Source organism: Synechococcus elongatus PCC 6301 (assembly GCF_000010065.1).
In the GTDB taxonomy this organism is placed as follows: domain Bacteria; phylum Cyanobacteriota; class Cyanobacteriia; order Synechococcales; family Synechococcaceae; genus Synechococcus; species Synechococcus elongatus.
Genome location: NC_006576.1, coordinates 1889766 through 1945424 on the forward strand (window position 1 = coordinate 1889766; position 55659 = coordinate 1945424).

The 55659-nt window shown below is 56.1% G+C and carries 57 protein-coding genes, 1 tRNA gene and 1 pseudogene (2 of these 59 running past the window's edge); 26 read left to right on the forward strand and 33 right to left on the reverse strand.

Annotation, left to right across the window (positions count from 1 at the left end):
• The 3 genes in view from SYC_RS09275 to SYC_RS09285 are tightly spaced (at most 49 nt apart) and all read right to left on the reverse strand, a layout consistent with a single transcriptional unit that may run on beyond the window.
• Positions 1-439 carry the start of an N-acetylmuramoyl-L-alanine amidase gene (locus SYC_RS09275; RefSeq protein ID WP_011244053.1) on the reverse strand. The gene continues 596 nt to the left of window position 1, outside the view, so only the first 439 of its 1035 coding nucleotides appear in the window; the start codon lies at positions 437-439; the stop codon falls past the left edge of the window.
• Between the two features lie 49 nt (positions 440-488).
• Entirely contained in the window at positions 489-1871 is a 1383-nt protein-coding gene (locus SYC_RS09280) for a cation:proton antiporter (protein WP_011244054.1), read from the reverse strand.
• A gap of 38 nt (positions 1872-1909) precedes the next feature.
• The gene (locus SYC_RS09285) at positions 1910-2740 is read right to left on the reverse strand and encodes a carbon-nitrogen hydrolase family protein (protein WP_011244055.1); all 831 of its coding nucleotides are present in this window, start codon (positions 2738-2740) and stop codon (positions 1910-1912) included.
• Positions 2741-2833: 93 nt separating this feature from the next.
• Between SYC_RS09285 and SYC_RS09290 the strand changes: the two genes are divergently transcribed.
• From SYC_RS09290 to SYC_RS09305, 4 genes are all read left to right on the forward strand, one after another.
• Entirely contained in the window at positions 2834-4261 is a 1428-nt protein-coding gene (locus tag SYC_RS09290; protein WP_234701766.1) for a family 10 glycosylhydrolase, read from the forward strand.
• A gap of 181 nt (positions 4262-4442) precedes the next feature.
• Positions 4443-5069: a Crp/Fnr family transcriptional regulator gene (locus SYC_RS09295; RefSeq protein ID WP_041677121.1), complete on the forward strand. Its 627-nt coding sequence runs from the start codon at positions 4443-4445 to the stop codon at positions 5067-5069.
• A 90-nt stretch (positions 5070-5159) separates the two neighbouring features.
• Entirely contained in the window at positions 5160-5483 is a 324-nt protein-coding gene (locus SYC_RS09300) for a phasin family protein (protein WP_011244058.1), read from the forward strand.
• Between the two features lie 52 nt (positions 5484-5535).
• A complete protein-coding gene (locus SYC_RS09305; RefSeq protein ID WP_011244059.1) occupies positions 5536-6060 on the forward strand; it encodes an FKBP-type peptidyl-prolyl cis-trans isomerase in 525 nt (174 codons plus the stop codon).
• Between the two features lie 96 nt (positions 6061-6156).
• On the opposite strand, the gene lipB is transcribed toward SYC_RS09305, so the two are convergent.
• A complete protein-coding gene (lipB, locus tag SYC_RS09310; protein WP_011244060.1) occupies positions 6157-6858 on the reverse strand; it encodes a lipoyl(octanoyl) transferase LipB in 702 nt (233 codons plus the stop codon).
• Between the two features lie 205 nt (positions 6859-7063).
• On the opposite strand from lipB, the gene hpf reads away from it, so the two are divergent.
• On the forward strand, positions 7064-7687 hold the full coding sequence (gene hpf, locus SYC_RS09315) for a ribosome hibernation-promoting factor, HPF/YfiA family (protein WP_011244061.1): 624 nt from the start codon (positions 7064-7066) through the stop codon (positions 7685-7687).
• 56 nt (positions 7688-7743) lie between these two features.
• Here hpf and larC read toward each other — a convergent pair whose 3' ends face one another.
• Positions 7744-8952 carry a nickel pincer cofactor biosynthesis protein LarC gene (larC, locus tag SYC_RS09320; RefSeq protein ID WP_011378420.1) on the reverse strand — a complete coding sequence of 403 codons (1209 nt, stop codon included), beginning with the start codon at positions 8950-8952 and terminating at the stop codon, positions 7744-7746.
• 15 nt (positions 8953-8967) lie between these two features.
• Here larC and SYC_RS09325 point away from each other — a divergent pair, with 15 nt between their 5' ends.
• A complete protein-coding gene (locus SYC_RS09325; RefSeq protein ID WP_011244063.1) occupies positions 8968-9669 on the forward strand; it encodes an L-threonylcarbamoyladenylate synthase in 702 nt (233 codons plus the stop codon).
• A gap of 12 nt (positions 9670-9681) precedes the next feature.
• Here the strand turns inward: SYC_RS09325 and SYC_RS09330 are convergent, their stop codons facing one another.
• Together SYC_RS09330 and queA are read right to left on the reverse strand one after the other, a co-directional pair.
• Complete coding sequence (locus SYC_RS09330; protein WP_011244064.1) at positions 9682-10875, reverse strand: type IV pilus twitching motility protein PilT; 1194 nt, start codon at positions 10873-10875, stop codon at positions 9682-9684.
• A gap of 74 nt (positions 10876-10949) precedes the next feature.
• The gene (queA, locus tag SYC_RS09335) at positions 10950-12029 is read right to left on the reverse strand and encodes a tRNA preQ1(34) S-adenosylmethionine ribosyltransferase-isomerase QueA (protein ID WP_011244065.1); all 1080 of its coding nucleotides are present in this window, start codon (positions 12027-12029) and stop codon (positions 10950-10952) included.
• On the opposite strand from queA, the gene SYC_RS09340 reads away from it, so the two are divergent.
• Positions 12000-13124, forward strand: a complete 1125-nt coding sequence (locus SYC_RS09340; protein WP_011244066.1) for a hypothetical protein — start codon at positions 12000-12002, stop codon at positions 13122-13124. The genes queA and SYC_RS09340 overlap by 30 nt on opposite strands.
• Here SYC_RS09340 and SYC_RS09345 read toward each other — a convergent pair.
• Positions 13121-13921 carry a TIGR01548 family HAD-type hydrolase gene (locus tag SYC_RS09345; protein ID WP_011244067.1) on the reverse strand — a complete coding sequence of 267 codons (801 nt, stop codon included), beginning with the start codon at positions 13919-13921 and terminating at the stop codon, positions 13121-13123. The genes SYC_RS09340 and SYC_RS09345 overlap by 4 nt on opposite strands.
• A 414-nt stretch (positions 13922-14335) precedes the next feature.
• Between SYC_RS09345 and SYC_RS09350 the strand changes: the two genes are divergently transcribed.
• Positions 14336-14674 carry a 30S ribosomal protein PSRP-3 gene (locus tag SYC_RS09350; protein WP_011244068.1) on the forward strand — a complete coding sequence of 113 codons (339 nt, stop codon included), beginning with the start codon at positions 14336-14338 and terminating at the stop codon, positions 14672-14674.
• 46 nt (positions 14675-14720) lie between these two features.
• Here SYC_RS09350 and SYC_RS09355 read toward each other — a convergent pair whose 3' ends face one another.
• Entirely contained in the window at positions 14721-15764 is a 1044-nt protein-coding gene (locus tag SYC_RS09355; RefSeq protein WP_011244069.1) for a HEAT repeat domain-containing protein, read from the reverse strand.
• Positions 15765-16123: 359 nt separating this feature from the next.
• Here SYC_RS09355 and SYC_RS09360 point away from each other — a divergent pair, with 359 nt between their 5' ends.
• Positions 16124-16240, forward strand: a complete 117-nt coding sequence (locus SYC_RS09360) for a photosystem I reaction center subunit VIII (protein ID WP_011244070.1) — start codon at positions 16124-16126, stop codon at positions 16238-16240.
• A 45-nt stretch (positions 16241-16285) separates the two neighbouring features.
• Positions 16286-16785 (forward strand): annotated as a pseudogene (locus SYC_RS09365) (photosystem I reaction center protein subunit XI).
• Between the two features lie 343 nt (positions 16786-17128).
• Here SYC_RS09365 and SYC_RS09370 read toward each other — a convergent pair.
• Genes SYC_RS09370 through SYC_RS09385 form a run of 4 tightly spaced genes read right to left on the reverse strand, consistent with a single transcriptional unit; the run spans position 17129 to position 21413 of the window.
• A complete protein-coding gene (locus SYC_RS09370) occupies positions 17129-18010 on the reverse strand; it encodes a CbiQ family ECF transporter T component (RefSeq protein ID WP_011244072.1) in 882 nt (293 codons plus the stop codon).
• A gap of 9 nt (positions 18011-18019) precedes the next feature.
• Positions 18020-19381, reverse strand: coding sequence for a ribosome biogenesis GTPase Der (gene der / locus SYC_RS09375; protein ID WP_011244073.1), 1362 nt, complete (start codon positions 19379-19381; stop codon positions 18020-18022).
• A gap of 33 nt (positions 19382-19414) precedes the next feature.
• Positions 19415-20449 (reverse strand): bifunctional heptose 7-phosphate kinase/heptose 1-phosphate adenyltransferase, encoded by a 1035-nt coding sequence (locus tag SYC_RS09380; RefSeq protein WP_041677015.1) that lies wholly within the window; start codon positions 20447-20449, stop codon positions 19415-19417.
• Between the two features lie 46 nt (positions 20450-20495).
• Positions 20496-21413 (reverse strand): hypothetical protein, encoded by a 918-nt coding sequence (locus SYC_RS09385; RefSeq protein ID WP_011244075.1) that lies wholly within the window; start codon positions 21411-21413, stop codon positions 20496-20498.
• Between the two features lie 298 nt (positions 21414-21711).
• Here SYC_RS09385 and SYC_RS09390 point away from each other — a divergent pair, with 298 nt between their 5' ends.
• The 5 genes from SYC_RS09390 (at position 21712) to opcA (ending at position 27300) form a co-directional block, all read left to right on the forward strand.
• Positions 21712-22665 (forward strand): N-acetylmuramoyl-L-alanine amidase, encoded by a 954-nt coding sequence (locus SYC_RS09390; RefSeq protein WP_011378411.1) that lies wholly within the window; start codon positions 21712-21714, stop codon positions 22663-22665.
• 207 nt (positions 22666-22872) lie between these two features.
• Positions 22873-23046 (forward strand): hypothetical protein, encoded by a 174-nt coding sequence (locus tag SYC_RS13845; protein WP_011378410.1) that lies wholly within the window; start codon positions 22873-22875, stop codon positions 23044-23046.
• Positions 23047-23306: 260 nt separating this feature from the next.
• Positions 23307-24341, forward strand: coding sequence for a class 1 fructose-bisphosphatase (gene fbp, locus SYC_RS09395; RefSeq protein ID WP_011378409.1), 1035 nt, complete (start codon positions 23307-23309; stop codon positions 24339-24341).
• 46 nt (positions 24342-24387) lie between these two features.
• Complete coding sequence (gene zwf, locus SYC_RS09400; protein WP_011244078.1) at positions 24388-25923, forward strand: glucose-6-phosphate dehydrogenase; 1536 nt, start codon at positions 24388-24390, stop codon at positions 25921-25923.
• Between the two features lie 39 nt (positions 25924-25962).
• Positions 25963-27300, forward strand: a complete 1338-nt coding sequence (opcA, locus tag SYC_RS09405) for a glucose-6-phosphate dehydrogenase assembly protein OpcA (RefSeq protein ID WP_011244079.1) — start codon at positions 25963-25965, stop codon at positions 27298-27300.
• 110 nt (positions 27301-27410) lie between these two features.
• On the opposite strand, the gene petD is transcribed toward opcA, so the two are convergent.
• Together petD and petB are read right to left on the reverse strand one after the other, a co-directional pair.
• Positions 27411-27893 (reverse strand): cytochrome b6-f complex subunit IV, encoded by a 483-nt coding sequence (gene petD / locus SYC_RS09410; RefSeq protein ID WP_011244080.1) that lies wholly within the window; start codon positions 27891-27893, stop codon positions 27411-27413.
• A gap of 96 nt (positions 27894-27989) precedes the next feature.
• Positions 27990-28637 (reverse strand): cytochrome b6, encoded by a 648-nt coding sequence (gene petB, locus SYC_RS09415; RefSeq protein WP_011244081.1) that lies wholly within the window; start codon positions 28635-28637, stop codon positions 27990-27992.
• A gap of 210 nt (positions 28638-28847) precedes the next feature.
• Between petB and SYC_RS09420 the strand changes: the two genes are divergently transcribed.
• Positions 28848-30071, forward strand: coding sequence for a S41 family peptidase (locus tag SYC_RS09420; protein WP_011244082.1), 1224 nt, complete (start codon positions 28848-28850; stop codon positions 30069-30071).
• Positions 30064-31338, forward strand: coding sequence for an HD domain-containing protein (locus SYC_RS09425; protein WP_011244083.1), 1275 nt, complete (start codon positions 30064-30066; stop codon positions 31336-31338). The genes SYC_RS09420 and SYC_RS09425 overlap by 8 nt, the downstream gene beginning before the upstream one ends.
• Here SYC_RS09425 and SYC_RS09430 read toward each other — a convergent pair.
• On the reverse strand, positions 31335-32426 hold the full coding sequence (locus tag SYC_RS09430) for a tetratricopeptide repeat protein (protein ID WP_011244084.1): 1092 nt from the start codon (positions 32424-32426) through the stop codon (positions 31335-31337). The genes SYC_RS09425 and SYC_RS09430 overlap by 4 nt on opposite strands.
• 67 nt (positions 32427-32493) lie before the next feature.
• Here SYC_RS09430 and SYC_RS09435 point away from each other — a divergent pair, with 67 nt between their 5' ends.
• Positions 32494-32967 carry a phosphate-starvation-inducible PsiE family protein gene (locus SYC_RS09435; RefSeq protein WP_011244085.1) on the forward strand — a complete coding sequence of 158 codons (474 nt, stop codon included), beginning with the start codon at positions 32494-32496 and terminating at the stop codon, positions 32965-32967.
• A 33-nt stretch (positions 32968-33000) separates the two neighbouring features.
• Here SYC_RS09435 and SYC_RS09440 read toward each other — a convergent pair whose 3' ends face one another.
• A complete protein-coding gene (locus tag SYC_RS09440) occupies positions 33001-33753 on the reverse strand; it encodes an SIMPL domain-containing protein (protein ID WP_011244086.1) in 753 nt (250 codons plus the stop codon).
• A gap of 505 nt (positions 33754-34258) precedes the next feature.
• Between SYC_RS09440 and SYC_RS09445 the strand changes: the two genes are divergently transcribed.
• A complete protein-coding gene (locus tag SYC_RS09445) occupies positions 34259-34936 on the forward strand; it encodes a HEAT repeat domain-containing protein (protein ID WP_011244087.1) in 678 nt (225 codons plus the stop codon).
• Here SYC_RS09445 and gshB read toward each other — a convergent pair.
• The 7 genes from gshB to SYC_RS09480 form a co-directional block, all read right to left on the reverse strand.
• The gene (gene gshB, locus SYC_RS09450) at positions 34923-35894 is read right to left on the reverse strand and encodes a glutathione synthase (RefSeq protein ID WP_011244088.1); all 972 of its coding nucleotides are present in this window, start codon (positions 35892-35894) and stop codon (positions 34923-34925) included. The two genes, SYC_RS09445 and gshB, sit on opposite strands and share 14 nt — an antisense overlap.
• Positions 35891-36154 (reverse strand): glutaredoxin 3, encoded by a 264-nt coding sequence (gene grxC, locus SYC_RS09455; protein WP_011244089.1) that lies wholly within the window; start codon positions 36152-36154, stop codon positions 35891-35893. Before grxC ends, gshB begins: the two co-directional genes overlap by 4 nt.
• Before the next feature lie 164 nt (positions 36155-36318).
• A complete protein-coding gene (gene gatC / locus SYC_RS09460; protein ID WP_011244090.1) occupies positions 36319-36609 on the reverse strand; it encodes an Asp-tRNA(Asn)/Glu-tRNA(Gln) amidotransferase subunit GatC in 291 nt (96 codons plus the stop codon).
• Between the two features lie 11 nt (positions 36610-36620).
• Positions 36621-37142, reverse strand: a complete 522-nt coding sequence (locus tag SYC_RS09465; RefSeq protein WP_011244091.1) for a photosystem I assembly protein Ycf3 — start codon at positions 37140-37142, stop codon at positions 36621-36623.
• A 37-nt stretch (positions 37143-37179) separates the two neighbouring features.
• Positions 37180-37467: a DUF3288 family protein gene (locus tag SYC_RS09470; RefSeq protein WP_011244092.1), complete on the reverse strand. Its 288-nt coding sequence runs from the start codon at positions 37465-37467 to the stop codon at positions 37180-37182.
• A 168-nt stretch (positions 37468-37635) separates the two neighbouring features.
• On the reverse strand, positions 37636-37854 hold the full coding sequence (locus SYC_RS09475; protein WP_011244093.1) for a HigA family addiction module antitoxin: 219 nt from the start codon (positions 37852-37854) through the stop codon (positions 37636-37638).
• Positions 37855-37887: 33 nt separating this feature from the next.
• Positions 37888-38514: a hypothetical protein gene (locus tag SYC_RS09480; protein ID WP_011244094.1), complete on the reverse strand. Its 627-nt coding sequence runs from the start codon at positions 38512-38514 to the stop codon at positions 37888-37890.
• 172 nt (positions 38515-38686) lie between these two features.
• Here SYC_RS09480 and SYC_RS09485 point away from each other — a divergent pair, with 172 nt between their 5' ends.
• The gene (locus tag SYC_RS09485; protein ID WP_011244095.1) at positions 38687-41059 is read left to right on the forward strand and encodes a heavy metal translocating P-type ATPase; all 2373 of its coding nucleotides are present in this window, start codon (positions 38687-38689) and stop codon (positions 41057-41059) included.
• Between the two features lie 395 nt (positions 41060-41454).
• On the opposite strand, the gene atpC is transcribed toward SYC_RS09485, so the two are convergent.
• Entirely contained in the window at positions 41455-41868 is a 414-nt protein-coding gene (gene atpC / locus SYC_RS09490; RefSeq protein ID WP_011244096.1) for an ATP synthase F1 subunit epsilon, read from the reverse strand.
• 70 nt (positions 41869-41938) lie between these two features.
• Positions 41939-43393, reverse strand: coding sequence for a F0F1 ATP synthase subunit beta (atpD, locus tag SYC_RS09495; protein WP_011244097.1), 1455 nt, complete (start codon positions 43391-43393; stop codon positions 41939-41941).
• 262 nt (positions 43394-43655) lie between these two features.
• On the opposite strand from atpD, the gene groES reads away from it, so the two are divergent.
• Together groES and groL are read left to right on the forward strand one after the other, a co-directional pair.
• Positions 43656-43967 (forward strand): co-chaperone GroES, encoded by a 312-nt coding sequence (gene groES, locus SYC_RS09500; protein ID WP_011244098.1) that lies wholly within the window; start codon positions 43656-43658, stop codon positions 43965-43967.
• A 47-nt stretch (positions 43968-44014) separates the two neighbouring features.
• Positions 44015-45649: a chaperonin GroEL gene (groL, locus tag SYC_RS09505; RefSeq protein ID WP_011244099.1), complete on the forward strand. Its 1635-nt coding sequence runs from the start codon at positions 44015-44017 to the stop codon at positions 45647-45649.
• Between the two features lie 83 nt (positions 45650-45732).
• On the opposite strand, the gene murG is transcribed toward groL, so the two are convergent.
• On the reverse strand, positions 45733-46806 hold the full coding sequence (murG, locus tag SYC_RS09510; protein ID WP_011378403.1) for an undecaprenyldiphospho-muramoylpentapeptide beta-N-acetylglucosaminyltransferase: 1074 nt from the start codon (positions 46804-46806) through the stop codon (positions 45733-45735).
• A gap of 75 nt (positions 46807-46881) precedes the next feature.
• Between murG and SYC_RS09515 the strand changes: the two genes are divergently transcribed.
• From SYC_RS09515 to SYC_RS09530, 4 genes are all read left to right on the forward strand, one after another.
• Entirely contained in the window at positions 46882-47661 is a 780-nt protein-coding gene (locus SYC_RS09515) for a hypothetical protein (RefSeq protein WP_011378402.1), read from the forward strand.
• A gap of 68 nt (positions 47662-47729) precedes the next feature.
• Positions 47730-47803 (forward strand) — tRNA-Arg (locus tag SYC_RS09520).
• 212 nt (positions 47804-48015) lie between these two features.
• The gene (locus tag SYC_RS09525; RefSeq protein ID WP_011378401.1) at positions 48016-49485 is read left to right on the forward strand and encodes a pyridoxal phosphate-dependent decarboxylase family protein; all 1470 of its coding nucleotides are present in this window, start codon (positions 48016-48018) and stop codon (positions 49483-49485) included.
• Positions 49486-49559: 74 nt separating this feature from the next.
• The gene (locus SYC_RS09530) at positions 49560-50156 is read left to right on the forward strand and encodes a peroxiredoxin (protein WP_011378400.1); all 597 of its coding nucleotides are present in this window, start codon (positions 49560-49562) and stop codon (positions 50154-50156) included.
• 123 nt (positions 50157-50279) lie between these two features.
• Here SYC_RS09530 and gcvT read toward each other — a convergent pair whose 3' ends face one another.
• The 6 genes from gcvT to folP form a co-directional block, all read right to left on the reverse strand.
• Positions 50280-51398: a glycine cleavage system aminomethyltransferase GcvT gene (gcvT, locus tag SYC_RS09535; protein WP_011244104.1), complete on the reverse strand. Its 1119-nt coding sequence runs from the start codon at positions 51396-51398 to the stop codon at positions 50280-50282.
• Positions 51399-51527: 129 nt separating this feature from the next.
• Complete coding sequence (locus SYC_RS09540) at positions 51528-52538, reverse strand: hypothetical protein (RefSeq protein ID WP_011244105.1); 1011 nt, start codon at positions 52536-52538, stop codon at positions 51528-51530.
• A gap of 3 nt (positions 52539-52541) precedes the next feature.
• Positions 52542-53120 (reverse strand): J domain-containing protein, encoded by a 579-nt coding sequence (locus tag SYC_RS09545; protein ID WP_155813915.1) that lies wholly within the window; start codon positions 53118-53120, stop codon positions 52542-52544.
• Positions 53121-53261: 141 nt separating this feature from the next.
• Positions 53262-53948 carry a response regulator transcription factor NblR gene (gene nblR / locus SYC_RS09550; RefSeq protein ID WP_011244106.1) on the reverse strand — a complete coding sequence of 229 codons (687 nt, stop codon included), beginning with the start codon at positions 53946-53948 and terminating at the stop codon, positions 53262-53264.
• A 44-nt stretch (positions 53949-53992) separates the two neighbouring features.
• Positions 53993-54910, reverse strand: coding sequence for an NAD(+) kinase (locus SYC_RS09555; RefSeq protein WP_011244107.1), 918 nt, complete (start codon positions 54908-54910; stop codon positions 53993-53995).
• Between the two features lie 99 nt (positions 54911-55009).
• Positions 55010-55659 carry the 3' portion of a dihydropteroate synthase gene (gene folP, locus SYC_RS09560; RefSeq protein WP_011378397.1) on the reverse strand. It continues 187 nt past the right edge of the window, so only the last 650 of its 837 coding nucleotides appear in the window; its start codon lies off the right edge, out of view; its stop codon occupies positions 55010-55012.

The following is a 55659-nucleotide window of genomic DNA, read 5'->3' on the forward strand; positions in this document are numbered from 1 at the left end:
GCGTCACCGGCGATCGCGGTGGCACAATGCCCCCACCTGCAAAGCGGAGTGCTGGCTGCAGCCGAATCTGCCAAGTGGTGGCATCGGGGCCTTCGACCCGTAGCTGACTGGGATCGACTGTATAGCCTGGGGCAATTTCAATCACGAGGCGAGTAATGCCGGCTTCGGGCTGACCCACCCGAATTTCCCGGATACCGGCACCCCCCTGAATCGGCGATCGATTGGCAGGTAAGGTGGCGCCCGGCAGGTCGATCACGATCCGCTGGGGATTAAAGATCAGTTGCGCTTGGGGAGCGATCGCCCCTTGAGTCTTGAACTCTAGGCGATTCTGACTCGCATCCAAGCGCCAAAACAGCAGTTGATTGGCTCGGGCCGGCAACGCTAAAACTGTCGTGAGTAACAGGCTGCCTAGACCAATAGCCCAAGTTCGCGATCGCATGCCTGTTCTCCTCAGCCAAGCTCACTCTGCTGCCTGCCCGACGCTGCCACTAAGAGCCAGGTTCCACAGCAGTCGTGGGTTCTCCTCGGAAGGCTAACCGCAACAGCGGGGGAGCCAGGAACGTGGTCATGATCACCATGACAATCACGCCTGCGTTCAGCGATTCGGACAGAATACCGCTGCTCGCGCCCACCCCTGCAAAAACGAGGCCGACCTCACCGCGCGGAATCATCCCTACGCCTATCGCCAGACGGTTGAGCGGGGTCGAACTACCCACCAAGCGGAAGCCGGTGATCACTTTGCCCAGCACGGCTACAACTAGCAAGAAGCCGGCAATAATCAGCCCGGCCCGATTGACTGGATCGGCTGGGTTGAGAACGCTCAGATCGGTTTTGGCACCAACCACCACAAAAAAGATCGGCACGAGAACGTCAGCCAGGGGTTTCACCTGCTCCTTCAGTTCTTCGCCCTTCTCGGTTTCAGCCAAAATTAAGCCGACAGCAAACGCCCCCAAAATGGCTTCCAGACGCACAAACTGAGCAATCAAGCCCGCTAGGATGGCAGCGACCAAGGCGACCACCAGCACTTCACCCCGAGTCTGCATGCTGCTGACCAGGTTGACGAAGAACGGATTCAGCCAGCGGCCGATAAAAATGGCACCCACCAAAAAGGCCGTCGAGCTGACGATCAAAATCACAATGTTGCTGGGGCGAATTTCGCCGGTTTTCGCCAAGCTGCTCACGACCGCCAAGACGATGATGCCGAGGATGTCATCGATGATGGCGGCGCCAATGATGATTTGACCTTCTGGTGAATTGAGTCGGCCTAGCTCAGACAGCACCTTGGCTGTAATGCCAATGCTAGTGGCGGTGAGGGCAGCCCCGGCAAAGACAGCCGGAATCGTCGCAATGTGGAACAGGTAAATCAGGCCCAACGTGCCGGCGGCAAAGGGTGCTGCGACGCCCACAACGGCCACGATCGCTGCCTTCGTGCCAACCTTGAGCAGTTCATCGAGGTTAGATTCGAGGCCAATTTCGAATAAGAGGATAATGACGCCAATCTCAGACAGCACCGAGATCACTTCTGACTGCGTCGCAAAAATCGTCGGCATCCAGTTGTCAGGGGCGCCGCTGATCTGCTGCAGGAAGTTGAGGAGAACGACATCCTCGGCTCCGGCTCCACTCGAGGGGAACACGAGAAGTCGCAGAACAGAGGTGCCGACCAGGACGCCTCCCAGTAGCTCACCCAGCACGGGGGGGAGATTGACACGCACGCAGAGTTCCCCACCCAGTTTGCTGGCGAGGTAGACCACGACCAGTCCTAGAAGCACAGAGACCAAAATCAGGGTCGAGGCTTCAGGACTCTCAATAATCTCAATCGTCTCGGCCAAGATGGGAGGCCATCCCAGCGCTGAACTCAAGAATTGAAGCATCAAGTGTCTTTACACTCCTTGTACGGATACAGCCGAGATTATGCACTCGGGACTGTAGTTGAAAGGACGCGGTGTTGGAGACAGGGCATCTGCTGGCGCACGGTAGCCAGCCGCCGAGGCGAGATTTCAGCGATCGCGAGGCCAGGCTCGCGCCCTGCATTGGCCAAAACAATCCCCCACGGATCGACAATCATGGCGTGGCCATGGGTTTGACGGCGTCCGTAATGAACACCCGTTTGTGCCGGCGCAATGATATATGCCGTATTCTCAATCGCTCGGGCCTGCAGCAGTACCTGCCAGTGATCTTTGCCGGTAAAGGCAGTGAATGCCGCTGGCACAAAAATCACTTCTGCCGACTGATTGGCTAGATGGCGATAAAGTTCCGGGAAGCGGACGTCATAGCAAATCGAAAATCCCAAGCGCCCAAAACGTTCCGAGTCATAGACGGGCGGATACTCACGACCAGCGAGAACCGTTGCCGACTCCTGATAGGTGTTGCCATCCGGGAGGTCGACATCGAACAGGTGAACCTTGTTGTACTGGGCTAGGGTCTGACCATCAGGCCCAACGAGAAGTAGTGTGTTGGTGACGTGATTGTGCTCGGCTGGAACCGGGAAGCCCCCGCCCAACAACGTAATTTGATAGCGCTGGGCCATCGTTTTCAGGAACTTTTCGGTGCGTTCAGCAATCTCAGGGGCTTGCTGAACCTTTTGGGCCTCTTCCCCTAAAAATGAAAAGTTCTCAGGCAGACCAACAAGCTCAGCACCCCGCCGCACGGCTAGGTCGATCCATTCTTCCGCTTGAGTGAGATTCTTTTCGAGATCCGGCAGACTGGTCATCTGCACAGCTGCGGCCAAGTAAGACTTCATTGCTGCGCCTCGATCGCAGGCGAAAAGAGCAGACAAGACCTCAGGATTCTGCCATACTCCATTCCCACGTCGCTAATGCCTAAGAGTGGACCCATGCCTGCTTCGCTTCGACGGTGGTTGAGTGGCATCGCAGCGATCGCCTGTCTGCCTCTGCAGAGCCCTGCCGTCAATGCCCAGATTGCACCGGCACCTAGCACAGGCTACAACTGCGATTTGGCGCTCTACTCCGTGCCCCAAGCGAACCTACTAGCGCGATCGCTCCAAGGCGACACGGTGGCCGACCAGCAGTATCGACAACTCGTGCGCGAGCTAGCGATGGAACTGCGCAACTGTCGGCAACAGGTCTGGCCCCGCAAAATGGCGATCTGGGTCAGACTATACAGCTGCGACCTGCGGCCGGGCGGCTTAGACTCCCTGTTCGATGGCCTGCAAGCATTGGGTTACAACGAAGTTTTCATCGAAACTTTCTATGATGGCCGGGTGCTGCTGCCCGCTGCCGACAACCCCACAGTTTGGCCGTCTGTGGTGGCAGAACCGGGATTAGAACGTGTCGATCTTCTAGCAGAAGCCATCCGCAAAGGGCGGGAGCGGGGCATGTCAGTCTATGCCTGGCTGTTCACCCTCAACTACGGTTACAGCTACAGCCAGCGCAGCGATCGCCAAGACACCCTAGCTCGCAATGGCCGCAGCGAGAGCAGTCTCGAAATTGTGTCAGGAGGTGCGCAGGTCTTTGTCGACCCCTTTAATCCCGTCGCCCGGCAAGACTACCAAACCTTACTGCGATCCGTTCTGAGCCGTCGCCCGGATGGGGTGCTGTTCGACTACGTTCGCTACCCTCGAGGCACAGGGGCTGCATCGGTGATGACAAAAGTGGCTGATCTCCTGATTCATACGACTGCTGCCCGTCAGGCTTGGATCAATCAGCTCAACACGCCGGCAGGTCAGGCGTTGCTCACGGAATATCTCGATACGGGACGCCTCAGTCCAAGCGATCGCAACCAACTGGTGCTGTTGTTGGGCGATCGCCTCAAGGAACTCAACCTACGACAGGACGTAAATCCACTCTGGTCATTGGCCGTCTATCATGCCTGGCGCGGTGTGGTGGAATTTGTCGATGAGGCTGTGGGCACGGTTGCGCAGGCAGGTCTGCCTTCCGGGGCCGTCTTCTTCCCCTTTGGCAATGCGCGGGTAGGGCAGCAGGGTTGGGACTCCCGCATGCAGCCTTGGGACCGATTCCCCAACAGCATGGAATATCACCCGATGAGTTATGCCCTCTGCGGCGATCGCCACGACTGCGTGATGGCAGAAGTGCAGCGGGTTTTGGAGGCGAAACCTAACTCAATCGTTCAACCCGCGATCGCAGGCACTTGGGGCGCCAACTTTAATGCCCATCTACCCCTCGAACAGCGCATGGCCGCGCTCCGGTCAACCTTCGGCGATCGCATCGATCGCGTTAGTCATTTCTCTTTAGCTTGGATGGATCCCCAAGGGGAACGTCAGCGCCAACGCTGTCGTCTCTAAAATCCCAATTGGTAATCGGACTGAGAAAAAGGATGGAGGCTCAGCTAACTGAGGCAGAGCGATCGGAATAGAAAAGGAATTAACCAAACCTTAAAGTACGAACAATCTTATCTTGATGCTCCTGTCGTTCCTATCACCTTAGAGTGACGGCAAGTCTTCTGTCGGTATGCGGGAAAACATCATGACTCCAGTCTGGACACGCCCCACCCTTGCCTCTGGTCAGCTGCGTCAGGTTCTGGAACAAATCTACCGCGATCGGCCGATGCTGCATTTCACCGCAGGTCAAACTGTTCCGCTGCCCCAAGATTCAATTTGGGTCGTTTGTCGCGGTATTGCCTTGATCACCACAAGCTATGAAAGTGGCGATGAGGCGTTGTTAGGACTGGCGGGTCCTTCGATGCCTTTTGGCTCTGCCCTCTCTTGGGTGATGCCCTACGAAGTTCAGGCACTGACGGATCTGGACTTGATTCGTCTCAAACTGGTTGAAATTGAGCAAACGCCTCTGCTTGCACAAGATCTCTTCTTGATGTTGGCGCAGCGCCATCGCCAGACCGAAATGCTGCTGAGTCCGATTGGTCAACGCCGCGTTGAAGACCGTTTGCGCAACTTCTTGCAACTGCTGGGCCGCGAATTTGGTCAGCCCGAAGATCAACTACTGCGCCTCAACTGTCGGCTGACCCATCAACACTTGGCCAACGCCCTGGGCACAACTCGCGTCACCGTGACTCGTCTGATTGGCCAATTCCGGCGGGAGGGCTGGTTAGATTTTGATGACCAACGCCACCTTGTCTTGAAGGGCCTGCTCTAGAACGGGAGGTCTACTCGACGGGTTTCCACACTGTCTGAACCCGTGCTGTAGTCGCTAGCGTAGGAGAAACGTTGCGTCTGCCCGAGGCCCATGGACCGAAATAACTTGCTGCAACATCTGCTAATCTTCGGCATTGGCACGACAGCTCGTGTGGCCGATCGCTTGCGGGGGGTCAGTGACGAGTGGGTGCGCACCGGACGACTGGATCCGGATCAGGCCAAAGCGCTGATTGATGAACTGCAGCAGCAACTCAAGTCTGAGGGCGAAGAACTCGACCAGCGCTGGCAACGACAGTGGCGCGATTGGATTAACGAGCTGGGGCTAGCTCGTCAATCTGAAGTGGATGAATTGCGAGGCCGGATTGATCGCCTCGAACGTCAGTTGCGAGCTTTAGAGGATCGCGGATGGCGCTAAATTGAAGAGTGGCTTGGCAAACGGGCCAGCAACACTGTGGGAGGGTAAATCCGTGCGTGACATTCTGATCAGTTTTGCAGCCATGCTGCTCTGCCTGATCGTCTTTGTCGCGGCTCAGGTGTTTGGACCGACAACACCCGCTGCGATCGCTGCACCCAGTGCTGTCGAGGCATCTCCTCCGGTTGCGGCTGTTCCGCCAACCCCGATCATTTCCCAGACCACTCAATCGGAAACTATTGTGACGACAGCTTCTGGCCTGCAGTATGTGGATTTGGAAGTCGGCACCGGAGCTACGCCCCAACCGGGTCAAACCGTGGTGGTTCACTACACAGGCACCCTCGAGGATGGCACCCAGTTCGACAGCTCTCGCGATCGCAACCGGCCTTTCCAGTTCAAGCTAGGTGTTGGCCAAGTGATCAAAGGCTGGGATGAAGGCATTGCCACCATGAAAGTGGGCGGTCGCCGCAAGCTGACGATTCCGCCGACTTTGGCCTACGGTGAGCGCGGTGCTGGTGGCGTCATTCCCCCCAATGCCACGCTGATCTTTGATGTTGAACTGATTCGCATTGCAGGCTAGAGCAACTCCCAAATCTGACTCTCGGCTGCTCGGCCGCTAACGAACTGCTGATACTGGAATCTTTCAGGTCAACAGTTTTTGTTGGATAGGTGTTTTTTAGGGATCACCTGCGATCGCAGTCAGATTTTCTTCAGCTTGGAGTTGTTCTAAGGAGCAGGGCTGAAGATCTAGTTCAAAGGTCTGGGCAAAAGCGCCTGCTACCTGCGATCGCACGACCTCTAGGCGCACGTCTGGACAAAACTCAACCAGACTGCCGACAGCGCGATCACTGATGCCACAGGGCACGATCGCTTCAAAGCCAGCTAGATCAGGGCAGACATTGAGGGCAAAGCCATGCAGGCTGATCCAACGACTGACTTGAATCCCGATCGCGGCTAGCTTTTTCCCCTCAACCCACACGCCAGTCAGTCCTTCAATCCGTTCGCCAGTCAGGCCATAGTTGGCCAGAACCAAGATCAGGACTGCTTCGAGCTGGCGTAGATACCAATGCAGATCGCAGCGATGGTGGCGCAAGTTCAGGATTGGATATCCAACCAGCTGCCCTGGCGCATGGTGGGTGACTTCACCCCCGCGTTCAATGCGATAGACCGGCGCTGGGGGATGCTGCGGATCAAACTTGAGATGGGCTAAGCTCGAACCCCGCCCCAAGGTGTAAACAGCCGGATGCTCGAGCAGTAGCAACACATCGGGGCGATCGGGGTTATTGCGGCGATTGTCCTGAAGTTGGCGTTGCCAAGCCCAAACTTGGGCGTAGTCTAAACAGCCGGCTTGCACCAGCCAAGCAGCACGAGCGGACACGAGCGGAAGGTCTGAGGCGGAGTTTGAGCAAGCAATTGTTTTGTTCGCCTTTCCTAGTCTAATCAATGATTTTGATACTGAGAAGAGGCGATCGCTCTTGCCTGCATCAATAATTGTCAACAGACACAAAGGTTCTTAACGCACTCTTTCCTATCAGTTACAGAGTGATAGGGTGGGGGTAGAAAACTTGTCTGGGAGGCGATTTATGAAGCTAGTCGTCCAGGGAACCAACATCGATGTCACTGCTGCAATTCATGATTATGTGCAGCAAAAGCTGGACAAAGCTGTTAGCCACTACCAGAGCTTCTTGACTGAGATTGATGTTCATTTATCTGTTGCTAAACATGCTAAATCGAATCCGCGTCAAACGGCTGAGGTCACCATTTATGCGAATGGCACGGTCATTCGAGCGGAAGAGTGCAATGAAAATCTTTACGCCAGTATCGATTTAGTTTCAGATAAAATTACTCGCCAACTGAAGAAATATAAGGAGGAACTCCGCGATCGCAAAGGTCAGCTCTCAACTGCAGAAACTGCTGATCAGCTCTCGGATGGTGCCCTCGTCACCGATTTGCTCAACGGCCGGCAGCCCGAACTTCCTCAGGACATTGTGCGAACGAAATACTTCGCTATGCCAGCCATGACCGTCGAAGATGCCTTGGCACAGCTACAACTAGTTGATCACGACTTCTATATGTTCCGCAATGCGGCGACGGGAGAAATCAACGTGATCTATGAGCGTAATCACGGCGGTTACGGTGTGATTCAACCTCGACCCGAAGGCAACTCAGAGAAGGCGGTAGTCGTGCGAAGTGAGGCAGTGCTCTAGTCTCAACTTGATCAACCCTTTTCTCACTCTCCGACAATCTGCGCCTGACAGTTCTGTCAGGCGTTTTCTTGTTGCCATTGTTGCTGAGCAACCGTCTGAATGTGGTGCAGTGCGATCTGTTGTGCTTGGGCGATCGCTCGACAATCTTCATACTCAGGCTGAACGGTGAGGGGCGATTGCGGATCACCAGCGACCTTCACCCGCACCTCTCCCCACGGTGTTTGCACGCGATCGCGGCGACGCGGCAAGACCCGACGCTGTTCTCTACGGAACCGCAGGCCAATGGTGGTGGTCTCTCGGAAGAGGATGGTTTCGCAGGCTGCCTGCTGATCGGGCTGACAAATGATCGTCAGCAGCGTCCCAAGCCGTCCCTTCTTCATTGTGATCGCCTGGCTAAAAACCTCCAGTGCTCCCTGAGCGAGCAACTGCTCACTGACGTAAGCCAACACCTGTGGGCTGCAATCATCAATTTGGGTTTCGATCACTTGAACCGTTTCTAGACTGCCTTCTGGACTTTGGGGCGTCATGACCAGATCGCTAGCGGTCCCAATCCAAAGCTTGAGCAAGTTAGGGATCGGCAGATCGTGGCTACCCGCCCCCCAGCCTGTCTTTTGGAGCTGGAGAGAGGGGGGTGGCCCAAAGGATTTTGCCAAGGTGACCGCGATCGCGGCCCCTGTCGGCGTGACTAACTCGCGCTCAATGCCATTGCTATAAACCGGCACCTGGCGTAGCTGCCAGAGCCTCAGCACGGCCGGAACAGGCACAGAAAGCTGTCCGTGGGCTGCTTTGACGGTGCCACCCCCCGTGGGCAGTGCCGAACAATAGACGGCTTCAATGCCCAGGTAATCCAACCCCAAGCAGGTCCCGACAATATCAACAATGGCGTCGGTGGCACCCACTTCGTGGAAGTGCACTTGCTCAGGCGTGACGCCATGAACTGCTGCTTCTGCGATCGCCAACTGTTGAAAAACCGCAATACTCCAGTCGCGGACGCGATCGGGCAAACCAGCAGCTTCAATCAGAGCGACAATATGAGAAAGATGGCGATGGGCATGTGGAGCTGCCTCGATCTGAACCTCGACGTAGGTTGCGGCCATCCCCTGCCGTAGCACTGGCGTTGCCACAAGCTGGTAGGGTTCGCTCAACGACAGTCGCTGCAACTGCTGCTCGAGGTAGCTGAGGGGAACGCCTGCATCCACAAGGGCACCCAAACACATGTTGCCAGCAATGCCAGTTGGGCAGTCAAAGTAAGCGATTTGAGTCATACGAGGGAAGGGACCATGGCGAAGCACTACCGCATTCATCCAGACAGCCCACAACCTCAGCAGATCGCCGCAATCGCTGAAGCCCTGCGTCAGGGGGCTGTCATTCTGTATCCAACCGATTCAGTCTACGCGATTGGTTGTGATGTCAAAGACCGTGCAGCGGTGCAACGGGTGCGCCGGATCAAGGAAATTGACAATGACAAGCCGCTGACCTTTATCTGTCCGTCTCTCTCCGTAGCCGCCCAATACGGCTGCATTAGCGATCGCGCTTTTCGCTTGATGCGCGAACTGGTGCCAGGGCCCTACACCTTTTTGCTGCCCGCGACGCCCGAGGTGCCGCGCGTGGTCATGAATCCCAAACGGCGGACCGCCGGTATTCGCATTCCCAACAACCCCATCTGCCAAGCCCTCTTGCAGGCGCTGGAAGGCCCAATCATCTCGACCTCGGCACATCTACAGCCCAGCGATCGCAAAGCTCCCTTAGCTTACGAACAAGGCCCCCATTGCCCGATCGCCCCCGCTGAACTGTTTGGGGAGGTCGATCGCCTCGTCGACATCACCATCGAGGTCGAACGCCAGGAGATGCGGATTCTCGGTGCCGATCCTGATTACCAAGTGTCAACTGTTCTCGACTTGACCGATGACTGGCCCTTGGTCCTGCGCCGAGGCTTGGGCTGGGAAGCCCTTGAACCGCTGGGTTTGCTGGTCGAAGCTTAGGCCCCAGCCAGCCTAAACCCGACCTCGCAGCATCTGAGACATTTCATTGGGCTTGCCAGATTGCGCCAGTGCAGTCTCCTCACTAATTTTGCCTTCGTTAAAGAGACGGAATAGGGACTGATTGCTGGTGCACATGCCGTCAAAGGTACATTTAGGAATTAGTTGCTCAACTTCCTCAAGTTCGCCGCGAATAATGTAGTCCTTGATCGCGTCAGTGTTAATCAAAATTTCGTGATAGGCAGTCCGCTTGCCGTGAATCGTGCGGCAGAGACCTTGCGCAATCACAGACACGAGCGACTCGGCCAAGGCAACTCGAACAGGCGGTTGTTCAGCGGGTTCAAACATATTGAGTACCCGCTCAATTGTTTTGACAGCGCTGTTAGTGTGCAGAGTAGCCATCACGAGGTGGCCGGTTTGTGCAGCTTTGAGAGCGGTATTGATCGTTTCGCGATCGCGCAGCTCACCCACCAAGATAATGTCAGGATCCTCACGCAAAGAGGCCCGTAGTGCTGCTTCAAATTGACGGGTATGAACGCCGACTTCCCGCTGCTTAATGAGCGATCGCTGACTTTGGTGAACAAATTCAATCGGGTCTTCGATGGTGATGATATTCTTCGCCATTTCCTGATTGATGAAATCAATCATGGCGGCCAGCGTGGTCGACTTGCCTGACCCTGTGGGGCCGGTGACCAGTACCAGTCCTTTGGGGTAGTAGCAGATGTCGCGGAAAACCGGCGGTAGGCTCAGCTCATCGAGGCTGAGAATGCGCAGCGGAATTAACCGCATCACCATCGAGGGACCTCGCAGCGACCCAAAGATGTTGATCCGTACCCGCGCAAAGTCGTACTGAGTTGCGCCGTCGAAGTCCAATCCCTGCTCAAATTCACGCACTTGCGCTTCGGTCAAAACCTCGCGCAGCCAGGCGTTAAAGGTAGCTGTGTCGGTGACTGGATAGGTTGTTTGCACAATTTCACCGCGATCGCGAAAACGCGGCACTTCCCCCACGCCAAGGTGGACATCCGAGTAATCGTGCTCGTAGGCCTGCCGCACAATTTCGGCAAGGGTTGGCTGATTGGCCGATCGTTGGGGCACGGCTGCTGGGGTTGCCGGGGAAGCGCTGACCTGGGTGACGGGCATCGCAGACAGTCCACCTGCACCAAAGGGAGGGGGAGGCGGTGGGAGTGGCAGGCGCGAGGTATCAGTCATGCAGAAGAACCCGAAAGCCGGATAAAAGCAATCTATATCCAGCTTGCCCCAGTTAAATGCGACAGCTGACAGCTTCAGGGCAGCTTAGCGTCGGGCAGAATCAGCATGGCATCGCCAAAAGAATAGAAGCGATACTGTTCAGCGATCGCCGTTGCGTAGGCTGACAAGAGACGATCACGCCCGATCAAGGCACTAACCAACATCATCAGGCTCGAACGTGGCAGGTGGAAGTTCGTGATCAAGCCGTCGATGATCTGCCAGCGATAGCCCGGATAAATGAACAAGTTGACGCGATCGCTCCCTGGTTTGAGTTCACCCGAAGCAGCGGCTCCTTCAATCGCTCGCACGCTGGTGGTACCAACTGCGATCACCCGGCCACCGGCCGCTTTGGTCGCCTGAATTTTCTCAACCGTAGCGGCTGGAACCATCATCCGCTCGCTATGCATCTCGTGCTGACGAATGTCCTCCACATCGACTGAGCGAAAGGTCCCAATACCGACGTGCAGGGTCACGGGAGCCGTGGCGATCCCCATGTCTGCCAAGGTTGTCAGCAACTCAGGCGTAAAGTGGAGGCCTGCAGTCGGTGCGGCTACTGCTCCGAGTTCGCGACTGTAGACCGTTTGATAGCGTTCAGGATCGCTGGCGGTGGTGTGGATATAGGGCGGTAGTGGCATTTCCCCGAGGGTTGCCAGCTGAGACCAAAATGCTTCGGCTTCGCCCCGAAAACGTAACCAACGCCCGCCCGTGGCCGGATCGCTCGCTTCCACGTCAGCAACCAGGAGAGGATCCTCAGGATTCGGCCCAAAGGCGATCGCTGATCCGGGTTTGAGACGTTTGCCCGGCTTGACGAGGGTGAGCCAATAGCCGGGTCCGTGTTCCTCGACTAGCAGCACTTCAACGGGCACGCCGGTCTCGATTTTTTGGCCGTAGAGTCGAGCAGGGATAACCCGCGTGTCATTGACGATCAACAAGTCTCCCGGGCGCAGAAGTTGCGGCAGATCGTAAAAATGCCGATGCCATAGTTGCTCGCGATCGGGAAAGACCGATAGGCGGGCATGGTCCCGAGGCTCCACGGCACTCTGGGCAATCCGGTCCGGTGGTAGCTCGTAGTCGTAGGCATCTAGATGCCAATCGGAGGGAGAAGGCTCGTTCACAGACAGCAGCTCGAAGGGGTGACGTTAAGACAGCGAATCCAAGCAATGAGCGATTGCAATCGCGATCCCGTGTCTCAGATAACAGATCTGAGTGGTGCGCTCGTTACAATCGTGCCATCGCTGCTGGCCTGCGTTGGTATGGTGTTTGCTTCTAACTTGACCGATGTGACCGCCGAGGCCCTGCTCTACGACTACCGTGAAGCGGCCAATCCCCTGGGGCAGCGCCTGATTGCGCGGGTTCCCTATCAAGACTGGGGTGCAGAGCTGCACCAAACTCCAGAGACGGCAATCATTCCGCTCGACCTTAGCGAAGCCTTGGGTTGCGAAGGGCCAGCAACCTCGCCCTCCCTGCTGGCGAACTTCGTCCATATCTTGCCGAATCAGGCGATTGAAACCACCGCGATCGCCACCAGCCAGATCTTTTATGTGTTGCGCGGACAAGGCGTGACCCGCGTTGCCGATCAGGAAATTGCTTGGACGGAAGGCTGCTGCTTAGCGTTGCCCGCCGATGCGATCGCCACCCACTACGCCCAGACAGACAGTGCCTTTTACTGGGTGCATGATGCGCCGCTCCTGCGCTACCTCGGTGTCAAGCCCGATCGCGCCCGCTTCCAACCCACCCTCTACCGCCGTCAAGATCTTGAGGCAACTCTGGCGGCGATCGCAGCCGATCCCCAATCCAGAAAGGCGAATCGCCTCAGTGTGTTGCTGGCCAACCAAAACTTTCCCCAGACGCGAACGATCACCCACACAATTTGGGCAATGTTTGGGTTGCTGCCACCCGATGTGGTGCAAGCCCCCCACCGCCATCAATCCGTGGCGCTGGACTTGATTCTGGATTGTCAGCCCGGTTGCTACACCCTGGTGGGAACCCAGCTAGATGAGCGTGGGCAAATTCGCAATCCGGTGCGGGTCGATTGGCGACCTTACTCCGTGTTTGTGACTCCGCCGGGCTACTGGCATGCCCACTACAACGAGTCAGGGCAGGAGGCTCATCTGCTGCCGATTCAAGATGCGGGCCTGCACACCTATCTGCGGACCCTTGACATTTTGTTTGCCCGTCACAACGGCCAGATCTCGGACGAGGCGGCTTAGGCTAGCAGTGCTTGAATGTGATCGCTGGTCAGGGCTTCCACACCCTCGATAACGCAGTCTGCGCCCGCTTCTGTCAGCTGTTGGGCATAGCGATCGCGATCGCTGGCAGTCTCTAGATGCGGGGGCAAAACACCGACGGCATACCAAGGGCGATCGCTTGCTTCGTAGCGGGCACGCCGCACCGTCAAAATATCAGCGACCGTGTCGCCGGCGTAGATGGCAGGCAGGTGGGGATTGGTTGCGAGCTGCTGGGCGGCTGTGATCAAGCCGGTCGGGTTGGGTTTATCCGGTGCATCGCCCATGGCAATCAGCACGGTGGGTGTAATGCCCAGGCGTTGTTCCAGTACAAAGCGGGCGGAAGCGGGGGTTGCTCCACTGAAAAAGCCCCAAGCAATTCCAGCGCGACTCAAGGACTGCAGATAATCAGCAGACATCAGCAAGGGTTCATCGCAGATGTAGCCATCCCATGCGGCTGGCCTATCTGGCTGCTTGCCTCGGTAGCGCACTTGAAAAAAGGCGACGATCGTCTCGTAGTCCAAGGCGAGGGTGTTGCGATCGCGTCCCTGACTTTCGTAGTAGCGATAGATCAATTCCTCGGAGGCTTTCCAGTCGTTGTTCCAACTGCCTTCGCCCTTGAGGCGATCGATATCCGCTGGAGTAGGGCGGTACCCTCCATCCGTGAAATGCTCGACCGTGTCGGCCAACGCCCGCCGATAGGAACGGCTGACATCGCGCACGACGCCGTCAATATCAAACACCGCGATCGCCCAAGGCTGTGTCACAGTACTGCTCTCCATCCGTTTCTCTATGGTGCGCGATCGCGTGGTGGACTCTTGTCACTGACCTGGACAGCCGCGCTCTTTTTGATAGGATAAAAGACGGCCCATTGGCTCTTAGGTGTCAAAGTGAGCCGATCTGGGGAATGCCCAGTCACCTTGTGAGTTCAGTCTCGGGTTTATTGCCGGTCAGCACGTCTGCTCAGCAATACCCCATCGCTGCCAACGGTGAACAACAAGGATTCCCGATCCTTGCCTGGCGATCCATTCCCTGGCCCATGGGCAACGGGTAGTTGTCAATCCCTGCTGTCGCCTCGCTTCAGGCAGAACTGAGTTCACTCCGTTGCTGCTGAACTGGCTCTAGTAGGACCCGACTCGGAAAACTCTGAGTCAATGCTGCACCCTGATCAGGATTGATCCGGTGCAAGCTCTAAGGTGATAGGTACGTCAGCCAAGCATGGCTGGGAGGTCGGATTGTCCAGGTTTACGATCAAAATTCTTTGGCTGAACGAAAACGTTGCGATCGCAGTTGATCAAGTCGTTGGTAAAGCAACCAGCCCGTTGACGGCCTACTATTTTTGGCCGCGCCATGATGCTTGGGAACAGCTGAAAACCGAGCTCGAAAGCAAGAGCTGGATCACGGAAGCAGAACGGGTTGAACTGCTCAACCAAGCAACCGAAGTGATCAACTACTGGCAAGAAGAAGGGAAAGGCAAGCCGTTGGCTCAAGCTCAGGCACGCTTCCCAGAACTCGTCTTCACCGGCAGCAATTAGTCAGCGCGCTCGCTGTAATGAATTGAAAGGGTCCTGGATCGCTGATTCAGGACCCTTTTTGCTGGAAGCGATCGCAGAGAAGATGATCTAGCCGCTGGATCTCTGGCTTGAGAAATCCAGCGGTGGTTGCCATAGCCTCTAGCGGGCAGACCGTTGCGATCGCACGTTTCTTTTTCGTGGCTTTTGCTTTGCGCAGGGCACCACGGAAAGGCGTGAGTCCGGCATTAGCCGCTTTGACCACAGCCGGATCGGTATCCCGGAGAGCTTGGCGCAGCAGGGGCAGAACCTTGGGCGATCGCCAGTCACTCAGGGATTCAACAACCGCGAGACGAACGGCTGCACTGGGATCCCGCCCCAATTCAGTTAGGACCCGCAGAATGGGTGCAGTCTGTTGAGGCGAACTGCTGCTGGCGATCGTTCCGAGCGCAAGAGCCGTATTAGCGCGGGTTTGTTCATCGCGATCGCGGGCTTGTTGGAGGATGTCCTCCAGAGCGACGCCAGTCGTGCTGGGTAAGATGGTGCTTCCCAAGTCCAGGGGAAGTGCAACGGCGGCAGGGGGCTCCGCAATCGCGGCGGTTCCGGGGGGCTCAATCTCAGCCGACTGGTGCTGGACTGGCACTTCCGGCTGCAGTGCTTGTGTCAAGCGTTGCTCAAGATTGTGGGTGCATTGCTGCAGGGCAAGAATTTGCTCGCGCTGTTGGCTGATCTGCGTCTCAAGGCTGTGAGCGGTGGCGCTATGGCGGGCGAGTTCCGCTTGGCGATCGCTCTCCACTGTGGCCAAGCTAGTCTGCAGGCTGCTGATCTGAGCTTCCAGCTCCCGCTTTTGGGCTTCAAGGCTGCCAAGATTCGAGTGAGCGGTGGCGAGCGTGGCTTGTAGGCTACTGATTTGTGCTTCTAGGGAGCTGACCGCAGCGTGATGACGCCGGCCTTGATCGTTCAGTTCATCAGTGAGTCGCTGATCTTGGCGTTGCAGATCTTGCGTGAGGCGTTGCTTGCTCTGTTCAGCTTGCTGGAGCCGAGGCCAGAGAATTGCCGTAGCTCCGCCAGCACCAACGACTAGCCCAACAACAACACCTGCGATCGCACTCATCAGCGCAGCCTCTTCTCTGACATCTAAGGATCTGACCCAATTATGCGACTTGGTCGATTGCGGACAAAAGACTGTAGTGCTTAGGGGGTCTCCGCTGGTGCTATGGCATGCCCCGGCGATCGCACAAACTGGGTTCTACAAGGCGGTTTGCTGAGCCCAATTCCAGCGACTCAACGAGATGCAAAACAGTCCTGATCCTGTAGACAAGGCATAAATTTTTGCAACAAGATCAGCCCTCAATCGGGGGGATTCAATGAACTTTTATAACGGCAGTCCAAGTGGCTGCGATCGCGTAGCAGCAGCACTTCTACAATACTTGCGGCTCTTTCTGCCTGATTGGTTCTCTACAGGAGATTGCAATGTCTGGTGACTTTGCTGCTGCCTTCTTGCCGACCATTTTTGTGCCGCTCGTGGGTTTGGGTTTACCTGCAGTCCTCATGAGCTTGCTCTTCACTTACATTGAGTCGGAAGCCTAGAGGCTCTGGCTATCACTGCACTATTGTCCTATTCGGAGTTCTGCAATGGCCCAAGACGTGATTGCAAATGGTGGCACGCCTGAGATTGGCGACCTAGCGACGCCGACCAACTCTTCCCCGTTTACCCGCACCTTTATCAACGCGCTGCCGATCTATCGTCGCGGCCTTAGCTCAACCGCCGCGGTCTGGAAATCGGTATGGCTCATGGCTTCTTGCTCTACGGGCCGCTCAGCATTTTGGGCCCTCTGCGCAATACCGAAACGGCAGGTTCTGCTGGCCTGTTGGCAACTGTTGGCTTGGTGGTGATTTTGACGGTGTGCCTGTCGCTCTACGGCAATGCCGGATCGGGCCCTTCAGCGGCTGAAAGCACCGTGACCACTCCGAATCCGCCCCAAGAACTGTTCACCAAAGAGGGCTGGAGCGAGTTCACCAGCGGTTTCATCCTCGGTGGCTTGGGCGGCGCTTTCTTCGCCTTCTACCTGGCTTCGACCCCCTACGTGCAACCTCTGGTCAAAATCGCCGCTGGCGTTTGGTCGGTGCACTAAGTCCGATCTGATTAATTCCACCTCGTTCCTTACAAGATGCAGCGAGTCCTCATTTGGGGGCTCGTTTTTTTGCGTTGCGATCGCAGTCGCTCTGGCTGGATGCTGGTGTGAGTCTTGCCAGAAAAATTGCCATTGACTGAGGATGATGAAGATCCAATGAGATCTCCCAATTTCTGGCAAAGAGAGGCAGGGTAGCCCCTCCATGACGATAGTTTTCAGAAAAATTGATTCCTGCAGCCGCGATCGCAGTGGGTAAAACTCGCCGGTTTTAACCCGGCTCGGAGGCTGCTCAGGTCAGGAAAAAGTCCTAATTATTTTGCTGATGATTGTAGAGGCGATCGCGCTAGAAGCTGCCTTGCCCCCAGAGACAGCGCACCCCGAGAGCTGCCACTCCGATCGTAATGGCCCAGCGATCGCGGCGCTGCAGTTGCAGATCGTGCCAAGGAACACGGTGGCGACTCGGAGTTGTGAATCCGCGCACCTGCATGCTGGCCGCAATTTGCTCCGCCCGTAGCAAGAGATTTTGCAAAACCCGCTCAGCGACCAAAAGCCAGATCTGTAATCCGCGCCGCCACCCCAATTGCTTCCAATCGATTGCGCGAGTCGTGACCGATCGATAGAGACTTTGGATCTCTTCGAGCACCAATGGCAAGAAGCGAAGCCCGAGGGTCAGCGCCAGCGAAATTTCAGTGATGGGGAGACTCCAGCGTCGCAGCGGAGCTAGATAATCCTCGATCGCAGCAGTGATCTCTTCCGGTGTCGTTGTCAGTAGGTAGAGCGTGGTGCCGTAGAGCAGCGTGAAAATCAGGGTGCTGGTGCGGATTGCAAGGCTGAGTGATCGCTGCGTGACCCGTAGATTGCCCCAGCTCCAGAGGTCGAAGCGGTAATCACTCGCTGGCGGTAGCGTCAGACCGGATTCAGGTCGATAGGACTGCTGAGTCAGGAGCTGGCCATCAGGCAGCACGGCTGTCAGGGCAAATAGCAGACCCGCCAGTATCAAGAGCCAGCCCATTTGCTGCCGCCAAACGCGCAGAGGAATACGAGCGCTGAAAGTCAGCAGCAACAGTGCCACTACCAAGCCAATCCGCCAGAGAGGACTCGCCAAAATTGGGCTGAGCAAGAACAGCATCAGCCAACCCAACTTCACTCGGGGATCGAGGCGATGCAGCCAAGTCACCGGCTGCTCGAGATATAACCCCAACGGCAGCGATCGCAGTAAATCCATTGCAGCAGTTTAAACGCGAGTCGCTCGATTGGCGCCGCGCTCTAGTTCCCGCGATTTTTTGCCCCGCCAGAAGAGGCGAATTGGGGTGCCGCTGAAGCCGAGGCTTTCCCGGAACTGGCGCTCAATGTAGCGGCGATAGGATTCGCCAAACAGCTTGGGATCGTTGACAAACAGGGTGAAGCTAGGCGGCTGGGTGGTGACTTGGGTGCCGTAGTAAATTCGACCCTGACGACCTTGACGTGTGGTAGGTGGTGTTCGCCAAGCGATCGCATCACCCAAGACTTCATTGATTACGGAAGTGCCGACGCGGCGACGGTGCTGCTCCACCACGGTGTTGACTTGATCGAGAATCTTCTCAACCCGCTGACCGGTCAGCGCACTGACGAAAATCATTGGGGCCCAGTCGAGGAAGTAGAGGCGATCGCGCAGTTGCCGTTCCACCTCGTAGATGGTGCTGGAGTCTTTTTCGTGGGCATCCCACTTGTTGACGACGATCACGCAAGCACGGCCATCTTCTTCGATCCGACCTGCCAGTTTTTGATCCTGATCGGTGACGCCGTCCAGCACATCGATCACCAGCAGGCAGACATCGGCGCGACGAATCGCTTTAAAGGAGCGGTTGATGCCAAAGAATTCGGGGCCATAATCGACCCCACGTTTGCGGCGAATCCCTGCCGTGTCAACGAGGCGATAGCGCTGATCATTGCGCTCAATCACCGTGTCGATCGCATCGCGAGTGGTGCCCGCGATCGGGCTGACGATCGCCCGCTGTTCGCCCAAAAAGGAGTTGAGCAGACTGGATTTACCGACATTGGGACGACCGACGATCGCGACTCCGATTTCGGTTTCGTCCCCAGCTGCTTCATCCGCCGGGGGCAATAGTTCCAAAACGCGATCGAGCAGTTCGCCCGTGCCGCTGCCGTGGATGCTGGAAATTGGTAGCGGCTCACCAAAGCCTAAGCTCCAAAATTCCGCCGCTTGGGCCGCGCCTTTATCCGGCGATTCGCATTTGTTCACTGCCACCACGATCGGGCGATTTTGATGGCGCAGCCAGTCAGCAATTTCGTTATCCGCCGCTGTTAAACCGGCCTGGCCATCGACGACTAAAACGGCGAGAGCCGCTTCTGCTAGTGCTAACTCAGCTTGTTCGCGGATCAGGGGCAAAAATTCGGTGTCATCATCAAAGACAAGACCGCCGGTATCAACCACCGTAAAATCGCGATCGCACCAAAACGCTTCTTGGTATGTGCGATCGCGGGTGACACCAGGTTCATCGTGGACGATCGCTTCGCGGCTGCCGGCCAAACGATTGACTAACGTAGATTTCCCAACATTCGGTCGGCCAAGAATGGCGACAATCGGCAGCGGCATAACAACTTACTTACATGCAAACCTTCATTCTAGTCATCCCACTCCGGGCTCGGTAAGTTGCAAGAGAGCGGCCTCCATTGCTTCCACAGTGGTCGTTGCAGTGCCAAACACCCGCACCACAAGGCTGGCGGCCAAATTGCCAAGCACTGCTGCCTCCCAGAAATTCGCACCGGATACCAAAGCCAGCGTTAGGGCAGCAACGACTGTATCGCCCGCGCCAGTCACATCAAACACGTCGGTGCGGTTAAAAGCTGGAATGTGGTGCTGTTCGCCGTCCGCTTCAAACAAGCTCATGCCCTCTTCGCCGCGGGTGATCAAGACGGCTTTTGCGCCGGTTTTCTGGAGTAGATCTTGCCCAGCCCGTTGGAGATCCGCCGCATTCGCGATCGCATAACCGACTGCTAACTCTGCTTCCGGCAGGTTGGGCGTAAATAGGGTTGCCCCCCGAAAGCGATCGAGATCCACTTGCGCATCAATGACCAGACGTGGAGCTGCTGCGATCGCACGAATCACAGGATCCGAGAGAACGCCATCGCCATAGTCAGAGCCAACGACTGCATCGACGCGATCAATTTGCTCAGCAATGTAGTGGGCCAGAGCTTGTTGGTGGTGTTGCGATGGTGGCTCATCCGACTTGCGATCGAGCCGCACAATCTGCTGCGTCACGGATTGACGAGCATGGCCTGAAATCCGCGTCTTCGTGACCGTGGGGCGTTCTTCTTCGACCAGAATGCCTTGGGTATTGATCTGGACGGCCTCAAAAATCGATCGCAGGGCACGACCCTGCTCATCATCTCCGACCAGGCCAACCGCCAGTACTTGAGCGCCGAGGCTGGCACAGTTATAGATTGCGTTGGCTCCTCCCCCAGGAATGCGCCGCGTTTCCTCATGCCGCAAAATCGCGACGGGTGCTTCGCGCGATAACCGCTCAACCCGACCGGTCAGAAATTCATCCAGCGTCAGATCGCCGACCACCATCACTTTGGCTTGGCGGAAGCAGTGCAAGAGGCTAATCAAGCGATCGCGCTCCTGCATTAACTGAGACTGAAATGTCGGGTCCAGACGCATCACCGCCTTCCATGCTGGCTACCTATTGTGGCGGAGAACGGTCCCCTCAGCCGGCTGCAGGTGGTGGAACGGAACAACTTGAGGACTCCGGTGGCACAAATTCAAGGTTGACGAGCTTCAGTTCAGTCCGACCCGTTAGAGGATAGGGCTGCTTTTCAAGGGCAGCGATCGCCTGCTGATTGAGGATTGCGTAGCCACTACTGACCAAGGTTTGTGGGGGCTCTAGGGCTTTCCCATTGGCTCCGACTAGGACGGCAAACTGGGCCGGTTTTACTTGCTCAAAGCAGCGATCGCTCTCAGGCAGCGGCAGCTTAATCGCGATCGCCTGGTTGGGGATCTTGAGATCGGGATAGTTCGTTTGCAGCGCTGCGACAAACTCCCCGAGCTTGCCAAAACCCAAGCTGGCGTCTGTACCTTCTGGGTTGAAGGCGTAGAGTTTCTCATCAACTGCCGGCGTATCGGCTGGAGCCGACTGGGGCGTCGATTCCGCTGGTGTTGGAGCAGGGGTATTGCTCACTGGTGGCGCGGGCGGTGGCGTCTCGTCAGCGACGGGCGGGGGCGGCAACTGGGTCGGTGGCTCAGTGGGGGTTGGTAGGTTGAGTTCTGGGAGAACCAGGGGAGAGGGCGGCGGCGGCAGCACCATCGGCGACATCAGGGCTGACAGATCCGGCAGGCCACTAAAAGGGGCGACCGGGCGACTGGGGATCGAAGGACTGGCAGCCGCGCCACGCAGCGATTCTGGTAGCCGCGCAAACTCTGCTACTGTCAGAGCGCGAGTTTGTACCGGCTCGCGCTTGGGCTTCGCAGGAGCAGGGTCAGACAGGTAAGGGAAGAGCGTGAAGAAGACCGCATGGGCGCCCACCGAAAGCAAAATGGCGATCGCAAACGGATTGCGCAGCCAGCGCCATCGATCGGGTGCCGGCAGAGGAGCAGCCTCCAAGGAACGAGACGGCGCAGCAGTCATAGGCCAGTAGAGGAAGCGATCGCAGGGGAGACAGTGGGCCAATCCTATCCCGAGGATGCAGAAGGCTGTCGGTCTGCGAGATCACGATAGGACAGTTCTGGGAGTGGATTGAGCGATCGCTAAAAGTCTGACGGCGATCGCCAGGTACGGAGGAATGTTGGTCTCAGAACTCGGCAAATCCCAGCAGAACAGCGATAATCAACCCGATCTCGGGTTCTGTTGCCCGTGCGATCGCTGGGCGTTGGGGCAGAATCCCTAGGCCAGTCACGCTTCTTTTTTAGGATTAGCCGTAGTGGTTATGCCGGGTTTGCTCGATCTTCCGCGACTATTGGCTGAGCGATGGCGAGGGCTTGGGCGGGGCTTGATCGCCTGCTGCCTGCTGTTGGCCTTGTCGGCTTGCTCAGCCATGCCCAGTGCTGATGCCAGCGAAGCAGAACTAGCGGCCATTTTGGCTCAACTGCCCGATTCATCAGTACCTACGGGACCCAACCCGTTTAAAACCCCGTCGGTGCCCCGTAACATCCTGCCGTCCCGTCCTGCCAATGCTGACTCGCTCGGCCCCGTCTGTCAGGCGATGCAACCGGCGATCGGACGCGAGGCTTACAGCATGGCCAATTTCAAGCCCGATGTACGCTCGGCTTGGGCTCATCCCACCAACTTCGGCGATCGTGCCGCGGTCGATCGCAATGGCCAGCCCGTCGATAACCGGATCAGTTTGATCGTCTTGCATGAAACCGTGGCTTCCGCTGACTCTGCCATTAACTTCTTCCAGACCCCCCATCCTCGCGATGAGGATCAGGCTAGCTATCATGCGCTGATTCGCCGCAATGGAACGATTGTTTACACGGTGCCTCCAGAGAAGCGAGCCTTTGGTGCCGGCTCTTCCAGTTTTCGGGGCGAAGCTGTGCGATTTAATCCCAAACTGCCGGGCTCGGTCAACAATTTCTCGCTCCATGTCAGCCTTGAATCGCCAGCCGATGGCCGTGATAATCGCCGGCGACACAGTGGTTACACGGCTCGACAGTACGACTCGTTGGCCCTGCTTGCCCAGCAGTGGATGACAACTTATACAATCCCCGGCGATCGCATTACCACCCATGCAGCTGTGGATAGAAGTGGGTCACGCATGGACCCGCGTAGTTTCCAATGGGCGCGTTTGGCTCAGCGGTTGCAGCTATTAAATGAGGGCACGATTCCAGGCTGTGGGGACTCCGCTGTCAGCGCCGCTCAATTGCCTGCCAGCCCCAATTGAGAGGGGCGATCGCCGAGGGCCAGAGCGTCAACGTCAGCCTGCGAAAAGATTGGCCCAGCCTTTGTTTTGCTGAATGTTCCCGCCATTCGTTAAATCAGTTGGTGAGATTTGAGATCCCTGACAGAGCGATCGCTAATCTCTGAACTAAATGCTCATGCTTGCTTAGCTTTCCCCCAAGCCTTCACCTCACTTGTACAGGAGGGGTATATGACCTCCGTTCGTGTTCGCATTCATCATCAAAAAGGTCAACAGCCAAGCTACCTTGGCCATATTTTTCAAGGCGATCGCCTGCTGGCGGTTGTCAGTGGACGGACTGAATTAGAAACCTCGCGTCAAGCAGAAGTCTGGCTGAACCAGCAGCTCTCCCCAGCCCTGATGTAGTCATCCCGATTGGGGCTCTGTGCGATCGCATCCTTTGGCTGTGCCTGCGAGCCGTTTCAAAGCAGTCTGGGCCTGGGGTGCGATCGCATTCTGTCGAGCCTAGGACGATCGGATTTCTCTGGCTGAGCTAGTCCTCAAACCCCAAAGCTCCGCAGCATTATCGATCACGGCCCTTGAGTTTATCTGAAGAAGGCTGTCGATTCTCGGGGATCTTTCTACGCTGAAGGGGAAATTCGCGCAGCCTTCGCGGGGATGTCTTCATGGCTCAATCCACCACTTCCGAGACCCACACCAGAGATCTCGATCGGGATTGCACCACCCTGTCGCGCCATGTTCTCGAACAGTTGCAAAGCTTTAGCCCCGAAGCTCAAGACCTTGCGGCGTTGATGCAGCGCATTGGCCTTGCCGCTAAGCTAATCGCCCGTCGCCTCAGCCACGCGGGGCTGGTGGATGATGCCCTCGGTTTCACGGGGGAAATCAACGTCCAGGGCGAAGCCGTCAAACGGATGGACGTCTACGCTAACCAAGTTTTCATCTCAGTTTTTCGGCAGAGTGGCTTGGTCTGTCGGCTGGCTTCCGAGGAAATGGAGAAGCCCTACTACATTCCTGAAAATTGCCCGATCGGTCGCTATACGCTGCTCTACGACCCTTTAGATGGCTCGGCCAACGTCGATGTCGATCTCAACGTCGGTTCCATTTTTGCGGTGCGGCGTCAAGAGTTCTACGACGAGTCCCATGAAGCCAAGGATCTTCTGCAGCCAGGCGATCGCCAAATTGCTGCGGGCTATGTCCTCTATGGGGCCAGCACCTTGCTGGTCTACAGCATGGGTCAGGGCGTCCATGTTTTTGTACTGGACCCCAGCTTAGGTGAGTTTGTCCTCGCGCAGTCCGACATCCAGCTCCCGAACTCGGGTCAGATCTACAGCGTCAATGAAGGGAACTTTTGGCAGTGGCCCGAGGGCTATCGCCAGTACATCCGGGAAATGCATCGCCGCGAAGGCTACAGCGGCCGCTATAGCGGAGCGTTGGTAGCTGACTTCCATCGCATTTTGATGCAGGGTGGTGTGTTTCTCTATCCCGAAACCGTCAAGAATCCCACTGGCAAGCTGCGACTGCTCTACGAAGCAGCACCGATGGCCTTTCTGGCTGAACAAGCAGGCGGCAAGGCCAGTGACGGCCAGAAGCCTATCCTCTTGCGCCAACCCCAAGCCCTGCACGAGCGGTGCCCGCTAATTATCGGTAGCGCCGCAGATGTGGACTTTGTCGAAGCCTGCTTGGCTGAGTCGGTGCCCTAACCACCGCTGACTTTGCTCTTCTCGTCCTTCCCTCAACTCGATCCTGATGACTCCCAAACTGCTTGAGAACCCGCTTCGCATTGGACTCCGCCAAGACAAAGTCCCTGAACCGCAAATCCTCGTCATCTTTGGGGCCACCGGCGACTTAACCCAGCGCAAACTGGTGCCTGCCATCTACGAGATGCACCTCGAACGGCGTTTGCCGCCAGAACTGACGATCGTGGGGGTGGCTCGGCGCGACTGGAGCGATGACTATTTCCGAGAGCACCTTCGCCAAGGGGTTGAACAGTTTGGCGGCGGCATTCAAGCAGAGGAAGTTTGGAACACCTTTGCACAAGGCCTCTTCTTTGCGCCGGGCAACATTGATGACCCCCAGTTTTATCAAACCCTTCGCGATCGCCTTGCGAATCTGGATGAGCTGCGCGGCACGCGGGGCAATCGCACTTTTTACCTCTCGGTCGCACCCCGTTTCTTTGGTGAAGCTGCAAAACAACTCGGGGCAGCCGGAATGCTTGCCGATCCAGCTAAAACGCGGCTGGTCGTCGAAAAACCTTTTGGCCGCGATCTCAGCTCCGCTCAGGTGCTGAATGCCATCTTGCAGAACGTTTGCCGCGAAAGCCAGATCTATCGGATTGACCATTACCTCGGCAAAGAAACAGTTCAAAACCTCTTAGTTTTCCGGTTTGCCAATGCCATTTTTGAGCCGCTCTGGAACCGGCAATACATTGACCATGTCCAAATCACGGTGGCTGAAACTGTGGGGTTGGAAGGGCGAGCTGGCTACTACGAAACTGCTGGTGCTCTGCGGGATATGGTGCAAAACCACTTGATGCAGCTCTTCAGCCTGACGGCGATGGAGCCGCCAAACTCTCTAGGTGCTGACGGTATCCGTAACGAAAAGGTCAAGGTGGTGCAAGCCACACGGCTGGCGGATATCGACGATCTCAGTTTGTCTGCGGTGCGGGGGCAGTACAAAGCGGGCTGGATGAATGGCCGCTCTGTGCCCGCCTATCGGGATGAGGAGGGAGCGGATCCCCAGTCGTTTACGCCCACCTATGTCGCCATGAAATTGCTGGTCGACAACTGGCGCTGGCAGGGAGTGCCGTTCTATCTACGGACGGGTAAACGGATGCCCAAAAAGGTGACGGAGATTGCCATTCAGTTCAAAACCGTGCCGCACTTGATGTTCCAGTCAGCCACCCAAAAAGTGAATAGTCCCAACGTCTTAGTGCTGCGGATTCAGCCCAATGAAGGCGTGTCCTTGCGCTTTGAAGTGAAAACACCGGGTTCCTCGCAACGGACGCGATCGGTGGATATGGACTTCCGCTACGACACGGCTTTTGGCTCCCCCACCCAAGAGGCCTATAGCCGCCTGCTGGTGGACTGCATGCTCGGCGATCAGACGCTGTTCACCCGCGCTGATGAGGTTGAAGCGTCTTGGCGGGTTGTGACGCCGTTACTCGAATCTTGGGATGACCCGCGCCAAGCCGCTGGCATTTCTTTTTACGAAGCTGGCACTTGGGAGCCGGCAGAGGCGGAGCAGTTGATCAACCGTGATGGTCGCCGTTGGCGTCGTCTCTAGGATCCCTGCAACCCAGCTCAATTCTTCTGGAGATGTTTGATGACGACCGCTACTCCCCTCCTTTCGCTCCAAAAACCAACGCCAATCGCGCTGGCTGAAATTGAAGAATCCCTCAGTCAGCTCTGGGCTAACCAGCAGCACAGCGGAGCGGGTGCCTTGGTCTCGCGGGCGGCCACCTTCAGCATCGTGGTCTATGAACCCGAGGAGTTCCAACAGATTCTGGCGGCTCTGGGTCTGTACCATGGGCACCTTGATGGATTGCATGGTCCGATGACTCGCGCCGCGATCGCCCAAGCCCAGACACAATTCGGGCTCCCCTCGACGGGGCGACCTGACAGCGCCACCTTCAAAGCCCTCCGGCAGGCCTACCAAGCCCTGAAGCACTCGCCAAGCTTGACCAATCAGGATCTGCGCGGTGCGGTGCTCAGCAATGTGATTGCGACGCAGAACCCCTGTCGGATCGTCAGCCTCTGCCCCACCCTCGAGGGTGATCGCCCAATTAGTGCTGAGGTTTCGGCCTACTGTCCGATCACTTCAGCCAAGCAGGCTTCACTGATCTGCTGCGAAGCTGTCACCCTGCGGGGCTCGCAGGCAGAGATGGAAGCGATCGGTACGTTTGTCAGCGAGCTATTGCTGCCAGGCTTACCCCGATATGTCTGGTGGAAAGCGACACCGAATCCCGAGCAGTTGCTCTTTCAGCAGTTAGCCAATTCTTGCAACTGCATGATTTTCGACTCGTCCTACTTCAGCGATCCCGAAGCTGAATTTCTCCGCTTCCAAGATCTAATTGACCAAGAAACCTACATCGCCGATCTCAACTGGCACCGCCTTGCGGCTTGGCAAGAACTTACTGCTGCGGCCTTTGATCCGCCAGAGCGTCGTGATGGGTTGCTGGAAGTCGATCAACTGGTGATCGACTACGAAAAAGGTAATCCCGCCCAAGCCTTGATGTACATGGGTTGGATTGCCAGTCGCTTGGGTTGGCAACCGGTGAGTTACCGCTGTGAAGGCGGTGAATACGATCTCCGCCAAATTGAGTTCCGGACCGAGGATGATCGCATGGTCAAGGTCGAGTTGGCGGGGATTCCTGTCGGCGATCCGGGTTTAGTCTTGGGTGATCTGATTGCCCTGCGCCTGACGTCCGAAAATCCTGATGCCGACTGCTGCACGATTCTCTGTTCGGAGACAACGGGTTGTATGCGAATGGAGGCAGGTGGTGGTGCTCAATCCTGCCGCACGGAGCAGGTCGCTCCACCCTCTAACGAAACTTCAGAATCGCTACTGGCCATGCAGATGCAGCGCTGGGGACGAGATGCTCTCTACGAGGAAAGCCTAGCGGTAATTGCGGTAGCACTCCGGCAACGCACCCACGCCTAAGTTGCAAGCCGCTTTGCCAGTGTTAACTGCCTGAGTTGCAGCACCACAAAAAAGGGGTCTGCTTGCAGACCCCCTTTTACTGTCAGTGAATGAGCATTAACTCTCGGTGCTTAGAACAAGCCGAGGGTCAGCGACTTATCGATCGGTAACGCTGCACCAATTCCGAGGTAGAGGGTAAAGACCGTACCAAACAGGAAGACAGCCGTTGCGATCGGGCGACGGAAAGGATTTTGGAACTTGTTGACGCTTTCGATGAACGGAATTGCAATCAAGCCCAAAGGAATCATGGACTGCAGGACGATGCCCAGCAGCTTATTCGGGACGATCCGCAGGATCTGGAAGACGGGGTAGAGGTACCACTCCGGCAGAATTTCCAGCGGGGTCGCGAAGGGATCAGCCGGTTCACCCACCAAAGCTGGATCCAGAACTGCCAAGCCGGTCAGGCAGGCGATCGTTCCCAGAATCACCACTGGGAACATGTAGAGCAAATCGTTGGGCCAAGCGGGCTCGCCATAGTAGTTATGGCCCATACCTTTGGCCAGCTTTTGGCGCAGAATCGGATCGCTAAGATCCGGCTTCTTCAAGATGGACATGATGCGTGCTCTCCTTGGGAAGGTCTCGTTCGAGTCAGTAGAGAGGAGAAAGGCGCTGACCGTTTTAACCAGCGCCAAACCCAAGCTTGTTTGCCCTTAGAGGGGACCAGAGATGCCTTGCTTCCGGATCATCAGGAAGTGAAGCAGCATAAACACTGCAATCAGCCAAGGCAAGACAAAGGTGTGGAGGCTGTAGAAGCGGGTCAGAGTTGCCTGACCGACGCTTTGGCCGCCCCGCAGTAGTTCAACCATGGCAGACCCAACCACCGGAATCGCTTCGGGAACACCCGAGACAATTTTGACGGCCCAGTAGCCGACTTGGTCCCAAGGCAGCGAGTAGCCGGTCACCCCGAAGGTCACGGTGATCACTGCCATGACGACGCCAGTGACCCAGGTCAATTCGCGAGGGCGTTTGAAACCACCAGTCAGATAAACACGGAAAACGTGCAGAATCATCATCAGCACCATCATGCTGGCAGACCAGCGGTGGATGGAGCGGATCAGCCAACCGAAGTTGACTTGGTTCATGATGAATTGCACGGAGCTATATGCTTCAGCAACCGTCGGCTTGTAATAAAACGTCATTGCAAAGCCGGTGGCAAACTGAATGAGAAAACAAGTTAACGTAATCCCGCCCAGACAATAGAAGATGTTGACGTGGGGAGGAACGTACTTGCTGGAAACGTCTTCAGCGATCGCTTGGATCTCTAGACGCTCCTCGAACCAGTCGTAGACCTTCGACATGAATCCGCAAGTTCCTAGTGATGCTTACGAAAAAATGTAACACAGTCAGCTGAGCGGATCCGTGGCAAAACAGCGCGGCTCCGGCTAGGTTTGAGCTGTTGGAACAGCCTGCCAACAGCCGTCTGAACTCGGTTCTGCTAGGGTACGCCCCTCCAGCTCAGCAGAATGCTCTAATGCTTAACATCCTGAAAGGTTTGTAAATTTCTGTTAATGATCCAGCCATTTCTGAAGCGATCGCTCCTTTGGCTCACGCTGTTGTTCTGGTTTGCGACAGCGACGCCGGCGTTGGCCCTGACGGAAGAGCAGAAACTGTTCAATGAGGCCTGGCGCATTGTCAACCAGTCCTACGTCGATCCCAGCTTTAACCACAGCAACTGGTTCCAGTTGCGCGAGAAGATTCTGAAAAAGCCGCTGGACAATCGGGATCAGACCTACACCGCGATCGAAGGTTTGCTAGCCAAACTAGATGACCCATTTACGCGGTTGCTACGGCCAGATCAATATCGCAACCTCCAAGTCTCGACGGCCGGTGAGCTATCGGGCGTCGGTTTGCAGATTGGCTTTGAGGCCGAAAGTGGCGATGTGGTGGTGATTGCCCCGATCGAAGGTTCGCCGGCAGCCCTGGCGGGTCTGCTGTCGGGCGATCGCATCCTGACGGTGGATGGGGTGGCGATTTCCGGTCGAGATCTGGATGAAGCGGCGGCTCGGATGCGCGGACCTCGCGGGACGACGGTGGCGCTCCAAGTCCTGCGCGATCAACAAACCTTGGATTTTGAACTAGTTCGCGATCGCATCAGTCTCAACCCCGTGCGATCGCAGCTGGATCGCGATGGCGATCATCCACCGATTGGCTACATTCGCCTCAGCCAATTTAATGCCAATGCCTCGGTAGAAGTGGCTCATGCGATCGCCCAACTCGATCAGCAGGGAGCCGAAGCCTTCGTCCTTGATTTGCGCAATAACTCAGGCGGACTGCTGACCGCTGGCATCGAGATTGCGCGGGAATGGCTGAACGAAGGCGCGATCGTCTACACCGTCAATCGTCAGGGGGTGCTGGATAGCTTTGCGGCAAATGGCCAAGCGCTGACGGATAAACCCTTGGCACTCCTCGTCAATCGCGGCACTGCTAGCGCCAGCGAAATTCTAGCCGGCGCACTACAAGACAATGAACGCGCCATTTTGGTGGGCGATCGCACCTTTGGCAAAGGTTTGATTCAGTCGCTGTTCGAACTGTCGGATGGGGCGGGTTTGGCGGTCACTGTCGCCGAATACGAAACGCCCAACCACAACGACATCAATAAGCAGGGCATTCAGCCCGATCTCGCAGTTGAACAGTCTGAACCGCTGTTTGCGGAGGCGATTGCTTCCGCTGCCGTTCGCCAATATCAGGCAGCGGTAACGGCGCTGACAGAGCAAGTGAGGCATCGTGCCTAGTCGCCGCCAGCGCATCTACCACGATCCACTCCACGGGGCGATCGCCCTGCAATTTGAAGACCCGCTGGAAGCAACGCTGATCCGCTTGATCGATACGCCACCCTTTCAGCGGCTACGGCGGACCTGCCAGCTTGGTCCCGCCAGTTTGACCTTTCATGGAGCTGAAGCCTCTCGCTTCACCCATTCCCTCGGGGTGATGCAGGTTGCTCGCCGTGCCTTTGCCCCGATCGCAGCTGATTGGCCCGAATTGGCAGTGCATCGACCGGCGTTGCTCTGTGCGGCACTGCTACATGACTTAGGCCATACGGCCTTTAGCCACACCGGCGAGGAGATTTTCCACTGCCAACATGAGCAGTGGACAGCCCGGCTAATCACTGAGGACTCTCCGATTCGGCGGGTGCTAGCCGATTACGATCCGGCGCTGCCGGAGCAAGTTCTTGCGGTCTATCGCAAGCAATATCAGCCCTTGCTGATCAGCCGCCTGATCACCAGCCAGCTCGATTGCGATCGCTTGGACTATCTGCTGCGCGATAGCTATTTCACGGGGGCAAGTTACGGGCGTCTGGATCTCGATCGCATTTTGTCAGCACTGCGCTTCGACTCTGAGAGCGGCGAGTTAGCTGTGGCGGAGAAGGGATTGGCGGCGATCGAGCACTACTTGGTGGTGCGATCGTTCATGTATAGCCAGGTCTACAACCATCCCAAAAACATTGTGGCTGGCTGGATGTTAGTGCGAATTTTTGAGCGGGCCCGTCAGCTCTGGCAGGAACAACCGCGATCGCTGTTTGTGGATCCGCTGCTCCAGCCTTGGTTTGAGCAACCCGTCACGGATCTGAGCTTGGAGGAATACCTAGCGGTCGACGACATTGTCTGCCTCTACCATCTGCAGCGTTGGCAGGACAGTGCTGATCCCCTCTTGGCCGATCTCTGCCGCCGCTACCGCGATCGCGATCTGCTTAAAGCCCTCAATCTCCGTAACCTCCCTGCTGAGCAGCAGCAGACCTTACTAGAGCACAGTCAACAATTGATTCGTAACCAAGGACAGGATCCGACTGGCTATACCGGCCTTTGCCAGACCCAAAGTCGTGGCTACACCCTCTACCAAAGTGGGATTCGCCTCGCCACCGATCAAGGATTATTGGAAATTAGTCAGCGATCGCCCCTGATTCGTGCCCTGTTGGAGCCACCTAGCCAAGCTTGGTTGATCTATCCGCGAGTGATCGAACAGCCCCTCAAGCAGCAATGGCAGCTCGTCCGAGGCAGCTAAGCCCTTTGGAGTTGGATCCAGTCAGGATGTGCGTGAAGCGTTTGATAATCCGGATCCTCAGCAGCTAGAGAACGATAGGTGTCTGGATCTAGCGCGATCGCCTGTTGGAGATCCGCGATCGCTGCGACCGGTTGATCGAGTCGGGCGTGGAGGGCGGCGCGATTGTACCAAGCCTCGGCCAAGTCTGGATTGCCTGCGATCGCCTGATCAAAAGCAGCCAATGCTGCGGTCCAGTCCTGGAGGTAAGCCCAAACGAGTCCTTGGTAGTAGGCCACCTCTGCGGCAGCTTCGCCTGTTAATTGCGGCAGAATTGCGGCGTAGCTGGCCAGCGCCTCTTCGTAGCGTTCGAGCTGCGCCAGCGTATGACCCCGTTGGATTGACAGCAGGAGGGGGCGATCGCCCAGAAGTTCTGCGTTTTCGTAGGAGGTCAGTGCAGCTGCATACTGCCCGAGGTTGTAGAGGGCATGACCGCGCCAAGTCCAAGCCGTCGCCTGCTGCGGTTGGAGGGCGATCGCTTGATCCAAACAGCGCAAGGCCTGATCGGGTTGATCGACACTCAGGTAAATCTGCCCTAGCTGCCGCCAAGCACTGCTCTGATCAGGGTCGATCGCCACAGACTGTTCGTAGTGACGTACTGCCTCCCGGTAGCGCCCCTGTTGCCACAGAGCAAAGCCACAGTTGGCCCACGCTTGGGCATAGTGGGCGGCAAGGGCGATCGCTTGCTGATAACTGGCGATCGCATCCTCTAGTCGGCCCAGCTTACGCAGGACAATGCCACGGTTGTTCCAGACTTCGGGTTGCTGGCGATCGATGGCGAGGGCTTGTTCGTAGGACTCGACTGCTTCCGGTAGCCGCCCCAAATGCTCTAGGACGATCGCCCGATTATTGAGGGCTTCCTGACGCTGAGGTGTAATTTCTAACGCACAGTTGTAGCTAGCCAGTGCTTCTGTCCAGCGGTTGAGGCGCTCCAAGAGAATGCCGCGATTATTCCAGAGAGTGCAATTGCGCGGTTCATGACGCAGACGGAAATCGTAGGCCGCGAGTAGAGCCTCTAGTGATTGATGGGAGCCACCGTTCGGTATAGACATATACGAATAGAGCGCAGACAGCGTTGCAGCTTATTATGGGCAGCAATGTTACTCCTGCAAGCGATTTATGGCGCCCCGATATCGTCGCCTTGCGAGACTCGGACAACTCTGGAGTGACTCAGACAGTTTTCTGACGCTCGTTAGTAGTCTCGAAAAGTTCATTGCCAAGGTATTGTCGCTGGCAATGATTGTTGTGATCATTGTCTCGACGATTGACCTCGGTATCTTCTTGGTCAAAAATTTATTTGTCTTTGATCCTTTCTTCCTCAAGTCCGCTCTATTCGAAGTTTTTGGGATGTTTTTGAGTGTCTTAATTGCCCTCGAAATCCTCGAGAATATCACCGCTTATCTCCGGCGCAATGTCATCCAAGTTGAACTAGTTGTTGCGACCTCTTTGATTGCGATCGCTCGTAAATTAATCATTCTCGACGTCAACAAAATTTCTACGGGCGAACTTTTTGGACTCGGCTTTGCAGTGCTTGCTCTAGCCATTAGCTACTGGATTGTGCGATCGGCACCCGCTCGCAATTCTCATCACTAGTTGAAAAAGATTGATCAGGCAGTCTTTAAAGCTTTAATTCAAGCGGAAGCTAACTGAAATTACTGCAGTCATGTCTTTTTCAATCGTGCTGGTGTCGTAGCTGCCGCCATCCCCTACATCGGTGGAATTTGGGGCCGTAATTTGAAAGACCCCCGTTTCGGCACTGGCGATCGCAGCAAGCTGGCTCCCCCCTTGTTGAGCGATCGCTGCTGCCCGCTTTCGGGCATCTTCCGTTGCCTGCGCAAGTAGTTCAACCCGGTACTCTGGCAGCTTGCTGAAGGTGTAGGCCGGTGGGGCAATTTCGAGATTGACACCCTCGGTTAAGAGTTGCCCAATTTCCTGTGACAAGCCTTGAATACGGACTACTTCCTTGCTCTCAATGGTCAGCACTTGGCTGGCCCGATAGGCTGCCACTTCGTTGGTGTTGGTGCCGTTGGGCAGGGTTTGGTAAATCGGGAAGGAGTTGATCACACCGCGCTGAATTTCTGTGGCTTGAACGCCATTGGCTTCCAAAAAGCGAACTGTGCGATCGAGATCGGGCTGGAGGGCTTCGTAGGCTGCGGCCAAGGTCGCCGCTTGTCGGTTGACGGTAATTCGCCAAGTCACGCGATCAGACGTGACGCGCTGCGTACTCGCGCCAGTCACCGTGAGGCGATCGCTACCGCGGCGCAGGTTGCTGACAACCGTGTTGCCCGTCCAAGCGAGGCCCAGCGTTAAAATCGTCAGCCCAACAACAAAATGATGCGGATGCAGTAATCTCTCGGCCCAGTGGCGAGTTTCGGTCATCGCTCACACCCCATACTGTCTCCATTCTTCAAAGCTGGACTGGGATTGGGGCGAACCACTGCATTCCCTTAAGACTTGTGGAGGGTATTGCCAAGCCAGGGCAGCGTGATCGCCGGAAGGGCGGCGGTGTGGCTGGCTTCAAGACGGTAAATCCCTGCTGCGGCTTGTAACAGCCTACGGGTCAGTTAGGACGATTCAGTCATAGATTAGTTGAGCGTCAACCACCGCTGTCCGTGGGGGTGATCGCACACAGCTGCACTGGGAGATTGGTGTCCCTCAGTCCCTCTGCAAGAAGACTTTGGGTGAGACTGATCGGCTGAATTGCGATCGCTACGGGTAAAACGAGTCAGTGTTGACCATGGCTTTGATGCTAATCAGCTCAAGTAAAACGTCCTAATTTGCCTGCTACATCTCATGGCATCTGCGATCGCTAAGTTGTCTGCCGCACCAGCAAGTGTCACCCCCTGCGGTAGCGTAAAGGACGAAAGGCTTAGCTGCGCCCAGCATGGACTTAGGACAAATCGAAGCAAAGCTGCGGAGCAGTGACGTCCAAGAGCGGATTCGGGCGATGACAGCGCTGCGAGCGTACGCACCGGCTGTGGCGGTGCCGCTGTTGCGAGGCTGCAGCCAAGACCCTGAATTTGTGGTGCGATCGCTGGCGGCTATGACCTTGGGCCACAAGCGCACGCCTGAGAGTTTTGCCCTTTTGCAAGGACTGCTGCACGATGACGCCGACGCCAATGTGCGGGCTGAGTCGGCTAATGCGATCGCGGCGTTTGGCGAGACTGCGCTACCAGACCTGATGCGATCGTTTCGGGAGGATCAGCATTGGCTGGTGCGCTTGAGTATTTTGGCGGCGTTGCAGGCGCTCAATCAGCCGCAGATCCTGTTTGATAGCGCGGTTTTGGCGATCGCGGATACTGACCTCAGCGTCCGGGAAGCGGCGATCGATCTACTGGCAACCTTTGCAGGCAGCCCGATGCAGACCTTTGCCCTCGACAAACTGCTGCCGTTGGCGCGATCGGAACATTGGCAGCTACGGGCTCATCTGGCGCGAGCGCTGCACTGTTTCGACCAGCACCAAGCCCGTGAAACGCTGCAAGTCCTGCGGCAGGACGACAACCATCACGTGGTAGCTGCCGTCCTTGAGGGTTCAGTGCGGCCTAGCCCTAGCCTTGGTTAACCAGGGCTTCGAGCGCCGCGATCGTCTGGTCACCAATCGAGACGCCGTTGAGGCGATCGATTTCGCGAATCCCGGTCGGGCTAGTGACATTGACCTCGGTTAGATAGCCGCCGATCACGTCAATGCCGACGAAAAACAGGCCATCTTGGCGCAGACGCGGAGCTACCGCCGCACAGATCTCGCGATCGCGATCGGTGATGGGCACGGCTTCGACCCGTCCGCCCACGGCCATGTTGCCGCGAAACTCCCGTCCGGTCGGCACCCGGTTGACGGCTCCCAACGGTTCGCCGTTGACCAGAATGATCCGCTTGTCGCCGTCCTTCGCTTCTGGCAGGTACTGCTGCACCATCACCGGCAGTTGCCCTTGCTGAGTGCTGATTTCCACGAGGGAATTGAAGTTGCGATCGCCCGGATCGAGGAAGAGAATCCCCTCGCCTGCTTTACCGCCGAGTGGCTTGAGTACGGCTGCCCGCAGCTCATCCAAGAAAGCACGAATCTCGGCTTTGTTGCTACTGACCAAGGTGCGCGGTACCACCGATTGGAACTGCAGCGCGTACATCTTCTCGTTGGCGTGGCGCAGTCCTTCCGGCGAATTGACCACACGGGTCTTTTTCGGGTCGACCAAATCCAGCAGATAGGTGGCGTAGAGATAGGCTGTGGTGACTGGCGGATCCTTGCGCATGAACACGGCAGCAAAATCATGCAGTGATCGCCGTTTCGCTTCCCCCGCCGTGAACCAAGGGTTGGCTACCTGCCAGCGATCGCCCAGCCACTGCACCGGCTCAATTTTGAGCGGCCGCAGCAATCCCAGCGGTTCGCCCACATGCACCGACAGATCGGAGATTTCACCGATCCAGATCTCGTGGCCGCGCAGTTGAGCGGCTTCCATCAACGCAACCGTACTATCGTGGGTTGGATCGAGTGCCGCGATCGGGTCGATTAAAAATGCGAGTTTCACGCGCTAAGACCCAATAGCGGATCAAGACCACCTTGGCGATCGAGGGCATGCAGGTCGTCGCAACCACCGATGTGCTGGTCATCAATGAAAATTTGCGGCACACTCCGGCGACCGTTCGCACGCTGAGCCATGACTGCTCGTGCTGCTTCGTCTCCGTCAATCACGTATTCCTGAAACGCCACACCCTTGCGAGTGAGCAGCGCTTTCGCCCGAACACAGAAGGGGCAAGCGCTCCAAGTGTAAATTTCGACGTTGGCCACAGATGCAGATCCTTTACTACAGCGATCCTAAGCACTTCGGCCTGCTATTCTGCCACTCCGGATTGCGCTCTAGCTTTGCGATCGCCGGTCGATGCAAAACAAAACCCCTGCGATCGCGCGATTAACAGGGGCTGTTTGGGGGTGAAAGTGCCGCGATCGATCGACTATTCCTGCAAAATCTGCGGTACGCGGAAGAAGTCGCCTTCTTGATCCGGCGCAATGCTCAGCAATTCTTCGCGGTTCTCAGCCGGTTTCACGTCATCAGGCCGCGTGACGTTGACCACCTCGATCGCACGAGTGGTGGGTTGCACATCTTCGGTGGGGAGTTCACTCAGTTGCTCAACATATTCCAAGATGCTATTGAGCTGCGTCGTGAACGGTTGTTCTTCTTCTGGCGTCAATGCCAAGCGTGCCAAGTGAGCAACTTTGTGAACCTGTTCGAGCGTAATCGACATGGGGCAGACAGCTAGAAGTAAACGTCAACTTTAGAACGGCCAGTTGTTTTCAGCCAGTTCTGAGCCTCGATGTAGTTGTTGGGCGCGAGGCGAATCGCTTGGGTCCAATATTCTGCCGCTTGATCGTAGTGGCGTTCGGCTTCATCATCGTTGCCTGCTTCCTCCGATCGCTGACCGAGGAAGTGGTGAATCACCGCAATATTGTTGAGTGCCTGCGGCATTTTCGGATTCAGATCCAAGGCCTGCAGGTAATGATCCAGCGCCGTTTGGTGATCACCGTTGCTGGTGTGTACCAGTGCAATGTTGTAGAGGATGAAGCTGCGATCGATCGGATCTTCTTCCAGCGTCAGCGCCTCTTGATAGTTCTCCAGCGCTTCGGCGTATTCGCCATCGGCCTGCGCCGACATACCATCGCGATAGTAGGCAAACGCTTCCTTAGACTTCTTGTTGGTCGGCAACACCTTGAGAATCAGGTCTGCCATCACCGTAAAAGACTTGTCGATGAAGTTGTCGTTGCGCTGTGTTCTCGGCATGGTGCCTGGGTCATCGAAGACTTACTCAGTGTAGTCTTCAACTCCAATCATCCTGATCCTTGTTACGGCCTTGATATATGCCGCCACGTTGATGGATTTCTCGGGTGCGTTCAAACAGGCTAGCTTCATCCAACTGCCAGCGCTGCAGGGCCTTCTCCAAATCTCGCTGGATATCCCGCGCACCGGGAAAGCCTTGATAGCGAATTTTGAGGCGAGCCAGCTCGCAAAGGTTGAAGTCCGTCGCTTCACCCACCAGCAGGCTATCGACCGTGGTGCGATCCGATCGCCAGAGGGGATGTTCTTGATCTTTGGCCGTGTCGCTCATGGTGGGGAATCAGGACAAGGGCATCAGTCTGCATTGTCGAACAGCTCGTGCGATCGCCCTAAAAGAACCCGCGATCAGATAGTGGTACTTAAGCTTCGACCAGCTTTTTCACTTGCAACTCGTCTCTGCGTTGCTCTGCCTGCCCAAGCTCATACTGAGATTGCTGATTCATCCAGCTCTCTGCCGAGGTGTCAAAGGTAATGGAGAGTCGAGTCGAATTGCCATTTCAGGGCTAATTCCTGCATGACCATTCAAAATGGCACTCAGCGTTTTCCGACTGACACCGAGCGCTGCAGCTGCTTCAGTGATCGAGATGCCCAACGGTTCAAGACATAGCTCTTTGATAATCTCTCCAGGATGCGGAGGATTGTGCATCAGCATAGTCATTCCTCAGTGATAGTCTGGATGGCCCCGATTGCCTTAAAAGAACCAGCGCTGAAAAAGATGTGCCAACAGCAGCAGGATGCTAACGATCGCAGCCCCACCCAAGACTGAGAAGCGGCGATCGCTGTCGGCGGATAACCAGGGTTTGAGGAGTCGTGTCAGCCGCGGCATAATCCCCCACTGCATGAGTGCGACGCCAATCGCATTACCGACCAAAACTGCCCCAGCTCTGCCGAGCCCTTGCAGATGCGGTGTGATCAGCAAGTTGAGCAGCAGCACGGTGGGATAGAGCGCTAGCAACACGGTCAGTGCCATCTTCCAGCTCGGGGGCTTATGGAGAAGCTGGCTAAACCAGGGAGCAAAGCCTTGAGGCAAGACGGTCTTGGAATAGCCAGCCAGTTCTGGTGGGAGCTGGGCTAAGATTTCGGCCCGCTGCGGTGAATCGAGCCAGCCTTGGAGATCTGCCGGAGTCTGGAAGTGAAGAACAGCAATCCAGTTGGGGTCGCGATCGTTCTCGGGCGGATAGATGTCCGTGCCTTGGTAGCCATCAAATTGGGCGGCAGCAGTAGTGATTGACTGTTGCCACACCAGATAGCAATCGGCATAGGCAGGCGGCACAGGATGGACGATCACAGCGGAGGTTCTGGCGGTATTCACATTCATCCGACTGCCCTACTGGGTACCACCTTCAGCATCTTCGCAGGGGGAAGTAACTGCGCGATCGCTTAACGCTTGCGGGGAGATCTGGACTCAGGCGGGATGCTGCTGAGCGATCGTAGATAGACGCCTCTCCGCTGGCTCCCTAGGATAGGGGAAAGATTCCAGTACCCTGTGCATGCCTGCTGCGATCGTCCATTCCGCTGATCCTTCATCCACATCAATTCTGGTGGAAGTGGAAGGGATGAAATGTGCAGGCTGTGTCGCAGCAGTGGAACGCCGCTTGCAACAGACCGCAGGTGTGGAAGCGGTCAGCGTCAATTTAATTACGCGCCTTGCCAAAGTTGATTACGATGCGGCACTGATTGAGGACCCAACTGTCCTAACAACGGAAATCACCGGCTTGGGCTTTCGGGCGCAGTTGCGGCAGGACGACAATCCGCTGACGCTGCCGATCGCTGAGATCCCACCCCTGCAACAGCAGCGCTTACAACTGGCGATCGCGGCTTTTCTCCTGATTGTTTCCAGTTGGGGGCACCTGGGGCACTGGCTCGACCATCCCTTGCCGGGCACCGATCAGCTGTGGTTTCACGCGTTGCTGGCGATTTGGGCCTTGCTAGGGCCGGGACGCAGCATTTTGCAAGCGGGCTGGCAGGGCTTGCGCTGTGGCGCACCGAATATGAATAGCTTGGTGCTGCTGGGCACCGGTAGTGCTTATCTGGCAAGTTTGGTGGCGTTGCTCTGGCCGCAGCTAGGCTGGGTCTGTTTTCTTGATGAGCCCGTGATGTTGCTGGGCTTCATTTTGCTGGGGCGAACCTTGGAGGAGCAGGCACGTTTCCGCAGTCAGGCTGCTTTGCAAAACCTTTTGGCTTTGCAACCAGAAACGACGCAGTTGCTGACAGCACCCAGCTCGATCGCTCCCCAAGATCTCCTCGAAGCACCGGCTCAGATTTGGCCGGTCGCCCAATTGCGGGCGGGTGACTACGTCCAGGTGCTGCCCGGCGTTCGCATTCCGGTGGATGGTTGCATCGTTGCAGGCCAGAGCACTTTGGATACAGCGATGCTGACGGGAGAACCACTACCGCAACCTTGTCAGGTGGGCGATCGCGTCTGCGCAGGGACGCTGAACCTCAGCCACCGCTTGGTGATTCGGGCCGAACAAACTGGTAGTCAAACTCGACTGGCGGCAATCGTGCGGTGTGTGGCGGAGGCACAGCAACGGAAAGCCCCAGTCCAGCGGTTTGCGGATGCGATCGCGGGTCGCTTCGTCTACGGCGTTTGTGCGATCGCGGCGCTGACCTTTGGCTTTTGGGCAACGCTGGGCAGCCGCTGGTGGCCGCAGGTTCTGCAGCAGCCTTTACCGGGTCTGCTAATCCACGCGCCCCATCACGGCATGGAAATGGCGCACCCCCACAGTCATTCACCGCTGCTGCTGGCGCTGACCTTGGCGATTAGTGTGTTGGTCGTAGCTTGTCCTTGTGCCCTAGGTTTAGCCACGCCGACGGCCATCCTCGTCGCAACAGGACTTGCCGCTGAACAGGGCATCTTGGTGCGCGGTGGTGATGTGCTAGAACAGTTGGCGCGAATTAAGCACTTTGTCTTCGATAAAACTGGAACCCTGACCCAAGGTCAATTTGAGCTGATCGAGATTCAACCCCTAGCGGATGTGGATCCCGATCGCCTCCTGCAATGGGCCGCTGCCTTAGAAGCTGATAGTCGACATCCTCTGGCGACCGCCCTACAAACAGCAGCTCAGGCAGCGAATCTGGCACCGATCGCAGCCAGCGATCGCCAGCAAGTGCCGGGTTTGGGCGTCAGCGGGACTTGTGACGGGCGATCACTGCGTCTGGGCAATCCCACTTGGGTACAAGTCGCTACAGCCAAGTTACCGACTGGTTCTGCTGCTGCAACATCAATCTGGCTGGCTGATGATCAGCAACTCCTGGCCTGCTTCTGGCTGCAAGATCAACCGCGCCCCGAAGCGGCAGAAGTTGTCCAAGCCCTGCGATCGCGGGGGGCAACCGTGCAAATCCTTAGTGGCGATCGCCAAACAACAGCCGTGGCCCTCGCTCAGCAGCTTGGACTTGAATCGGAGACTGTAGTTGCAGAAGTGCTGCCCGAAGATAAAGCGGCGGCGATTGCTGCTCTCCAATCACAAGGCGATGCTGTGGCCATGATCGGTGATGGCATTAATGACGCACCCGCCCTTGCGACTGCCGCAGTCGGGATCAGTCTGGCCGCCGGCAGCGACATTGCCCAAGACAGTGCGGGCTTACTGCTCAGCCGCGATCGCCTTGATAGCGTTCTGGTGGCTTGGAATTTGAGCCAAATGGGACTGCGGACGATTCGCCAAAACCTAACTTGGGCGCTGGGCTACAACGTGGTGATGTTGCCTTTGGCAGCGGGTGCCTTCTTGCCGGCCTACGGTCTAGCACTGACCCCCGCGATCGCCGGGGCTTGTATGGCTGTCAGTTCCCTCGCCGTTGTTAGTAATTCGCTATTGCTGCGCTACTGGTTCCGGCGATCGCTCAACCATTCAGTTTCTGTCTGAATCCTCCAGAACGTTTCCGGCCCTGACTTCCCCCTCACCAGAGGTCAACACCAGCTAGTTTTACCCGCTGCGATCGCTTCTCCACCGATGAGTCCTACCCGAAATCTTGTTGCGGGGGGCTGGGGGAGTCGAGTCCCCCAGTGCGTGGGTGTGGGGGTGCGCAATCACCCCCACGGACAGAGGCTTTTGACCCCAAACCAATCCATACCAAGCCGAATCTTCCCAACTGGCTTGCTGATTGCTAAATGACTGTTGTTCCAGACTGCGATCGCTCCATAAGGAAAACCGCTAGCTCTCTGGGAACCAGCGGTTTTAGACGCAGTAAGGAGGTATTGCTCGCCTAGCTTAGGAGCCCAGCGATCGCAGCCTCTGCAAACTTAAGAAGGCATTCAGGATCAAACGCTGACTAGACCACCCGCAGCCTGCAAGCGTGCCCGTGCCCGACGGTAGGCTTGCGTTGCTTGGAACTTGCCTTGGCGATCGTCTTCTTTGACGCCTTTCAAGCGTTCATCAGCCTGACTAAAGGCGGCACGGGCTTCTTCGAGGTCGATCTTGTCGCCCCGTTCAGCAGCGTTGACCAACACCGTAACTTCGTTGTTTTCAACTTCAGCGAAGCCGCCTAAAACAGCGATCGCCAGCCACTCTTTGTCAGCTCGCACCCGCAACACACCGGTGTCCAAGGCAGAGAGCAAAGGGGCGTGACCCGGCAAGATACCGAGTTGACCGGTGGTGCTAGGCAGAATGACTTCTTGGGCAGGCGCGTCCCAAACCGTTCGGTCGGGAGCAATGACGCGGACAGTCAGGCTCATGGTCGCGGAGATTTAGGGACAAAAACAGGAGGCGGGGCTGCGATCGCAACCCCACCAAAGTCAGCCAAACCTAGGATTCAGCTTTCAGCTTGGCGCCTTTTTCGATGGCTTCTTGGATATCGCCCACCAAGTAGAAGGCTTGCTCCGGCAGGTCATCCAACTCGCCGTTGAGGATGCGGTTGAAGCCACTGATCGTGTCTTCCAGCTTCACGTACTTACCAGGCGAACCGGTAAACACTTCAGCCACGAAGAAGGGTTGCGACAGGAACTTCTCGATCTTACGAGCCCGTGCCACGGTCTGACGGTCTTCTTCCGACAGCTCATCCAAGCCCAAGATCGCGATGATGTCTTGCAGCTCTTTGTAGCGTTGCAGGGTCGACTGCACCGCACGCGCCGTCCGGTAGTGCTCTTCACCCACGATCGAGGGTTGCAGCATCGTCGAGGTCGAATCCAACGGGTCAACCGCCGGATAGATCCCTTTCGAAGCCAGACCCCGAGACAACACAGTGGTTGCGTCCAAGTGGGCAAAGGTGGTAGCTGGTGCCGGGTCAGTCAAGTCGTCCGCAGGAACGTAGACCGCTTGGATCGAGGTGATGGAACCTTCAAGGGTTGAGGTGATCCGCTCTTGCAGCTGACCAACGTCGGTGCCCAAGGTCGGTTGATAGCCCACCGCAGAAGGCATCCGCCCTAGTAGTGCCGACACTTCCGAACCGGCTTGCACGAAGCGGAAGATGTTGTCGATGAACAGCAACACGTCTTGCTTGTTGACGTCGCGGAAGTGCTCCGCCATGGTCAACGCCGACAGACCGACACGCATCCGTGCCCCGGGCGGCTCGTTCATCTGACCATAGACCAAGGCCACTTTCGAGTTGGCGATATTTTTCTCGTCGATAACGCCCGACTCTTTGAACTCTTGGTAGAGGTCATTGCCTTCGCGGGTGCGTTCACCCACGCCGCCGAACACCGACACACCGCCGTGTTCTTTCGCAATGTTGTTGATCAGCTCTTGGATCAAGACGGTTTTGCCAACACCGGCACCGCCGAACAGGCCGATTTTGCCGCCCTGACGATAGGGAGCCAGCAAGTCGATGACCTTAATGCCGGTTTCAAAAACTTTGGGCTTGGTCTCCAAGTCCGTCAGTTTCGGAGCATCGCGGTGAATCGGCGAGGTTGTCGCAGCGTTGACCGGGCCCAGTTCGTCCACCGGTTCGCCGAGGACGTTGAAGATACGGCCGAGGGTGGCTTCACCGACCGGCACGCTGATCGGAGCGCCAGTGTCGATGACTTCCAAACCACGAACCAACCCGTCAGTCGTGCTCATCGAAACGGCACGAACCTTGCGATCGCCCAGAAGCTGTTGCACTTCACAGGTCACCGACAGGTCTTGACCGGCTTCGTTTTTGCCCTTGATGACAAGCGCGTTGTAGATCTGCGGCAATTTGCCCGCAGGGAACTCTACGTCGACGACAGGGCCGATGACCTGCCGGATGTAGCCAATATTTGTCTTCTCAGTAGTGGTGACCATGCTTGCGCGTTTCCAGATGAGTGCTTCGCGAGCGCGACAACTGTCAGGAGGGCGATTTTGCCACAGTCCAGCGTATCACCGAAGGCTGCACCTTCCCGCAGCAAGATTCCCATTCCTGCGATCGCCGAGTTCGGGAACCCGTACTGAGGTCGCGTTGCCCTCCGAGAAGGCGGCCCGTACATTAGCACTCAGGTACTGGGAGTGCTAATCCATGCGGATCATCCCGGTTGCCCTCTCCCCGTGACGACGTTTACTCAAAACTATGGCAGCTGTATCTCTGAGTGTTTCGACCGTGACGCCCCTGGGCGATCGCGTTTTTGTGAAAGTCGCTGAAGCCGAAGAAAAAACTGCTGGCGGCATCATCCTGCCCGATAACGCTAAAGAGAAGCCCCAAGTCGGCGAAATCGTGGCAGTTGGCCCTGGCAAACGCAACGACGACGGCAGCCGCCAAGCGCCTGAAGTCAAAATCGGCGACAAAGTTCTCTACTCCAAGTACGCCGGTACTGACATCAAACTCGGCAACGACGACTACGTGTTGCTGTCCGAGAAAGACATCTTGGCCGTTGTTGCCTAGGCTTTCTTCCTTTCACTGCCCTTCAGGACATTCCTTAAGAGATCACCATGGCTAAACGGATCATTTACAACGAAAACGCCCGTCGCGCCCTTGAAAAAGGCATCGACATTCTGGCGGAAGCCGTTGCAGTCACCCTCGGCCCCAAAGGTCGCAACGTTGTTCTTGAGAAAAAGTTCGGCGCACCGCAAATCATCAATGACGGTGTGACGATCGCCAAAGAAATCGAACTGGAAGACCACATCGAAAACACCGGTGTGGCGCTGATTCGTCAAGCCGCTTCCAAAACCAACGACGCAGCCGGTGACGGCACCACCACCGCAACCGTCTTGGCGCACGCTGTGGTCAAAGAAGGTCTGCGTAACGTGGCTGCTGGCGCTAACGCCATTTTGCTGAAGCGCGGGATCGACAAAGCCACCAACTTCTTGGTTGAGCAAATCAAGTCCCACGCTCGTCCGGTCGAAGACTCCAAGTCGATCGCCCAAGTCGGTGCAATCTCGGCTGGCAACGACTTTGAAGTCGGCCAAATGATCGCCGATGCTATGGACAAAGTCGGCAAAGAAGGCGTCATCTCGCTGGAAGAAGGCAAATCGATGACCACCGAACTGGAGGTCACCGAAGGGATGCGTTTCGACAAGGGCTACATCTCGCCCTACTTTGCCACCGACACCGAGCGGATGGAAGCCGTCTTTGACGAGCCCTTCATCTTGATCACCGACAAGAAAATCGGTTTGGTTCAAGACTTGGTGCCCGTGCTGGAGCAAGTGGCTCGCGCTGGCCGTCCGCTGGTGATCATCGCCGAGGACATCGAGAAAGAAGCCCTCGCCACCTTGGTCGTCAACCGTCTGCGTGGCGTGCTCAACGTTGCTGCAGTCAAAGCGCCTGGTTTCGGCGATCGCCGCAAAGCCATGCTGGAAGACATTGCTGTCCTGACTGGTGGTCAACTGATCACTGAAGACGCAGGTCTGAAGCTGGATACCACCAAGCTTGATCAGCTGGGTAAAGCCCGCCGGATCACGATCACCAAAGACAACACCACGATCGTGGCTGAAGGCAACGAAGCGGCTGTGAAGGCCCGCGTTGACCAAATCCGTCGCCAAATCGAAGAAACTGAGTCGTCCTACGACAAAGAGAAGCTGCAAGAGCGCTTGGCTAAGCTCTCCGGTGGCGTTGCAGTCGTCAAAGTTGGCGCGGCAACCGAAACTGAAATGAAAGACCGCAAACTGCGTCTGGAAGATGCGATCAACGCCACCAAAGCGGCGGTTGAAGAAGGCATCGTCCCTGGTGGCGGCACCACCTTGGCGCACCTCGCTCCTCAGCTGGAAGAGTGGGCAACCGCTAACCTCAGCGGTGAAGAGCTGACCGGCGCTCAAATCGTGGCTCGTGCCTTGACGGCTCCGCTGAAGCGGATTGCTGAAAACGCTGGCCTCAACGGTGCTGTGATCTCCGAGCGCGTCAAAGAACTGCCCTTCGACGAAGGCTACGACGCCTCCAACAACCAGTTCGTGAATATGTTCACGGCTGGCATCGTTGACCCGGCCAAAGTGACTCGTAGTGCCCTGCAAAACGCAGCTTCGATCGCAGCCATGGTGCTGACGACCGAGTGCATTGTGGTCGACAAACCGGAACCGAAAGAAAAAGCCCCGGCTGGTGCTGGCGGCGGCATGGGCGACTTCGACTACTAAGTTCCCCAGTTTTAAGACGGGCGGAGGTTTTCCTCCGCTCGCGATCGCTCCTCAGAGTTCGCTCTGGGGAGTTTTTTGTGGTTTTACAGAAGCGATCGCAGCAGATTGGCAACCTGTTCAGCGCTGTCAGCGACGTGGAGTTTGCCTGCGGCAGCCGCCATCTTCGGCAAGGGATTGGCGATCGCAGCGCCCAGTCGCGCCCGTAACAAATCCAAGATCTGCTGCTGAAGCTGCTCTACCGTCAGTTCTGATTGCGGGGCTAGGATCGCGGCCCCAGCCTTGGCAAAAATGCGGGCGTTAAAGGTCTGGTGATCTTCTGCGGCAAAGGGATAGGGAATCAGCAAGCTAGGCAATCCGGCCGCTGCCAATTCCGCCAAACTGCCAGCACCGGCGCGACTGATCGAAAAGTCGGCTCGATTCAAAAGCGGCGCAACGTTGTCGACAAACGACAGCTCGATGTACTGCGGATGTTGGAGCTGGCCGCGATCGGGATCTTGCTGGCCGGTCAGATGCACGATCCACAGGCCTGCTGCCAACCAAGCAGGAGCAGCAGCTCGCACTAACCGATTGATGGCGACTGCGCCTTGGCTGCCACCCATCACTAGCAAGACTGGCACATTCTCAGGAATTGGCAGACCATGCTGGCTGGGCTGATAAAACTGCGATCGCAACGGGGTGCCGACTACTTGCAGCGGCCGACCCGGTAGATACTCGCCAGCCTCGGCAAAGCCAAGGGCAACACGTCGACAAAACCGGCTAAGTAAGCGTGTTGTTTTGCCCGGCAGTGCGTTTGATTCATGCAGAACGACGGGAATTCCCAGACTCCAAGCGGCCGCGATCGCAGGACCCGCAATATAGCCGCCCGTCGTGAAGACTGCTTCGATTTGCTGTCGCTTCAACAGGCGTCGCACCTTAAAAATTGCGCCAATCAAGCGCAGCGCTGTCAACGGTCGCAGAAGCCAAGATCCCTGAAAGCCGCCGACGCGGATTGTATGGAGTGGATAGCGATCGCCCACCAATTGCGTCTCGAGGCGATCGGGCACGCCCAGCCAATCGATCTTCGCTTCAGGCAGTGCTTCAGCAACCGCTAGAGCCGGAAAGACATGGCCACCGGTGCCGCTAGCAGCAAAGAGGAGGCGCGGTTGAGCAACAGACACACGGGGACCTGACGACACAGAATCAGCGACTAGAATACCGTCATGCCTACTGCCCTTCTTATGACTGGGGTTTCCATGCTGCGCTCCTTTCGTCCGTTTTCCTTGGCGCTCTTCGCAACCCTTCTGATTGGGGCAACTCCGACGCTGGGGCGGGCTCAAACTCCAGCCGCTGCAACAGCAGTTTTCCAAAGCTTGGCGGATGCGGCGACTCGTCAAGATCCCAAAGCGATCGCCAATCTCTACTCTCCCAGCTTCCAGCCACCGGATGGTCTCGATCGCATGGGTTATGACTCTGCGATGCAGCGCTTTTGGAAGCAGTTTCCGGGGGCTCGCTACACGGTTCAAGTCCTGAATAGTCAGCCCAGCAGCAACGGTCTCCAGGTGGAAACCCTGACCAAGATTGAAGGCCAGCGGAAACAGGGCGATCGCACCTTCAAGTTAGCCTCAGAAATTAAGAGTCGCTGGCTGCTGCAAAATGGACGCCTCCAGCGCGAAGAAATTTTGAGTGAACGCAGCCGTCTGACCAGTGGCAGTAAACCACCGGAACTGACGGTCAATGCTCCAGCCACCGTGCTGACGGGCGAAAACTTCTCGTTTGATGCCTACGTTGATGGGGCGCTCAACGATGATCTGTTGGTCGGCGGTGTGACCGATGACCCAGTGGATCTGCAGCGCTTACTCAAACCCACAGCTTTCCGGCTGCAAGCGTTGACGGCTGGCGGCGTCTACAAACAAGCACGGGCTCCGCAGCGTCCTGGCAACTTTTGGATTTCAGCTTTGGTCGTCCGTCGGGATGGCCTGACGGTTGTCAGTGAGCGCCTGCGCGTCGTCGATCGTACCCGCCCTAACCGCTAGCGATCGCAGCAAATTTGTCGAGGCATTTGACAAAAGCCGTAACTCCTACTAGATTAGTAAATCGACGCGGGTTTGTAGCTCAGTGGATTAGAGCATTTGACTACGGATCAAAGGGTCGGGGGTTCGAATCCCTCCAAACCCGTCGCACAAAAGCCTGTCTAAGCATTGTCTTGGACAGGCTTTTTGCTTGAGCAGACTGACTGATTGCTGGCTGTCACTCCCACTCGGGCTAGGCCGAATGTGAGATCATGAAGCTGTCTTTGCAGCGGTGGCCGATCTGATTCTCTGCCGACGCTTCTTTTTTGGCAGCTTGCCCAACGCCTGCGAAGTTTTCCGCGACTTGAGAGCCGACGCTTGAATTCTTCTGCGCCTTTGCCGGAAACGGCTTTTTTGCGCCCGGATGGGAGTAACCGCGAGGCGATCGCGGCTGTAGCTCAGTTGGCGCTTGAGCAGTTACTCAATCTCGGTAGCCAGGCGGATCAGCGATCGCCCGTCCCCACTTGGCAAGGAAGCGAGCGACACGTCGGAATTCCGGCGCAGTCTGTGCCCTTGCCGGACCTACTGCAGCAACTGGAGCCGCTGCTGGCGCAAGCGATGAATCCAGCCAATCCGGGCTATCTCGGCCACATGGATCCGGTGGCGAGCACTGCGTCAGTCATTGGTGATGCGATCGCAGCACTTCTCAACAACAATTTGCTCAGCGTCGAGATGTCGCCCAGCTTCTCGCGCTTGGAAACGGCTGTCCTGCGAGAGTTAGCGCAACGGTTTGGGCTGGGGGACGAGGCTGGAGGATTGCTGCTGAGCGGCGGCAGTCTCGCCAATCTTCAAGCGATCGCCCTGGCACGCAATTGGGCCTTGCAGGTACAGGAAACTGGCCTGGCCGGACTAACTCAGAGACCAATTCTGTTTGCCTCTGAAGCTGCCCATACTTCGATTCAGAAAGCGGCGATGCTGCTGGGGCTAGGGAGCCAAGCCGTGATTCCAATCGCAACCGATCGCCGAGGTCGGATGCAAGTTGCCGCCCTCACAGAAGCGATCGCCTCGGCCCGCCGCCAAGGTCAGCGTCCATTTTGTTTGGTCGCAACTGCAGGCACCACCGTCACTGGCAGCATTGATCCACTCCCAGAACTGAGCGCGATCGCCCGTACTGAAGGGCTGTGGTTCCACGTTGATGCCTCCTATGGCGGAGCTGTGATCTTTTCGCCGCGCTATGCCCATAAGCTCCAGGGCATTGAGCAGGCTAATTCCGTTACCTTCAATCCGCAGAAGTGGCTCTGTGTTGCTAAAACGAGCGCTTCGTTACTGCTGCGCGACTGGTCGTTACTGACCGAGCACTTCCGCATTGCTGCGCCCTATATGGGTGAAGCTGACGACCTGATCAACCTTGGTGAAGTCTCTGTCCAAGGCACTCGACCGGCAGACATTCTCAAGCTCTGGTTGACGCTCCAACACTTCGGCGATCGCGGTTGTGCTGCGCTGGTGGAACATGGCCTACGACTGTGCCGCTGCTTTGTTGCAGAATTGCGCCAACGCCCCCAGATTCAAGTGGCGACCCCGCCCGATTTGAATATCCTCTGTTTCCGTTTGGCGAGCGATCGCCTGACTGCGGAGCTGCAGCAATTTCTCCTCGATCGGTACTTCTTCTTGTCACTGCCAAGATTCCGCGATCGCCTCTGGCTGAAGGCGGTGCTGGTCAACCCGTTTACGACGCCCGAACACATCCGCCAACTCTTTGGAGCGATCGATGCTTTTTGTCGCGATCGCCAGATCCAGCCGGATCCCCAAAGTCAAGACAACGAGATCACTTACTCACAGTCGTTATGAGTATGATATAAATGTTTACAGAGGTACTCAGCGATGCGAGTGCCCGTTGATATTTACCCGGAGCCGTGAGACTCATGACCGAAGGAGCCCTGCGCGTCGGCCAATTGGCCCCCGATTTTGAAGCGACTGCAGTCGTTGATCAGGAATTCCAGACGATCAAGCTATCCAATTACCGGGGCAAATACGTCGTTCTGTTCTTCTATCCCCTCGACTTCACCTTTGTTTGCCCGACCGAAATTACTGCTTTTAGCGATCGCTATGCAGACTTTTCAGCCCTGAACACCGAAATCTTGGGTGTCTCGGTCGATAGCCAATTCAGCCACTTGGCTTGGATTCAAACCAGCCGTAAAGAAGGTGGTTTGGGTGACTTGGCTTACCCGCTGGTTGCTGACCTCAAGAAAGAAATCAGCACTGCCTACAACGTGCTTGATCCGGCTGAAGGCATTGCCCTGCGCGGTCTGTTCATCATCGACAAAGAAGGTGTGATCCAGCACGCCACCATCAACAACCTGGCGTTTGGCCGCAGCGTTGATGAAACCCTGCGGGTGCTGCAAGCCATTCAGTACGTCCAAAGTCACCCCGATGAAGTTTGCCCCGCCAATTGGCAACCGGGTGCAGCGACGATGAACCCCGACCCTGTTAAGTCGAAAGAGTTCTTCGCTGCAGTCTAGGCGCTGTAATCGACGTTCTTTACTTCAATCTCTGAACTAAGGCAAGTGTATGGAGCTCAAGTGACTTGGGCTCCTTTTCTGTTAGATGGAAAGACCGATACTGGCTGTGATCGCGGGCTGAGATTAACGGAACTGGCTGCCACGGTAGAAGGGGCGCTTGACGACTGTGGCGGGCACCTGTTTGCCCCGAATTTCGACCCAGAGTTCCTGCCCAAGATTGGCCAAGGCGGGAGGGACGTAGGCAAGGGCGATCGCTTTGCTGAGGGTGGGCGACCAACTGCCACTGGTAACAATTCCGACCGTGGTATCAGCGATCGCAACAGGATAGCCATGTCGGGCAATATTCCGGCCAGGCAGCTCGAGGCCGACCAAGCGACGTTCGAGACCGTTGGTTTTCGCTTGCACAAGGCGATCGCGCCCGAGGAAGTCAGGATTCCGGTCGAGATGAACTACCCAGCCCAATCCAGCTTCGAGAGGATTGGTGTCAGTGTCCAGCTCATGACCGTAGAGCGGCATAGCGGCTTCCAGCCGCAGCGTATCGCGAGCCCCCAGTCCACAGGGCACAACCCCAGCGGCGGTCAGCTGTTGCCAGAGAGTGATCGCGGCTGCGGGCGGCAGCATCACCTCGCAGCCATCTTCGCCCGTGTAGCCGGTGCGGGCAACAAAGGCCGGTTGACCAGCGATCGAAGTCACCGTGTGGCTAAAGCGCGGCAGTTCTGCCAGATCGCAACTGACAAGAGGCTGAAGGAAAGCGATCGCTTGGGGACCTTGAATCGCAACTAACGCCAAGTCTTGACTGAGATCTAGGAGGGCGATTGCGGGCGGTAAATGCTCTGTCAGCCAGAGGCGATCGCTGTCAGTCGTCGCAGCGTTGACAATCAAAAACGCCTGTTCGACACCATCGACAATTCCCTGCCAGTAGACAATCAGGTCATCAAGGCAGCCTCCTGCTTCATTCAAAAGCACTGAGTATTGAGCCTGCCCCGGCAACAGAGTCGTCAAATCACTGGGCAGCAGACGTTGCAAAGCCGCCCGAAGGCCGGAGCCGCGCAACTGAAACTTGCCCATGTGGGAAATATCAAATAGCCCTGCTCGCTCACGAACAGCGAGATGCTCTTGCATGAGCCCTTGAAACTGCAGGGGTAACTCCCAGCCTGCAAACCCCGTGAACCGAGCTCCCGCTGAAGTGCACACTGAATGCAGAGGGGAAGACAAGAGAGAAACGGTCACAGTCAGAGTCACAAACCAGAACTATCCCAATTGTGCGTCAAAACTTCGATAAATTAGTGAATAAATTTGATGCTTAATTAATGGCTTTGAGAGAAAAACTACTTATTTTATCTTTGCAGGATGGATGTTCAGGTTACATTACTAACCACAATCTCTTTGAAGTTGTTCTAGTCGTTCAATTAAAGCCAGATATCGCTTTTGAGATTTAGGCTTATCGATCAAGTAAGAATGAACGTCTTGCAAATACTCAATAAAACTTTCAGGTGTACAAGGCTGACTCTGATATCGCAGCGTATGCCAGCGATGATAGCTATTATGAATTTCCTCTTTAACAACCAGAATATTGTCTATTTTAGTAGCTAAGTCACTCCGGCTAGACTTGCAGAAAATATGATGGCCATGCAAATCAAATTGAGATCCCTCTCCGCATACCTCTCCAGTGACTTGACAGCGATTACGAGCTAAACGCTTTGCATTTAAGATAGCCTGCGTAATTGCTTGTTCCTGTGACATCAATAGTTTGTACTGATAGTCAACACCATCAATAATAGTGTCACCAACAGCCTCTAGCCAAGATTGTCTTGACTTGTTTTTATTTGATTTTTTCATGTCTTTAGATAGCTTTAGAATACCAGTATTACTAAAGTATTCATCGGATTCAATATATGCTATATCTTTATTTGCTATTAAGATTTCAGCGCCTTCATAACCCCCTCCACCTTTTTTAATTCTGTCCATTGCACCATTAATCCCTTTGCCATTGGTTCCAAGAATAGAAATAGCACTTCTACGATGAAAAAATAAGGTGTCTGACACTACTGCTGTTGACCCTGATCTTGTTTCTTGGGCAATTTTGCGCAGAACTAAAGCTCTTCGGATACGTTGCTGACGATGAGTAAAAAATTCAATTAGGCGGTTGAGGATGCCGTTGCCTTCTGTGACTTCTAGGTATTTGGCTATCGCAACAGCACCTTGCTCATAGAAATGTCGAATTTTTCCACGAGTAATCCATTCAAAATGCTCGCCTTCGTTAAGCTCCCATTCATCATCTAGATTCGCATCAAACTTTTGACAAACCTTATAGAGTTTTGATTTGCTGATCTTTAGTGCAACTGCAGTCTCGTCATCTGTTAGCAAAGTGTATTGAGCCATAACTTATCTCCCAAACAACAAGGAATCGCGCATTTGCTGAAGTTTTGAAAAAACTTCTGGATTACCCCCAGCATCTGGGTGATGCTCTTTAGCTAGTTGTCGAAAAGCGCTTTTGATATCTTCCACAGTTGCTTTTTTAGGATCTAAGCCAAAGACAATCCAAGGTCGAAAGTTTTTGAGGACATCAATGCCATTGATGCAGTTGGGTCCCACTTCATTTCGTTCATCAGGTGGTACTGCTACCCATGCGCGATAGAGTTCGAGCCAAGGCTGCTTGAGCCTTAAGTCGTAGTCTCGACCTTCGATCGCAACTTGAAAGCCTTCTGATTTTTTGAGTTGGGTAACAGTTGAACAGTTAAATGCTTGGCAAACGCCTGCTTTCAACTGGGCTAGGCTCAAGGGTTTGACTTTAGTGACTGGTGGCTGTTTCCCAGTGCTACTCTTCCCGCGAGAAGAGACCTTTTGCGATCGCGAAAACTGGGCAAATTCTAGGAAAACCTGTCGATCAATCCCGTAGCGATCGGCCAATTCTGTAGCGCGATCGATGACAGATTGTGGCAGCGCAGTCGATTTTGAAGCCATGCAGACCATGCCCAAAGAGAGCCGCAAGCTTCTACAGCTTATGGGGCTTTGCTCCTAGGTCAGCGACTTCTTAAATAGAAGTTCATGTTTTGCGTCACTGCGGAGTGCTATTCAGCCTAATGAGAGGTCGATCGCTAAAACTTAGCTTTCGCGTAGGACATAACCGACGCCGCGCACCGTTTGCACAAGCCGTTTTTCGCCTTCGATCTCAATCTTGAGGCGCAAGTAGCGAATGTAGACCTCAATTACATTCGACTCGCCCATAAAGTCATAACCCCAGACATTCTCAAGAATTTGCTCTCGCGTCAGCACTTCGCGCGGATGCTCCATCAAAAAACGCAGAAGATCAAATTCCTTCATGGTTAGGTCGATTTGACGACCATTACGAGCAGCACGCCGCGTGGAAAGGTCGAGGGTTAAGTTGCTGAATTGCAGATGTTCTTGAGCAGCAGGTTCTCGTTGTAAATAGAGCTGGAGTCGCCGTAAAAACTCATCGCTGCGGTAAGGCTTTAGTAAATAATCATCAGCCCCTGCTTCGAGACAGGCAACGCGGTCTTCAACGGTATCACGACCCATCAATAACAGAATCGGAATGGTTAAGCCGCGATCGCGCAGCTGTCGGCAGAATTGCAGACCTGATTGGCCGCCCGCCATGCGATCGACGATGACTAAATCAGGCTTCTGAAGATCGATTTGTGCAAATAAATCCTGCTGAACATTGGCGAGAGAGGTTCCATAACCGGCCTGGAGTAAGTCGCCTGCCATTTGTTGAGCCAAGCTGGAATCTGACTCGATCAATAAAATGTGTGGCGAGGCTGGCGCGATCATAGTTCTTCCTCACTCAGTAGCAGTCTCAGTAAATGAGTGTGCCCCTAGCTTTGATCGGGTGCGCTAGGCTTGGCAACATGGGGAAGTCCCCAACCCAACTTTTCTCGCAAAACTCGAAAGAATTCATTTGGCTGCAAACGAATAAACTGCGCAGGGTAGCGCGATCGCTGGATTAACACCCGGTCTTCTGGCCAAACATAGCAACCGGCATTGCCATCGACCACCATCATCAAGCGTTCCGGTGTTGCTGGAAAAATGGTCATGGGTTCCCGATTCGCAAAAACCAAGGCGCGTGAGGCGAGGGAATGCGGACAAATCGGCACCAATTGAAAGACGGGAACATCCGGGGTCACAACAGGACCACCAGAGCTGAGAGAGTAAGCAGTTGAGCCCGTGGGCGTAGAAACAATTACCCCATCCGCCGCAATATCAACCGGAACATGTTTGCCGATCGCCACCTCAAAATGACACATACTTGTCAGTGGCTCACGGTGTAGTGCCATTTCATTCAATGACAGTGCTTCCCACCGAATCAACTCACGGCGCAACACTTTGACTTCCATCATCGTGCGCTCTTCGATGCTGTATTCGCCTTTGCAAAGCTGCTCAATCGCAGCGGGTAAGCTGTCGAGATAAGCCTCAGCTAAAAATCCTAAATGTCCCGTATTGACAGTCAGCATGGGTACGCCAATCGGAGCTAGTTGCCGAGCTGCTGCGAGGACTGTTCCATCACCTCCCAAGACGATCGCCCAGCGGAGACTCGCATCAAAGCCGCGTGGCACTAAACTCTCGACGGGGGTATGGCAGATGACGGTGTCGGGATTGGAATAGCCCAGCAAGCCGGACTGGCTTGTTGCTAAACGGACACCCCAGCCGCGATCTTGGAGTTGCTGCTGCAATTCTTCAGCGATCGTGCAGGCTCTCGGTTTGCTGTCGTTGTAGATAATGCCAACATCTGGCACGCGAGTACTGCACGCTAAAGGCCAATTGCAGTTCCGATTTTATCAGGGCTTGGGAGTCCCGCTGTGCTCGCGGGGATCAGGGTGGTTCCTGATCCAGATTTAGGGCGATCGCCAGATGGCATCGGCCACTCGAGCCACATCGACCATCGCCGCCACATCGTGAACTCGTAAAATATCGGCTCCTTGGGCGATCGCTGCGCTACAAGCCGCTGCCGTCCCCCAGACGCGTTGCTGGGGATCGGGCTGATTAAGGATTTTGCCAATAAAGCTCTTGCGGGAGACACCTACCAACAGCGGGCAGCCGAGCGTGGTCAATTCTCGCTGACGTCGCAGGAGTTCCAAGTTTTGTTCAGCCGTTTTGGCAAAGCCGATCCCCGGATCGAGAATAATCCGCTCCGGTTGCACCCCCGCCGCGATCGCTGCCTCACGCCGTTCTACCAAGCTGGTTTGTACGGCTGTGACGACATCGTCGTAGTCGGTCAGTTGCTGCATGGTTTGTGGTGTGCCGCGCAGATGCATCAACACGATCGGTGCCTGCCGTTCGGCTGCCAGTGAGAGAATTTCAGGCTCGAAAGTCCCCCCGGAAATGTCATTGATCCAGTCTGCACCTGCTGCGAGGGCTGCAGCCGCGACCTCTACCCGCGTTGTATCGACCGAGAGGATCGGCTTTGATCCCAGCTCTGCCCGCAGCGATCGCACAACAGGGATCACCCGCGCTAGCTCAACCGCCAAGGGCACGGTTTCGGCTC

Bases quoted from the DNA above. Each gene is read 5' to 3' on its own strand.
- SYC_RS09280 (WP_011244054.1), bottom strand. From the start codon at position 1,871: ATGCTTCAATTCTTGAGTTCAGCGCTGGGATGGCCTCCCATCTTGGCC.
- SYC_RS09285 (WP_011244055.1), bottom strand. From the start codon at position 2,740: ATGAAGTCTTACTTGGCCGCAGCTGTGCAGATGACCAGTCTGCCGGAT.
- SYC_RS09290 (WP_234701766.1), top strand. From the start codon at position 2,834: ATGCCTGCTTCGCTTCGACGGTGGTTGAGTGGCATCGCAGCGATCGCC.
- SYC_RS09295 (WP_041677121.1), top strand. From the start codon at position 4,443: ATGACTCCAGTCTGGACACGCCCCACCCTTGCCTCTGGTCAGCTGCGT.
- SYC_RS09300 (WP_011244058.1), top strand. From the start codon at position 5,160: ATGGACCGAAATAACTTGCTGCAACATCTGCTAATCTTCGGCATTGGC.
- hpf (WP_011244061.1), top strand. From the start codon at position 7,064: ATGAAGCTAGTCGTCCAGGGAACCAACATCGATGTCACTGCTGCAATT.
- larC (WP_011378420.1), bottom strand. From the start codon at position 8,952: ATGACTCAAATCGCTTACTTTGACTGCCCAACTGGCATTGCTGGCAAC.
- SYC_RS09325 (WP_011244063.1), top strand. From the start codon at position 8,968: ATGGCGAAGCACTACCGCATTCATCCAGACAGCCCACAACCTCAGCAG.
- SYC_RS09330 (WP_011244064.1), bottom strand. From the start codon at position 10,875: ATGACTGATACCTCGCGCCTGCCACTCCCACCGCCTCCCCCTCCCTTT.
- SYC_RS09340 (WP_011244066.1), top strand. From the start codon at position 12,000: ATGCCAATCGGAGGGAGAAGGCTCGTTCACAGACAGCAGCTCGAAGGG.
- SYC_RS09345 (WP_011244067.1), bottom strand. From the start codon at position 13,921: ATGGAGAGCAGTACTGTGACACAGCCTTGGGCGATCGCGGTGTTTGAT.
- SYC_RS09355 (WP_011244069.1), bottom strand. From the start codon at position 15,764: ATGAGTGCGATCGCAGGTGTTGTTGTTGGGCTAGTCGTTGGTGCTGGC.
- SYC_RS09360 (WP_011244070.1), top strand. From the start codon at position 16,124: ATGTCTGGTGACTTTGCTGCTGCCTTCTTGCCGACCATTTTTGTGCCG.
- SYC_RS09370 (WP_011244072.1), bottom strand. From the start codon at position 18,010: ATGGATTTACTGCGATCGCTGCCGTTGGGGTTATATCTCGAGCAGCCG.
- der (WP_011244073.1), bottom strand. From the start codon at position 19,381: ATGCCGCTGCCGATTGTCGCCATTCTTGGCCGACCGAATGTTGGGAAA.
- SYC_RS09380 (WP_041677015.1), bottom strand. From the start codon at position 20,449: ATGCGTCTGGACCCGACATTTCAGTCTCAGTTAATGCAGGAGCGCGAT.
- SYC_RS09385 (WP_011244075.1), bottom strand. From the start codon at position 21,413: ATGACTGCTGCGCCGTCTCGTTCCTTGGAGGCTGCTCCTCTGCCGGCA.
- SYC_RS09390 (WP_011378411.1), top strand. From the start codon at position 21,712: ATGCCGGGTTTGCTCGATCTTCCGCGACTATTGGCTGAGCGATGGCGA.
- SYC_RS13845 (WP_011378410.1), top strand. From the start codon at position 22,873: ATGACCTCCGTTCGTGTTCGCATTCATCATCAAAAAGGTCAACAGCCA.
- fbp (WP_011378409.1), top strand. From the start codon at position 23,307: ATGGCTCAATCCACCACTTCCGAGACCCACACCAGAGATCTCGATCGG.
- zwf (WP_011244078.1), top strand. From the start codon at position 24,388: ATGACTCCCAAACTGCTTGAGAACCCGCTTCGCATTGGACTCCGCCAA.
- opcA (WP_011244079.1), top strand. From the start codon at position 25,963: ATGACGACCGCTACTCCCCTCCTTTCGCTCCAAAAACCAACGCCAATC.
- petD (WP_011244080.1), bottom strand. From the start codon at position 27,893: ATGTCCATCTTGAAGAAGCCGGATCTTAGCGATCCGATTCTGCGCCAA.
- petB (WP_011244081.1), bottom strand. From the start codon at position 28,637: ATGTCGAAGGTCTACGACTGGTTCGAGGAGCGTCTAGAGATCCAAGCG.
- SYC_RS09420 (WP_011244082.1), top strand. From the start codon at position 28,848: ATGATCCAGCCATTTCTGAAGCGATCGCTCCTTTGGCTCACGCTGTTG.
- SYC_RS09430 (WP_011244084.1), bottom strand. From the start codon at position 32,426: ATGTCTATACCGAACGGTGGCTCCCATCAATCACTAGAGGCTCTACTC.
- SYC_RS09435 (WP_011244085.1), top strand. From the start codon at position 32,494: ATGGCGCCCCGATATCGTCGCCTTGCGAGACTCGGACAACTCTGGAGT.
- SYC_RS09440 (WP_011244086.1), bottom strand. From the start codon at position 33,753: ATGACCGAAACTCGCCACTGGGCCGAGAGATTACTGCATCCGCATCAT.
- SYC_RS09445 (WP_011244087.1), top strand. From the start codon at position 34,259: ATGGACTTAGGACAAATCGAAGCAAAGCTGCGGAGCAGTGACGTCCAA.
- gatC (WP_011244090.1), bottom strand. From the start codon at position 36,609: ATGTCGATTACGCTCGAACAGGTTCACAAAGTTGCTCACTTGGCACGC.
- SYC_RS09465 (WP_011244091.1), bottom strand. From the start codon at position 37,142: ATGCCGAGAACACAGCGCAACGACAACTTCATCGACAAGTCTTTTACG.
- SYC_RS09470 (WP_011244092.1), bottom strand. From the start codon at position 37,467: ATGAGCGACACGGCCAAAGATCAAGAACATCCCCTCTGGCGATCGGAT.
- SYC_RS09475 (WP_011244093.1), bottom strand. From the start codon at position 37,854: ATGACTATGCTGATGCACAATCCTCCGCATCCTGGAGAGATTATCAAA.
- SYC_RS09480 (WP_011244094.1), bottom strand. From the start codon at position 38,514: ATGAATGTGAATACCGCCAGAACCTCCGCTGTGATCGTCCATCCTGTG.
- SYC_RS09485 (WP_011244095.1), top strand. From the start codon at position 38,687: ATGCCTGCTGCGATCGTCCATTCCGCTGATCCTTCATCCACATCAATT.
- atpC (WP_011244096.1), bottom strand. From the start codon at position 41,868: ATGAGCCTGACTGTCCGCGTCATTGCTCCCGACCGAACGGTTTGGGAC.
- atpD (WP_011244097.1), bottom strand. From the start codon at position 43,393: ATGGTCACCACTACTGAGAAGACAAATATTGGCTACATCCGGCAGGTC.
- groES (WP_011244098.1), top strand. From the start codon at position 43,656: ATGGCAGCTGTATCTCTGAGTGTTTCGACCGTGACGCCCCTGGGCGAT.
- groL (WP_011244099.1), top strand. From the start codon at position 44,015: ATGGCTAAACGGATCATTTACAACGAAAACGCCCGTCGCGCCCTTGAA.
- SYC_RS09515 (WP_011378402.1), top strand. From the start codon at position 46,882: ATGCTGCGCTCCTTTCGTCCGTTTTCCTTGGCGCTCTTCGCAACCCTT.
- SYC_RS09530 (WP_011378400.1), top strand. From the start codon at position 49,560: ATGACCGAAGGAGCCCTGCGCGTCGGCCAATTGGCCCCCGATTTTGAA.
- SYC_RS09540 (WP_011244105.1), bottom strand. From the start codon at position 52,538: ATGGCTCAATACACTTTGCTAACAGATGACGAGACTGCAGTTGCACTA.
- SYC_RS09545 (WP_155813915.1), bottom strand. From the start codon at position 53,120: ATGGCTTCAAAATCGACTGCGCTGCCACAATCTGTCATCGATCGCGCT.
- nblR (WP_011244106.1), bottom strand. From the start codon at position 53,948: ATGATCGCGCCAGCCTCGCCACACATTTTATTGATCGAGTCAGATTCC.